Below are 57,671 nucleotides of genomic sequence, written 5' to 3' on the forward strand. Positions count from 1 at the left end.
TCAACGGAACTAGGGAGGCTTCCCGGTCATGATAACGTGTGGAGACAGGTAAGACGGTAACTTCCCACTGCTCTTTCTGAAAAGGGGAAGACACGGTTAAACTGTAATCTTCCTCCGCTGCACCAATCATATCCCGGTAGTAAGATAATGGAGAAAGTGTAGCTGAGAACAGGATCTGGCTGCGAAAGCTCTTGGACATCTGCCGTAGCAGATGCGAGGGATCCAAATTGAATAGCTTGAGATAGACATCCCCTCTACGAACCTCCGCATAGGTAATGTAGCGTTCATCATAGGTCTTAAAGGTGCGGAGCATGCCCTGAACTGCAAAATAGGTATCCAAGAGGACATTTTCCCCTTCTCCTTCCCCATTCAGTGAGACAATACTGGAGCTCGGGTGAATAAGCTCCTGTTCCGCCTCCAAAGAAAATATCTCAAGCAAAGCCGGCAGCTCCTCCGGGAACGAGTCCCACTGCCCTTGCCCCTCTTCATTGCAAATTTTGCGAAGGGAGATGAAAAAAGCATTCACCGATTTAGCGGCTGTACTCAAATTCCGGTTCATTTCTTTATATTGGCGCTGGATTTCCAGGAAAGGGGCTTTCAGCAAAGAGGCGGAGAACATCTCCCGTCCCCGGTCTACCAGATTATGTGCTTCATCTACTAGAAGTACCGTTTCTCTCTTTCTTTCCTCTGTTAGCCGTTTCAGACTGATGCGAGGATCATATATATAATTGTAATCGCAGATCACAGCATCACAGGCATAGGCTGCATCCAACGAGAACTCAAATGGGCACACTTTGTGTTTGTGAGCATACAGTGCAAGGGTGTCTCTGCTCATCAGCGTCTCATGCTCTAACAGATCCATTAATGCCTCGTTGATCCGGTCATAATAACCATCCGTATAAGGACAGGAATCCTTACCACATATCCCCTCTTCGCGAAAACAGGCCTTCTCTTTAGCGGTAAGTGTGATGACATGCAGCTGAAGACCCTGCGTTAGCAACAGCGAGATGGCTTCCTGCGCGGCAAAACGGGTAACCGTCTTTGCCGTTAAATAGAACAATCCTTTAGCTTGTCCTTCGCCCATCGCTTTAAGGACAGGGAACAACGTCGACATTGTTTTCCCGATACCTGTGGGGGCTTGAGCGAACAGACTGACCTTTTCCACGACGGACTTGTATACAGCTCCTGCAAAATGACGTTGTCCCTTTCGATAAGAGGAGAACGGAAAGCTCAACTCCCGAAGACTCTGCTCCTTCTTAGCATCATGACGAACCATCATCTCGGCGTATGGAGCATATCTAGCCACTGTGTCATTCACAAATGAAATCAGTTCTTCAAAAGACAACGTTCGGTACAAGCTTTTTTGCTCATCAGTGGCCCGGTGGACATAGGTAAGCTTAACCTGAATAGAAGAAAGCTCTTGCTCCAGAGCCACCATATATGCGTACATCAGCGCCTGTGCCCAATGAACCTCATGTCCTTCATCCAGTAAATCCAGCAGTCCGGAGGTTGATTTGATTTCTTCGACCGTAAAGCTCCCATCCTCCGAGACAAGCAATCCATCACAACGCCCATCTACAACATAAAGCAGGTTTCCATAAGGAATCTCCGTTTTCAAATAAACCTCCTTGCGGTCACCTTCCTTATATTGCTTTTGGATCTTCTGATGAATTCTTGTGCCTTCGACCATAGCGCCCGTTCCATGAAAGCCAGGTTCAATGCTTCCGCTGCGAAAAACATATTCAACGAGAGTTCTAACTGATAAAGCTACTGTAGAGCTCATCCAGCATCACCTCCTTTTATTATCCATATATCCTTTTTGTTCCCAAATGCCATTTTAGTCCTGAATTCGTTGTATAACCCTGCATGAGAGCAGGAGCGTCAGCTTCAACCCTTTGTGTTCAACTTTACGCGCTCCACTAAGCTTATACTTAGGTTCTCGATTTTTGACATTCTATAGCCAGCCCTGCATAATAAATTTTATTACTATGGAATTATTTTGTCTGGGCGCTGTTTCTTCCTAGCCGGGAAATGGCGTTTTATCATGTAGAAAGAAGGCGAAGCTGTGTCATCCTTTAACTTTAAACAGTGGATCGTTAAACCTTTTGTGTTTTTCACAATAATTTTTATTCTAAAAGCTTTCTTGGCATGGGGCGTAATCTTTGACGATATATTGCCCTGGAAATCATTATTAACTGAAATCCCCTTTGCTTGGGCGCTCTTCTGTATCATTGAACGTTTTGGTTCCAAGCGCAAGCTCGGATATTACATGACCGTAAATTTATTAGTGACAGCCATTTTCTTCGCAGCCATTATGTATTTTAAATATTACGGTGTTATTGTGACTTACCATGCAGCGGAGCAGGTGAATCAAGTCACCGCCGTCAGCAACAGCGTATTCTCACTAATGGATCCATACTACCTGCTGATTTTTACAGACATCATTATTCTTGGCGTCTACTTCTTCTTTAATAAAAAAGGCCGGGTCTATAAGAAAGAGAATATCAACCACCGCCGTGGCGGAAAACTTAAGTATAGTGTTCTGTTTGCAGTCTCACTTGCTTTATGTTTGTTCAACATCTTGCCTAATAAGGCCAGTATGAACGAAATTAAGAAAGCTCAAGAAATGGGAATTCTTAATTATGAAGCTTATACGATCTTCGCTAAAGAAGAGCCTGAGCTAGTCGATTCAAGTGACATTACACAGGATGCCATCAACAAATTGAAGGGGATTAATACTGCGGCTAGTTCTCCACTTCAAGGCATCGCTAAAGGCAAGAACCTTATTATTCTTCAAATGGAATCTTTCCAGAATTTCTTGCTGGGACTTAAATTAGACGGTCAAGAAATTACACCGAACCTGAACAAGGTAATGAAGGACAGTCTTTACTTCCCTAATTTCTATCAAATGGTTGGCCAAGGGAATACGTCGGATGCAGAGTTCGTAGTTAACACTTCCTTCTACATCCCTCCACGTGGAGCGGCAACGATGTCTTATGTGGATAAGGTACTTCCAAGTCTGCCACGCGTGCTTAAAGAAAATGGATATCAGACAGCAACCTTCCACACCAATGTCGTAGAATTCTGGAACCGCGGCGAGCTGTATGACTCCCTCGGCTTCGATCATTATTATGACCGCAAATTTTTTGGTGAAGATGATGTCTTCTTCTTTGGAGCTTCTGATGATACGCTCTACAGTAAGACAGCCGATAAACTAAAAGAAATGGACCAACAGGAGCAGCCTTTTTACGCTCAAGTCATTTCAATGTCAGCGCATCACCCTTTTACTATTCCGGAAGAAAAATACCGCATGAAGCTGCCAGAGCGTTATGAAGGTACTTTTGTTGGTGACTATATCCGTTCCCAGAACTATGCGGATGATGCTTTTGGACATTTTGTAGAAGAGCTAAAAGCAAATGGTGTCTGGGACAATAGTGTAATCATGATTTATGGAGATCATATGGGATTGCCGATTTATTCCCTCGATCATGATGATAAAGAATTGATGACTGAAATCTATGGTCATGAATACAGTTATGCGGATATGATGAACATCCCTCTGCTTATTCATGCAGGTGCTGGCGTAGCATCGCAGACCATTGACGAAGTAGGCGGGGAAGTAGATATCATGCCAACCGCAGCCAGTCTGCTTGGGATTTCATTAGAGAATAACGTATATTTTGGTCAAGATCTACTCAGTCAGACTTATAATTTGCTGCCAGAACGATATTATTTACCTTCTGGTTCATTCATTGCCAGCTCAGGATTGCTTATTCCTGGTAACAGCTTTGAAGACAACACTCAGTACTCTATTTATAACAATGGAACAACGCCGAGTGCCACTGAAGACGAATATAACCGTGCCTTGAGGCTTTTACAGCTTTCCCACAGCTATATCACTCAGTTGCCTGACAAACAACCTAAACAATAAATTACAGGGCGTAGGCAGCCAACGAACAAAAACAGCAGAGCAGCGATTCTCCAATAAGGAGAACCGCTGCTCTGCTGTTTTTATAAAGATATCCATTCCGAAGCTTAGCTGACTAACGCTCCTGGTCCTCGATCATACGGTAATACTCTGCAAAGTTGCGTAGTTCTTCGGGCTTTAGTATGGATAAATGCTCCGCCAGCAGTTCTTTGGACCGGAAATGTCCTTCTTCGAGCACCTGCTGACCTTTTTCGGTGATCGTCACTACAACCGCTCTCCGATCCTTCCCATCCGGCTCACGTTTGATATAACCCAGCACCTCCAAACGGTCCAGCATCACCGTCACCGCACTGGATTTGACCTCCATACATTCTGCCAGCTGTACCACCCGCGACTTCTTTTCTTTCGCTATCATATTTAACAGACCCATCTGTGGCACCGTAAGTCCGAGTTCTTTGTGCAAAGACATTTGAGACATAATCTTACGCTGTACTCTCCACATGGATAGTCCTAGACGATCTATTAACGGATCTATTTGATGTGGCATATTTGTTCAACCCCAATCCGTTTTTAATAACTCAAGCGTACCATTAGAACTGGTTATGATTCAATGGTTTTGTCTACTAAACCATTGAAAGCATGATGGAAAGCGCAAACTTCCACGATTCTCCAATTTCCGACACAGAAATACTATATTCCATGTAAGGTTATAAGCATATCAATACGATATAATCGTAGAGGTGAGAGCTATTATCACTGAGAACATAATTTGTCAAGGTTGGTGCGAAGAATGAAATTAGCAACTAAATTAACTTGGATGATGTTCGTCGTCTTACTTCTTGTAGGATCATCCATCGGGTTTTTCGGATACCGTACAGCTTATAAGCAAGTAGACGAAGCCGCAGGTATCGAATTGGTAGGATGCGCTAATATTACAACCGGCCTGATTGACCCAGCAGACATTTCCGCATTGTTGGCAGGCGATCAAAGTAAACTGGAGGCTGTAGAGGATCGAATCGGTTGGATTGTAGCACATAAGGCTATTTTTAAAGAGGCATTCATCTTATCCTTAGACGGAAAAGTACTTGCCGCAGATTCAAGCTTCCAAGCTAGAGGTTATAAAGCAGGCGATACTTTTTATTTCCCAGCTGAAGTTAAGCAACATATCACTGAGTCCAAGCATTCCTCCTACTCCAAGGTTTATACATACGAAGGTACCTCACTTAAGACAGGTTACGGCCCCATCTATCAGGATCATGATCCATCTAAACCTATAGTTGCGCTGATGGCTATTAATTTCGATGGCTCCATAATTCAAGAACGAACTCAAGATATCATTGTTCAGCCTTTTATTATCGGTGCTTCCATTCTGGTTATAGCTATTGTGGCAGCTTATCTGTTAATCCGCCGAATGATTAGTCCGTTAACGAAGCTGTCCAAAGGGGTCAACCTTGTTGCACAGGGCGACCTTACTCATAATCCTATTTTATTCAACAGCAAGGATGAGATTGGTACATTAGCCCGTGATTTCAATGACATGACCCAAAGCCTGCGCTTACTTATTACCGAGGTCAATGAGACCTCCATGCAGGTAGCCTCCTCTTCCGAAGAGCTCTCCGCCAGTGCGCAGGAAACCAACCGGGCCGGTGAATATAGCGTCAATGTTACGATTGAACTTGCCGATACCGCGAATTCACAGCTGCAGAATATGGAGGGTGAATATAAGTCTGTACAAGACCTGTCTCGTTTCATCACAGAGATTGCAGGCAATGCAGATAACGCAATGAATAATGCGGTCAGCAACGCTAATAAAGCACGTACAGGCCGTGAGGCAATGGATTCCACCACACAGCAGATGAGAGTCGTAAGTGACAGTATTACCGACCTAGCACTCATTATTGAAACCTTGGGTGGTTATTCCAAAGAAATTGAAAATATCGTGGGTACTATTGCCAGCATCGCAGAAGAAACCAATCTCCTGTCCCTGAATGCAGCGATTGAAGCCGCAAGAGCTGGAGAAGAGGGAAGAGGGTTCGCGGTCGTTGCTCATTCCGTACGTAAGCTGGCTGAGCGCTCAGCCCATTCCGCTGCGCAAATTGGCCAACTGGTCAACATCATCGTAAACCAGATGGATCAGGCTGGAGAAACTATGAAACGCTCTACAGAAGAGATGGAGCACGGCAGAGAAATGATTGCCACGGCAGGCCAGTCCTTCTCGGAAATTGAAATGTCTGTCTCGGGAATGGCCTCACAAAGCCAGCAGATCTCAGGAACGGTTCGCCAGCTTTCACTGATCTCCGACCGTCTCGTTACAACCCTTCAGAATATCGTAAATGTCGCTAATCAGACAGCCAGCAGTGCAGAGACATTATCCGCTTCCTCAGAAGAACAGCTTGCCGCAATGGAGGAAGTTGAGTCTGCAGCAGCTTTCCTGTCCTCCCTAGCTGAGAAGCTGCAAATTCTGATTGAACGATTTAAGGTTTCTTAATAGCAAAGGGGCTAGCATCCAAGCAGAGATATTCTGCTTAGACGCTAGCCCCTTATTCTATGTATTGAGATCATCTGCTACGATACTGCTGTATTCGCTATAAACCACTGGCCCAGCTCATGCACCGGCATTGGCCGCCCATAATAATAACCCTGCATCACTCTGCAGCCTAAGGATTGCAGCAGCTCAATCTGCTCTGGCGTCTCCACACCTTCCGCCACGACCTCCATATTAAGATTGGTGGCAATCGCAATGATATTACTGATAATGGCTTTCTTGGAATGCATCTTGCTCTTACGAATAAACACTTGATCAATCTTGAGTGTGTTAACTGGAATCTCATCTAAATTACCAAGGGATGAAAAGCCTGTCCCAAAGTCATCCAGTGATACCCTTACCCCAAGTGCCCGAAGTCTGGAGAGCTGCGCAACCGTCTCTTCCATGTTATTCATCGCAATGGACTCTGTAATCTCCAGTTCAAGGAAATGCGGCTCTAGACCTGAACGTGTGAGTGCTTCTTCTACAACATCGTATAAGCCCCCGCCCTCAAACATCCGTGCTGACATATTAATAGAGACTGCGACATTTGCTATCTCTTCCTTATGCCAAAGCATGTTCTGGCTGCATACATCATGCAGCATCCAATAGGTAATCGGGACAATCAGTCCCGTTTCCTCTGCAATGGGAATGAATTCAGCCGGGGAGATTATCCCATGTTCAGGGTGCCGCCAACGCAGCAGTGCTTCAAGACCCACGGTAACGTTCATATACGAATCCCATTTTGGCTGGTACACAACCATAAACTCGGAGCGTGCCAGCGCTTTACGAAGATCCTTCTCCAGCGACATCCGTCGCAGCTGATGGCGGTTCATCTCCTGATCGAACACACTGAATTTATTCTTACCCGAATCCTTAGAGGTATAAAGAGCTGTATCGGCTGCCTTCATTAACGCTGAGCGGTCAGTTCCATGCATAGGGGTCATACTGATCCCCACGCTTGCAGTAACATATAGCTCATTACCTTGAATACTGTAATATTTCTTAAGCTCATATAAAATGTGCTCTGCCTCCTCTTGCGCATCCTCCACAGTACAATCTGGAAGAGCGATCAGGAATTCATCTCCGCCCAAACGAAAGACCTTGCCTTTACTTCCTACAGAGCGTCTTAATCTTATAGCGACCTCTCGCAGTAACAAGTCCCCTATATCATGTCCAAGCGTATCATTAATCGACTTAAACCGATCCAGATCCACAAAAAATACGGCGCCAGATCTACTCCCGAAAAATTCATCTTTAAAATAACGTACCAGGCCATGCCTGTTCGGAAGATCAGTTAGTGGATCATAATAAGCCATCCGTTCCAGCACATGCCGGTCCAGAAATACAGCACCACCAGAAATCGCAAGCATAAATAGCGTTACCAAGGACACTCCCATTAAAAGAATAACATCAGTCTCCATAAAAAAAGTTGTATTGCCTAGTAGACCGTTATATTCAAAATGAGTCGCCCTTACACTCGTATAATGCAATCCAGTCACCGAAAATCCGATAAAGAGAGCAGAGTATAACTTCCAGCGGTTAAAACCCACATAGTCTTTAAACTTGTGAAATAGAAATAATCCGATAAAAGATGAGAGCATAACGAGGATTACAGCACATGTCTGAGTCCATATCTCATAATGAATCTCCGCTGCGATCTTCATGGAGGACATTCCGATATAATGCATAGCCGAAATTCCGCTGCCTAGAAGAACACCACTAACTATTAAACAACTTTTTCTTAAACGTGGCACAAACGTAATCCGGAATGCCGAATAGCAGCACAACACACCAACCAATAACGATAATACAGCCCTGCCTGGATAATAATTCACGCTAAAAGGAAAACGGCTCGCCATAATCCCTACATAATGTATCGACCATATGCCACTGCCGAGTACACATGCCCCCGATATTAACCATAAGCGACGAACTTTCCCAAACGAACGAGGGACTTGCGAGATCAGATTCAGCGCGGAATAAGCTGCAGTCGCCGCTAGCGCAAATGATAGTAAAACAATCCAAACGTTATAGTGGATTCCCATTTTATCCATTAGTTAACCTCTTCACCGGTTTTGAATACCGTAATCGCTGCAGCGTATTTCTCAAGTAAAAAATCAGTACACGAATATCAGATAAATGGAAGAGTGCGTAAAGATTATAGGTTATCCCTGAAAAGCAACTTTAGATGTATTCTACCTTGTATTCAGCCGATTGTCTAAGAAAATACTGGAATTTATACCCTTTTTTTATGTCGGCAAAAAATGTCCATATTTGACGCATTCACTCACCCCGAAAAGTTGGATATGTGACCTGTGGTTGATGGGTTTTTGGGGAAGGTCTTTCGCCATAACCATTGATTCAAAACTACCAGAACTAACAGATAGATGTAAATTCCTCCGGTAAATAAAGTGAAGACATAATGAATACCCGCCATCCCCATCAGCAAAAACATAAGCATGAAGGCGACTCCAGTGTAATCCTTTTGTTTGGCTGCCTCATAACGCTCTGAAAAAGGTAAGCTCCGGGGATAAACACGAAAGCAGATGACTGAGAAAATCAACATGGCGAATAATACCACTACTAAATCAGGTACAATGTGCACACCGAACAACAGAATGAACAATACCGCATCTACAGCAAATAAAGGCAAGACTAGCCGTAGCAGTGCCGCCTTAAGCATCCCACGGTAAATAGGCGTGCTATCGGGTAAAGGAATCAGCCTATAAATCCAAGCTCCTTTATAACTTGTAGAGTATCGTAGCATCTGTATTACAGTCTGCATTAACATCGTGCAGAAATAGATTAACAAGTACACTTTTGAACCTTTAAGGGAACCATCATAACTATTCTGCAATATACCAAATATAAAAATAAACGGGAATGCGATAGAAAAGCCAAGTGCAGGATAGACCTTCAGCTTAAAATCGCGCTCATTCTTCATCATGGACCAAGTAAACCGAAAGAAAATCCCCTCTGCTGGTTCCTTGCATACTCTGCGCGAGAGCCACTCTGCGATCTGGCCCTTGTCTTTTCCACCGGAGCCTTGCTCCGCCAGCTTTTGCAAATTCCGTTCAAACTGCGGCATCAGCTTAATATAGGCTGCGATCAGTACAAGTGGGGTTATCAAAGCCAGCATTGAAAGAATGAAGTAATAGGGTTCTCTAGCTCCACCAAGCAACAGTTCAAACGGAGCCGCGAACCAAACCGGAAAAATAAAGTACTGCCACCAAGCAGGATGATAAGCAGCGCCAAGCTCAGTGAGGTTGAACAACCGGGAGATGAATTGATAGCCCACCATTATTCCGATCGTCAGAAGGATTTGCGTATAATTTATAATATCCTTGAGCTTCTCCCCATCAAAAAACCGCATGATCATCAGGTAGAGCAGTGCAGTTATTACGAGGATAAAACAGTCTAACAAGACAATTGTCACCGCATACATTAGAAAAAAAGCGATCCCCTGCTTAAATAGGCTAAATACCAAAGATGGACCAGTGATCGACAATGTAACTGTCCCTAAGTAGAGGAGAACGTGGATGGTTTTGGCCATATTTAAGGTGGTACGGTTGACGGGTTTGGAAAAAAGAATATTTTTATCACGTAAATCAAGCATTACTGAAGAAAAGTCAGAGATCAGGGTTGTGGAGACAAAAAACATAATGATCCCAAAGGTTAAGCTCATTTGCAGCATATAGTGATCGTTGGATAGCGTTAGCGGAATTAATATTAAACCAAACAGTAAATAAATCCACTGTAATCGCAAGGGTGAACCTTCTTTAGCGTTCTCCTTTTTCTGCATACCTGCAAGCGCTGTAGGCGTTCTTCTTCCGTCCATGGTCAGTTTGATCTGTAAAATACTCCGCATGGTGTCGTAATCGACTCCAAATCTTATAAAGGCACCCCGCAGCTTATCCAACAGCCTCAGCACGAAGAAATCAGTCATAAGAGGATACCTCTTGCTCCTGCATGACCGCAACAAATTCACCAGCGATATCACGGTATTTATCAAATCCGGTTAATTGATTGAAAATATCTTCAAGCGTCCCTTCACGGCCTTTCTCCTTCAGCTCTGCAAAACTTCCGTCCGCCACAATATCCCCGCCATCAATCAAAATGATCCGGCTGCTGATTTTCTCAACCACATCCATGATATGTGAGGAGTAAAAAATGGTCTTCCCCCGTGCCGCCAGCGATGCAAAAATCTCCTTCACTATCATCACGCTATTAGCATCCAAACCACTCAGCGGTTCATCCAGGAATAAAATATCAGGGTCATGCAGCATGCTGGAGATAAGCAGCACCTTTTGCTTCATCCCTTTTGAGAACGAAGAAATCCGCATATCGTAAGACTTCTCCAAACCTAGCAGTGTAGTTAATTTTTTGGCCTTGTAGTCCGCCTCGGCACGACCTAGCCCATACAGCTCGCCAACAAAGGTTAGATACTCTCTTGCAGTGAGGCTATCATATAATTCGGCTACCTCCGGCACATAACCTATACGTTTCTTGTAAGAAACATCTCCATCGGCAATATCCTTACCGAAAATCTCCACTTTACCGTTATATCCTTCTACCAGACCGAGCATAATCTTCACCGTTGTACTCTTGCCTGCCCCGTTAGGGCCGATATAACCAATAATTTGTCCTCTATATACCTTAAGATCAATTCCCTTTAGCACCATTCGGTCTGTATAGTTCATCCATAAACCTGAAATCGTTATGACCGGATCGTCAGCTAAACCCATATCTCAGTCCCCTTTCTAGTAACTAATCAATAATGTGAAATATTACTACTTTATGTAATTACAATAATTGTATCATTTAGTAGAATCCTCTTCCATGATTTAGTCTGCTAATCTTATGTCTAGTTAAAAAGAGAGTGGCCATTAGGCCACCCACTAGAGATTTATAGCGAAAGGCAGCGCCACCGATGCCACGAAATGGCTGTTGGCACCCCCTTTATTTGAGCAAACCGGCCTAAGATCAGCGTACGTTTGGTCGGGTAGCATTTATAAGTAAGAGAGCGAGCACGCTATCGGACACAGCTGACCTTATACGCGGCTTTTTCCCACATTTGGAGTGCTAAAGGACCCCATAGTCGCTATCAGCATGAAAAACACCATAAACACACCTTTTTCTAAGCGATAGCGTCGCTGGAGTCCGAAACTATGCCCCAAAGGCTGGAAAGTGGAAAATAACGTCATCTGGGTCCGAAAGCCGCGCCGATAATGAATGAACTGCTGAATCAAGCGGGCATGAGGGCATGAGGGCATGAGGGCATGAGGGCAAGCGGACAGGGCAAGGGCAACCAGCCAGCTAACAAACAAAAAAACAGAGCAGCGATACTCCAATAAAAGAGGAATCGCTGCTCTGCTGTCTTAGCCAAACCGAGTCGCCGCATTCATAGTTGAACGCTACTTACGTGACGTCCGCTATGTCTTAGTGGCTGATTATTTGGATAGCAAATTGTAAATAACCTGTGCTGCTTCTGCTCTTGTAGTGACTTCTTTCGGATTGAGTTTACCGTTCGCTCCGGTCACTACGCCTCTCTCTACCAGCGCTTGAAGGGCTTCTTGTGCATAACCAGCGATCTGTCCAGCATCACTAAATCCGGCAAGCGTGGCCGCTGTCTTCTCAGATGGCAGTTCACCTAGCGCTACAAGCGAGCGGTACAAGAGTGTAAATAGCTCCTGCCTAGTGATCTGAATATCTGGCTGGAATTGATTATCTCCCGAACCCGTTGCTACCCCAAGACGTTTAGCTGTAGCAAGATAATTCGTATAATACGTATTGCCTGCATCTGCAAAATTATCAGCAGCAATGGCATCCGGTGTGATGTCATAAGCCTTGAGCAACAAGACGATGAACTGCCCTCTAGTGATTGCAGCATTCGGACTGTAATGTTCAGCATCCGTACCAGATGTGATACTGCGTGCTGCTAAGAAACCTACTGCATGGCTATACCATGATGCCTCTGGAACATCTGCAAAGCTCACCTGATTATATCCAATAATATATTGGGAGAAATGTGTGGTTACGAAATCTACAGTTCCCTTGGCGGCATTGTAATTTCCACGTACATTGTCCAAGCTTCCAGTGCTGTTAATGTGATACACAATAACTGCATCTGACCGTTCTCCCGCTTGCAGCACGTACGGTACGCTGACACGAACACTGCCCCCACCGAAGGTGGAAATCGTACTTTCACCCGCTATAACCGACAAGTCATAAACCGGTCTGTCTCCGAGAACAGCCTTGCCTTCTGCCGTTAATGACACCTTCGCGATTCTAACAATGATGTCTCCGGCATCTGAAGCTGCACTAATGCTCGCCAATGATTTGGCATCAAACGTAATCGTACCCACATTCTCATAATCAATGGTAATCTCCGCCTTCGTTCCGGCGGCTAACTCATTAATTATGCTTCTTGGAAGTATAAGATCAGCTGTTTGAGTATCCGAAGTAGCTGCAACTTTAATTTCAAGAATAGCCTTCTTCCCATCAGCCTCTGCCTTCTTAGCGAGACTCACAAATTCAGCAGCCGTTTCTTTTGTGATCGTTGCAGTAGTAACTCCTGTGGTTTTATCCGTTTTAGTTGCTGCTGTTGCTGATAGGTTCACGGTACTCCCTGCTGTTGCCGTAGCAACCAGTTGCGGGCTTGCCGATGGTGTTGGTGTAGTCGTGCTCGGTGTAGAATTGCCACCCGATCCACTTGTTCCACCTGTTCCAGGATCTGAAATAGGCACATAGGCCGGAACCACAATGTCAGTCGCTGGACTTGCCTTATAACCTTCTTTGGCTGCGTATCTCACTTGATACGTGCCCGGTATTAATCCTGTGATTTCTTTATCTGGTGCATACACATAATTAGTTACACTCGACAGCTTATATTCTAAGGCTGTCGTGGTTCCCGTAATTCTTCCATCGTTGTTCGCTGCTGAGGTAGGAGCAACTCCCTGTAACCCAGTTGGGGCTGCTTGTTCCGCAGTGAATGCTGGAACGATTACATCTGCTGCTCTACCCGCGTTAAATCCCTCTTTAGCTGCGTATCTTACCTGATAGATACCCGGCACAAGTCCAACGATCTCTACATCTGATGCGTAGACATAATCGGTAACGGTAGACAGCTTATATTCCAGTGCTTTCGTAGTTCCTATAATTTTACCGTCGTCATTAGCTGCACTGGTTGGTGCTACACCTACTAATCCTGTAGGTGCCGCTTGCTCACCATATGCCGGGACTTCAACTGTAGCGTCTTTACCAACGCTGTATCCCTCTTTTGCCGCATATCGCACATTATAGAAGCCCGGAGTAAGACCAGTGATAGCCGCACCTGTTACAGGCTTATAATCAGCTTCTCCAACGCCTTTATACTCCTGTCCTTCCGCTGAACCCGTAATTTGCCCATCATCATTAGCTTCAGAAGTAGGGGCTACGCCTACCAGTCCTATCGGAGCTGCTTGTTGATGGGTGTAAGCAGGAACTTCCACACTTACGTCTTCGCCAGCATTATAAGGAATGATTGTAGGTCCAGCTGCGGAGGTTGGCCCTTGATAGCCCGATGTTGCGGCATATCTTACCTTATAAACACCAGGTGCAAGCCCTGTGATGGCTGATCCCGAAACTGGGGTGTAAGCCTCGTCTCCAGCAAGCTTAAATTCCAATGCTGAACTGGTGCCTACAATTTGCCCATCCTTATTGTCGGCCGCAGTTGGTGCTACACCCGTAAGTCCTGCCGGCACAGCTTCGAGTCTGGAGAATATTTTATCCAGCGCTGTTGTAGTGTTATTGTATCTGGCTCCGATTGGGTAATTAGCCTGCACGTAATCCGGTTGGATATTCGTCCAGCTGTACATAAGTTCAACATGCCCTAGAATCGGTGTGTTTTTGCCTCCTGCATCCTTGTTGTCCTTGTTATAAGTGAACAGATATGGAACCTGAAGTCTGTCTCCGCTCACAGTGTTTCCAAGTCCGTCTACATAACTAATTACAGTTGGTTTAGCAGCTGTATTGTTTTCGGTCTTGATATTGGTCAGATAAGTACGAACCAGATCAACATAAAGCTGCGCATACGGATGATTGGTGGTTCTAATCTGAAGCTCATTATTATTATGCGGATTCGCACTGCCCTTAGTGCCGCTGTTGTTATTAGGCTCAGCAACGGTCACACCAGCATCCAGCTTAGTGTCGAAGAAGTAGATCTTATGGATATTATGTTTTTTGGCATATTCGTTGATATATTTAATCACCGCTTGCGTGTTAGGGCACCACGAGCCGCCTAACAAAATCGCATAGTTTCCCTCACTCGCTAAAATTTGCTTCAGCTGATGATAGGTCACATGTTCATAAACAAGCGTGCCATCCGCTTCGTTGAAGATCGTAGGTTTGCCCTCATTTTCCCCTTCATAGTTCTTATTAAATGCAGCCTTGATATAAGCCGACTCGTCGATAGTGTCATATCGGGAAGCGGCACCCAGCACCTCACTTACTGATGTTTTATACGCATTAACCTTCGCCGCATCAAGTGTTCCGTTCGTCAGGAACTCATTCCACGAATAGCTCTTATCCAGATAGGATACGACAGGAGCACTATTTCCCTGTGCATCCTTGTGATCCTTGTTGTATACCAATAAGAATGGAGACTCGAGCTTGTTAGCAGTCACAACTTCCCCGTTTGTATTGGTATAGCTGACATTGCGTTCTGGATCATCTTTGGAAGATAGATTTAAATTCTTCAAATACTTGTTGACCAGATCAACATATTTATAGGCAAATTTATTATTGCTGTCTGCAATCTGAAGGGTGTCCCCGTCCAGCTTAGTATCAAAGTTATAAATCGTAGAGATGCCATATTCCTTAGCTGCCTCGTTGATAAAGCCGATATCAGCCTGTGTATTCTCGCTCCAAGCACCGCCAACCAGAACAGCGTATGTGCCTTCACTCTCAAAAAGATGAACGATATCTTCATACGTCGCTGTTTTAAATACATGGTTAGCATCATTTAGACGGTCATAGACATGACTGAAATAGTCAAACTGGTTAACGCCGCCTTGTGAAGAGGTTATCGCCTCTGCGGTATCCGGATTAGCATAAGCTCTTCCTGCCTGAGTAGGCAGGATTAGCAGGGAGGCTGCCAGCAGCAGCGTTACAATTTTTTTGAAGGTTAATGGTCGTATCATTATGTGCACCTCGCCTTAAATAGGTTTATGGGAAGAATGGGCTGAAAGGAATCCTGAATGAGCCTGCTGCTCATCAAGGACAAACCTCTTCCTCAGCGGCTGGTGCCGGTGCGGGTGCCTGAACCGTTTCCGCTGGAGCAGGAGCTGGTGCGCTGACCGTGGATGCAGGTGCAGAAGACGATGTTTTCGGTTGAGAAGACTCAACTACCGGAGCCGGGGTCGCCTTAACTACCTCTGTGGTAGAGAAGGTTATAGCCTTTTTGGAAGGTGTCTCCGTTGCTTTTGCTACGGGAGCTGCGGTTTCCTTAGGCTGTTCAGATACAACAGGAGCGGTGGTCGGCTGAACGGCTTTAGCGGTTACGTTTGCTTTTGGAGCAGTCGTAGGCGCAGCAGTTGGCGCAGGCGTTGCTGCGCTGGTTTGCGGTTTAACAGATGCAGATACCGTTGTTGCAGCTGTTGCCGTCTTAGCGGTGTCCGCAGCCGGGGATGCAGCTGCTTTAGGCTGAACTGCACCCGCTTCTGGAGCTGCTGAAGCCACAACCTTCGCCGCAGAATCAACAGCTGCGGCTGGGGCCGTAGTCGCTTTTGCCGTGACTGTCTCAGCTGCTGGAGCCGAAGCTTCCGGCTGGACAGCTTCTGTTACAGGAGCTGCAGTAGCTTCTGCCTGAACAACAACTGCTGCCGCAGAAGTAGCTGCTGGTAAAGCTGCTGCGGTTACTGCTGTATTACTACTCTCTTGAATGGGTGCTGCCTCTGCTGTTTTTTTGTTAGCGGATACCGCGGCATACGTCAATGCGGAGAAGACGATAGCGGCGGCAACCAAAGAGATCGAAAGCTTTTTCATATGTGTACCATCCTTTTCAAATAAAATAAGAAACCCCTTCACTACATTCTTGTACCTTAAATCCGTAACTCTCCCTTCTCTAAAGTAAAAAAAAAGAGACTCAACGGGACGCAATTTACGCGTCTTTCGTTGAATCTCCGGCTGTCCAGTCGATTCCAATTGGCTTGTGATTAAGTTCCATATTATTCATGCCATAGTACCTTGTCAATCAATTTTTATTTTTCACATGGTTTTTATCGGAATTGATTATTTTTTAACATATAATTACATTGACTTTACTATAAATTCTATATAGATTGATCTCAATAGGATTAATCACATTAAAAAACTAGGTTTAAGGGGGTATTGGTAGTGAACATAGATAACAACTTATTATCCGCCATCGAAACGAACTGGTATGGATTTGTCGCCTCCATATTTGTGTTTGCAATTTTGTTTCTACTGGCACGTAAACGAATTGGATTTGGTACCCGGGTACTCATCGGACTTGGCATCGGACTTATTGCCGGTATATTCTTTCAGTACTTCGATTTAGAGACCAAAGCTATTAGCACATTCGGCAGCATTTATGTCAGCTTGATCCGCATGCTCGTCATTCCTTTAGTATTCGTACTCGTATTAAACAGCATTTCTTCCTTAACCAATCTGGAGTATCTACGCAAAATCGGGATCAAAACCTTCGCCTGGTTCCTCGGAACAACGGGCATCGCTTCTATTATCGGCCTATCCGTTGCGCTGCTGTTCAATCCCGGCCATGGTATACAACAAGATGTACCCGCAGATTTTGCAGCCCGGGAAATCCCGACCTTCTCCCAGGTTATCCTCGATCTTGTTCCATCTAACCCTGTTAATGAAGCAGCTACGGGTAAGGTTGTGCCTCTACTCATTTTCGCGATCTTCCTAGCAGTGGCTATAATCAAGATTGGCTCCAAGAAACCGGAAGCCGTCAAGCCTGTACGTGATCTTATTGAATCCCTGACACTGATACTGCATCAGGTTGTGAAATTCATTATTCGCCTGACGCCTTATGGCGTATTCGCACTGATTGCCGGAATCACCGCACGTTATGGCTGGGAGACGTTGCAGGAGCTAGGCAGTGTAATTATAACCTCGTACGTAGCAATGATTATACATTTTGTACTTATCTTTGGCGGATTGGTTCTATTAGTAGCGAAGGTGAATCCAATTCGTTTCTTCCGCAAAGTGTATCCAACCATTACCGTTGCCTTCACAACCAGAAGCAGCTACGCAACCCTACCGGTCAATCTAGAAGTGATTACGAAGCGGCTTCATGTCTCCCCGCGGATCGCGAGCTTTATCGCACCGTTAGGGGCATCTGTGAACTTTAATGCGTGCGGTGGGATTTGGCCAGCTATTGTGGCTGTATTTACCGCCCAAGTATTCGGTATTGATCTGAACTGGACCGACTATATTACACTGGTATTAGTAAGTATTATTTCTTCCATTGGTGTAGCTGGCGTACCTGGACCAGCCGTAATCTCCACCACAGTAGTCTTAACTGCTCTCGGCCTGCCGCTTGAAGGAATCGCTATCGTTGCAGGTGTTGAAGCGCTCATCGATATGGGCCGTACCGCTGTAAACGCAACTGGAACAGCTGTAACAGCTCTGTTAGTAGCTAATTCCGAAGGTGAATTTGACCGCGAAGCGTTTAATAGCAATGATGACGATGATATTCTCTTGAGCACCGTTTAAAAGCTGAAACTGTAAAAACCTCCGGAATCTGCGTAAAGCAGAGCGCCCGGAGGTTTTTTTTGCATAGATTCCTATTGGATTCATCTTCTTATAGCATACTAATTCTTTCCCGCTTTTTAGCAGAAGCTAGACAAGTCTCGATCAATTGCATGCCCAGCACTGCATCCTCAGGTGCAAATAATTTTTTTCCTGTAAATACTGCGGCGGCAAAATCATCGACCTCCCGTGTATAGGGATTCGCCCCGGTGGCATCAACCCGTCTTACCCCTTCACCCGTATGCACAAAAAATTCAGCATCCTCATCTCTAGCATTAAAAGGCATAGGCACTTCAATCATTCCATCGGTCCCCAGAATCTCTAACAGCTGGCGGTTATAAGCCCACATCCCGCAATCAAAAATCAGGCTTAGCCCCTTTGGAAACTCTACCAGCCCTGAAGCCATCATATCTACATTGTCATGCTCCGGAGAAAACATAGCATGAACTGTTACGGCTTCTGGCTCAGCTCCGAACAGCAGTCGTGCTGCACTTAGCGGATAACAGCCGATATCATAAAGCGAGCCGCCGCCCCAAGCGGATTTAAAGCGAATATTAGAGGTGTCTGTAGCGTCATTATAAGTAAAAGTGCCTCGAATGGAGCGTAATTCGCCAATTTCACCGCTAGCGATAATCTCTTGCAATTCCGCAATCCGAGGATGATGCCGATACATATAAGCTTCTGCCAAATGGACTCCAGCATCATTACAAGCTTTTACCATCTCAGACGCTTCTTCACTGTTCAGCGCGATCGGTTTCTCACATAAGATATGTTTTCCAGCTTCCGCCGCACGGATTACCCATTCCCGATGGAGGTGATTTGGCAGTGGAATATACACCGCATCAATATCCTTATCCGCCAGTAATTCCTCATAGCTGCCGTAAGCTTTATCTATTCCGAACTCTGCGGCTACAGCGCTGCTTTTTTCTAAACCGCGACTGGCTACCGCTGTAATCATTCCCGTCTCCGAATCCATTATAGCCGGCATCACTGAACCTGTCGCAATCTGCGCGCAGCCCATGATTCCCCAGCGAAGTTTTTGCACCATCGTTGCTAACCTTCTTCCTTATAGATTACTTACTATACTTAAAGCCACCTTATCATAGAATGAAACGTTTCTCTAACAGAAAGAAGCCTGCAAATTGCAAAAAAACAGTGCCAAAAGGAGCTCCAACCCCGATAGACACTGCTTTTTTATAAAATATGAATGTTTATATTAGTGCATTTAACAGCACAGCCGCACCCAGCACAACTATACGCGCAAGGTTCATCAATACGAAGTTTTTGACGGCAAGAATAAAGGTACTCGCCTTCTCCTGTTTCTCTGTGAACAAGGCAATATTTCGGCGAAGCGGGATCAGCGTAAGTAGAATCAACAGAACCAGAATAGGGTTAATCCCTAAGATCAGCAGCACTACAAGATCCAGATAAGAGACATAGTAGAGATATTTAAAAAGCACAAGCGCTTTGCGGCGGCCAATGTACACCGGAAGCGTGTACCTGCGATTCTCCACATCCTCATCAATATCACAAATATTATTAGCGAGCATAATCCCTGCGATCCCCAAAATAGCGGGCACGGAAAACCAGAAAAGGTACAGCACTTCCACGATGTTGATATTCAAGCTGACCCAGCCGTTCTGAAGCAGCAGTGAAACCACATGCTCATCCGTATGGATATAGGCAGAGATAAAAATAATAACAAAGCCCATAAACAAACCCGAAAACAGCTCACCTAACGGCATACGCGAGATGGGAATCGGCCCGAACGAATAAAGTATACCGATCAAGAACGACAGTCCACCCAGCAAAAAGACCAGCAAACCCGTCTGAGTGACAAGCGCAATCCCGCCCCCTGCTGCCAGCGCCAGCAAAATAACAATCGTCGCCACGACGGTGCGCTCTTTTAGCTTAAAATGAACAATTGGATTATGCGTTTCGTAGCCGTAGCCGTGGGTTTTGGAGGCTTTTTTGAAATCGTAATAGTTGTTAATCGCCGTCGTCGCCATATCGAAGCTAAGCAAAGACACGAACATCAATCCAAAACGCAGTACGTAAAAATCCTCAAACCGGTACAGGGCATACAACGTTCCCATTAGAAACGGAATAATACTGGCTACCTTCGTCGGCAGCTCCACAAATCTTAGAAAGCTTTTAATATTCACACCATACACCCTTATCTGTCAAATGAGCCTGCAAGGCATTACTGTTCAGTTGTTGTAACCGTCACCGGGGACCATTCTGCAATAACTGTTTGTCCATGTACAGACACACTGCCTTCAGGACTCAGATCCTTTTCTGTCATAATTCCGAGCGCTACAGTGAAGTTATTGAATTTAAGCGGTATATTTTTCTCGCGGCGTACTTCCTTGCCGTTCAAATAGAATACAGCCTCATCATTGCCGCGGTGATAGGTAATACGGTACGTATTGAATTCCCGTGGTTTGAAATCCGTATCTTCTTTAAAGATACAGAAATATTTCGTTCCAGTGCTTTCTGGCACTTGTACACCCGGGAACGGCAAAATACCATATACACTAGCATATTTGTCATTTCCCGCGAAGAAATCGAGCGCAGCGCCTGTCGTGAAATCCAGCAGGTTCAGCGATACATATCCATCATACAGATCTCCAGGTGCAGTTCCTTGTGTACGGCAACGAATTTGCAGCTCAATGCTAATCTCTCCAGCTTCCGGAATCTCCACTGGCTTGGCTGAATAATACATGTGCTTGGCATTGTCCAGAATTTGCACTTGATGGTTCTCACGAGATAACTTCGCACGTACATACAAGGTATCATTACGAACGATAACTACAGCCTCCGGCTCACGGTAAGCCCAAAATGATCCGTCAGGCAGTGTAAATCCACCCGTCTTCCAGACCTTTCCTTCTTCTAAAATGGAGTGGAAATCCCCAAGAACCATGCGATTGCCTTTAACTTGTTGTTCTTCTGCCATCAATTCCTTGTCCTTCTTTTCCATGAAAGCTCACTCCTTCTGTAGTCCATCTATTAGTATCAGATCAAGCCTTGAATTAATAAAGTTATTGCCATTACTACTCCGCAGCGTACGGAGGCTTTTTGTGAAGCACCCATCAGCGGGATATAAGCCGGCGAAGCATTATGTTGCTTCAGACTACTGTAAATGCGCAGCGGCCAGAAAGCTGTAACCAGCGCCAACAGTGCGTAAACAGGAAGTACACCCAACAGCACACAGACTATCACCGAAGCGTAGCCAGTAAAAAGAAGTACACGTGAGAATACAAGCGCCTTTTGTTCTCCCCATACTACAACAAGCGTAAGCTTACCCGCCTGCTCATCCGCTTTCCAATGTAGGAAATGGTGATTAAACAACAATAATGTAGTTAAAAATCCGACAGGCAGCGAGAGAATTACAGGCTTCATGCTGAACTGACCGGTTTGTACGAAATAGGAGCCTAATACAGGCATAATCCCAAAAGCAATAAAAATGGCCATCTCACTATAACCTTTGCCGCGATAGCCATAACGCAGTGGCGGAGCCACATAGAAATAAGCGATTAAAGCACCAACAAGTACAAACCAAAGGATATTCCAACCGCTATATATACTAAGAATCCCACCACAGATAAGGGCAATCGCCAGCATACTCCAGGTCATCCTTGCATAAAAAGACTCCGAGAGGATTCCACCTGTCAGTAGCCCGGAGTTTGTGCTGATTTCACCAGCGGAATTCTTTGCTTCTGTATCGGTTCCGTTACGGAAGTCCCACAGATCATTCACCATATTGGAGAACAAATGCGCCGAAATCGCCCCTATTAAGGTAAGAATAAATAAAACCGGATGGAATGTCCCTTCCCATACATATGCCCCAACGGTCCCCAAAACAATCGGGATGAGCATAACAGAAAAACTCCAAAACCGGGTCGCCTTGGTAAATAATGTCCATTTGTTCACTTCAAGCTTACCGCCTTTTTCATATGATTTGATAATAATTATCACTGACTATTATACATCAATTTTCAATAGATTGTGAAGATTATCACTGCATATAATGTCTATTCTTGACATAATACTTCCGTTTGTTTGGTTAAGTATCTTGATAATGGAAGATAAAAATGTAAACAATTCCTTATTTCACGCAGGACCCCTATTTTACGACAAAAAATGAGTGTTGTTTTATAGGCAAGCACATACCGATATGATATGATAGGCAAGCCTATGAACAGCGCCCCTTACGGGCTGTTTTTAAGAGCGTAAAACTATATATAATAATGGAGGCTTTTACTGTCATGTCAGCGCAATCCCCTAACACCCAATCTGTCAAAATCGTCACTGCCGACCCTAGCGCCATCGGGCTATTCGGACTGGCTATTGTCACATTGGTCGCTTCTTCACAGAAGCTTGAATTTACAACAGGACTTAGCTACGTTATTCCTTGGGCTATCTTCCTGGGAGCATTCGCGCAGCTATTCGCCGCCATTCAGGATGCTAAGCACAACAATACCTTTGGTATGACCGCCTTTGGCGCCTACGCTTTCTTTTGGTTCGGCATGGCTAGCAGCTGGCTAATCAAGCTTGGCGTATTTGGTCCAACGCTTGCGGAGGCTGTAGATCCTAAGCAGCTCGGATTTGTATTTCTGGGTTACTTGATCTTCACACTCTTTATGACGATTGGTGCCGTTGAGGCAAATAGAGTTCTGCTTATCATTTTTGTATTGATAGATTTTCTCTTTATCGGACTAACCTTTGATTCCTTTGGGATCGCTCCAGAATTCTTCCATAAGCTAGCTGCTTGTGCTGAGCTTGGTATTGGTATCGTGTCCCTTTACGGATGTGGAGCATCCGTGCTAAACGCTCATTTCGGCCGCAGCTTCTTACCGATTGGAGCTCCGCTGGGCATCTTCAAAAAATAGAAATTGTTCTGATCTGAAACTAATACTTTTGCAAGCCGAAAGGATGCTGAGACTATGCATGTCCTGTCCTCTTCTGAATTAGCGGTAACTGCTATTTTCGCCCTTATTCTCGCAGTTATTGCCTATCTGATCATTCGGAATATCCCGAAGATGGTTGGCGATATTGCGGCTTTTCGCAAAAGAACACTGGTTTGGACCCAAGTTTCACTAGTACTAACGGTGCTTCAGTTGAATTTTAAAGCAGGCGATTGGCGCTTTTCTATCGTCCTTGGACTCATTGTGTTATTTACCGGAGCTATTTGGCTGTCCGCCCGTTATTACGACATCAGTCGCAATGCAGGCCCAGAATCTAAAGATCCTGAAGTACATTAGTAAATCTCAAGCTCCCGAAAGGGGGCTTTTTTTTATAATTTCAGAAAGCTTCTTCGCATAGTTCTCCCCACCACAACCATACTAATGACATTCTAATAAAAGTAACGGGAGGATTATCAGGGTGAGCAAAAAAATCAATCTGCTAATGTTCAGTGGGGAATACGACAAAGCGATGGCTGGACTGATCCTAGCAAATGCCGCAAGAGATATCGATGTCGAGGTTACTATGTTTTTTTCATTCTGGGGTCTATTTTTGGTGCGTGATCCGGAGAAGATGACTCTTGAGGACAAGAGTATCTACGAGAAGCTGATGGATGTTATTACACCGAAGGGCCCTGGGCAGCTGCCGCTCTCTCATCTGAACTTTAGCGGGCTGGGACGAATGATGCTCGAGGAAATGATGGAGGAACAAGGCGCACCGAAGCTGATTCATTTTCTAAAAGGGGCTCGTAAAAAAAACATCAAATTCTATGCCTGCAAGCTCTCTGTGGAGATCATGGGCTTTAAGCCCGAGGAACTGCTGCCAGAGGTCGAAATCATCGATGCTGCGGCATATTTAAAAGATGCTTTAGAAAGTGATGTACAGTTATTTATTTAAAGTCTGACTAGGCTTTAACCCAATCCCCCATGCAGGCATATACTGTTGCCATAGAAACTACTGGCACGCCGAAAATACACCCATTAACTTAACACTGACGGCGTACGGGCTGGAGGGAATATCCGTGCTAAACATCATCCACGCCTCTTCTGCAGAGACGCCCGCTTCATTACAAGACCATTTTGATACTTTTCGTGGTCACACCATCGGCATTCGGCATCAAATCAACACCCCTTATGGCAGACAGCCGCTTCTGTATGCCGATTGGACCGCAAGCGGGCGCTTATATGAACCGATCGAACGCAAGTTGCAGGAAGCCTTCGGTCCCTACGTCAGCAATCCACATACAGATTCCAACACCACCGGACTAATCATGACGCAGGCTTATAATGAAGCTCGCCAAATCATTAAGAACCATGTAAATGCTGGCCCTCAGGATGTACTGCTCTTCTGCGGCAATGGAACAACAGGAGCCGTGAACAAGCTGCAGCGTATCATGGGATTAAGGCTCCCGGAATGGCTACAGGAACATAATAACCGTGCACTGGAAGACCGCCCCGTTATCTTCACCAGCCATATGGAGCATCATTCCAATATTCTTCCTTGGCAGGAGGGACTTGGTGACGTCGTTACCATTCCCGCCGGAAAGGACGGAAATATTGACCCTCAACAGCTTGAAGACCAGCTGCGACTGTACCCCAATCGCCGTTTCAAGATTGGTTCATTTACAGCTTGTTCTAATGTGACTGGAATTCAGACGCCTTACGCAAAGCTAGCGGCTACTATGCATCGTCATGGGGGCGTATGCTTTGTGGATTTTGCCGCCAGTGCTCCCTACGAGCCTATCAATATGCACCCCCCTTCTCCACTGGAGAAGCTTGATGCGATCTTTTTTTCTCCGCATAAATTTCTGGGTGGGCCGGGCACAAATGGCGTTCTAATCTTTGATGAAGCGCTGAGCAATGGACGTATTCCTGACGAACCGGGTGGAGGTACAGTAGCCTGGGTCAACCCTTGGGGAGGACGCCGCTACACTAATGCGATTGAGATGCGGGAAGACGGGGGAACACCGGGGTTTTTACAGGCTTTTCGCACGGCACTTTGCGTGAAGCTGAAGGAGCAGATGAATGGAAACGGTCAATATATGGTGATTAGAGAACACGAGCTGTGTCAGGAATTAATGGCAGGGCTCCGCAACATCCCGGAATGCGCGCTGCTGGCCGGAGATCATACAGAACGTCATGGAATCGTCTCTTTTACACTTCGTGATATCCATTACAACCTCGCTGTTCAGCTGTTGAATGACCGTTTCGGCATACAAGCTCGAGGCGGCTGCTCTTGTGCAGGTCCATACGGACATTACCTGCTTGGATTAGGGTGGACGCAATCCGCTCAGATTGCCGGAGCGATCATGAGCGGCGACCAATCCTTCAGACCAGGGTGGATTCGCATCTCCCTACATCCCATTATGACTAATCAGGAAGTAGAGAGAATTGTATCCGCTGTAAGGAGTATTGCGACCCATGTCCAGCAATGGAAGCAGGACTACCTTTACGATACTTCCACGAACAGCTGGAATCATATCTACGCGCAGCATTCACCCGAGATGAAGCTCCAAGAACTCTTCACCATGTAACAATCTAACTTATCACACGTTGCCCTTCACCATGTCCAAATCGGCAGCACTGGCATTGGAGATGACTTGTTCTACATTTTTGCAGCCCGGAATTACACTGGTTACTGCGGAATGCTGGAGACACCAAGCCAAAGCCCACTGCGCCATATCCAGACCTGACGGCACTTCATTAGCAGCAATTCCTGCTACTGCGCGCAGCTGCTTTTGTCTTACATCCTCTTTATGGTTAGCTCGCACATCACCCTGAGCAAAAACCGCATCTGGCTTATACTTGCCGCTCAAATAACCACTGGCTAACGGAACGCGAGCTAACACACCTAATTGATGCTCGATGCACAGCGGAAGAATCTCTTCTTCAGGTTGACGATCCAGCCGATTATATACTACTTGTATGGCCTCTGCTTGCACATCCGCTGCCGCAGAGGTCTGGTGCACCCCCGAGCCCGATGCACTGATCGACACGCCCAAATGACGGATTTTGCCGGCTTGCTTCTGTCTGTCGAGCATACTCCACAGCTTATCATTATCGAATTGCTCATCCGTTCCGGAATGGAATTGATAGAGGTCAATATACTCTGTTTGGAGTGCGCGGAGGGAGTCGTCCAGCTGCTTAAGCACATCCTCAGCACGCCATAGCTGTTCCCGCTGCAAATGCCCCTGAAAATGATGCCCAAATTTCGTAGCTACAACCCAGTCCTCGCGTTTGCGGCGCGCCAGATAATCCCCGATGAACTTCTCCGACAAGTGATCTCCGTAACATTCTGCCGTATCAATCAGATTAATACCCAGCTCTCCAGCCTTATCCAGCATGGCATCGACTTCAACCTGAGTGAAATCCTTGCCCCACTCTCCGCCAAACTGCCAAGTCCCTAGGCCAATCACCGAGACATTCATTCCTGTACTGCCAAGCTTACGATATTTCATCATCATTTCCTCCTTTATTCTATTTAAATTTAGGGATTCCAGTTAATTCTGACTCTATGCTAAGCTATCTTGTTCCCATCCTGTGCTGTTCTAGCAAAACGCGCTTCGATGGCTTTGACTCCCCATAACGACAGCCCGATAAACAACAGAACATAGATAATCTCCCACGGCTGGCGAATGAAACGTTCCAGATCGTTGCCAATGTATGAAACTGCAAATACCATAATCGCTTTGCCTACCGTGAGCGCAAGAAGATACGAACGGAACCTCATCCCGGCAAGCCCCGCTGCCATATTAATCACAACAAAAGGCCCTACCGGAAATATACTAAGCAGAAAAACATAGCTAAATCCGCTTTGCCGTACCCAGGTCATGCTTTTGGCTACTTTGGGCCGCGCTGCCCATTTTCGTAAATAACGATGGGAGGCTACTTTGCGGATAATCCAAAAGGTAGTCACACAGCCTGCAACCAGACCGATCCAAGAATACAAAAAACCTAACCATAAACCATATACGGCCCCATTTAACCCTACGATCGCAATAGTTGGCAGTGGTGGTATAAATGATTTCATAAACGTTAACGCAATACCCGGAAAGGGCCCAAACGAACGATATTGTTCAAGCAGATGCCGCAGATTATCCTCTGTCAGCCAAGACATAATATCAAGAAAATACATAACCAGCTGATCTCCTCATCCGATTGGAATTCTTAACACTTGGTCTCAATTATACACGAAGTTACGTTCATTCCTACAGTGCCGCCAATATAGAGTGAGCAACCGGGACTAATTAAATGACAGGGAGAAAATTCTTCGTTACTATGGATAAAAATACATATTAGTCGGGGGCATAAGGTTATGATCATTCATTCAGAAATGTTGGATCTACAAACTACCACCGAGCAGGATTTAGCGTTCGTTCTAGCCATTGAACAAAGTGAGCTTAATCGTGCCTATATCGGACAGTGGAGTAAAGAGGAGCACATTACGGCTATCCATGATCCAGATATCCTGCATCTTACAATTTGGGAGAGGTCCGGGAAAAGAGTCGGCTATATCATCGTAACAGGACTTCAAGATATTCATCTTACCGTTTGTATTAAACGAATCGTCATCCATTCCAAGGGCTTTGGGTATGGCAAACTGTCGCTTCGTCTCGTGAGCGACTGGATCTTCCAGCACACCGAGACGCATCGGCTATGGTTGGATGTTAGAGATCACAACCACAGGGCTCGCCATGTCTATGAAAGCTGTGGCTTTACACTGGAAGGGACTCTACGTGATTGTATGAAGGTTGAGGGACATTTTGAATCTCTGCATATCATGTCCATATTACGGTATGAGTATATAGAGCGTGAGCAGCAGCGACAGAAATAGATTAGGGAAATCCTCCCTGATCTTTGGTCTTTCAGGTGCCTATAACTGCAAATCAGGGAAAACTTCCCTAATATTCAGCGAATTTGAGCAAAATCGGCGTATTTCAGTAATTTTTAGGGAGGTTTTCCCCAAAAGTGTATGCCGCGATGATAATCGGCTATTTTCAGAGAATTTATTTCCTCGCCCCCTTTCAGGAGCACAATAAAAAGCCGAGCAGTAGGCCCCCTATCCTGCGCAGGCTCACTACTCAGCTTTCAATTCCATTTCCCTCAAACCTCTCCACTGTAACAACCCGCCTGCTCACCTTCCGCCCTCAGCCCCGCAACCACAAGGGTTGTCACGTACTTACGGGCATCCGCTGTGAGTAGTAACAGCTCTACCGAGCTTTTAGCCGGCTCCCCTCTGACAAACTTTATTCGGGCACCGTCCAAACCCTCTTGGATGCCGGCAATCGTATATCCTTTAAAAAGCAGCCCATCAATCTCCTGCTGTTCTTTGGCATATTCCGCAAAAACAGACACTAGACAACACCTCCGCTGATTTCTGCCTTAGAAGGAAGAGGAGCCTCCGCTGCAAAACGTTTGCGTTTCAAATATTTTCCCGAACCTGCTTTGCCGACAAATTGTTTGTCACGAATAACAAATTCGCCTCGACTGAGAACAGAAACAGGCTCTCCCTTCACTTCAAAGCCCTCAAACGCATTATAATCTACGTTCATATGGTGCGTATCCGCAGAAAGGGTTCTTTCTACAGAAGGATCAAAAATGACCAGGTCAGCGTCACTACCTACTGCGACCGTGCCTTTTTGCGGATACAATCCAAACAGCTTGGCGCTAGAGGTAGCAATAATGTCTACGAATTTGTTCAATGAGATCCGGCCTTTCTGCACACCTTCCGAATATAGAATTGTAAACCGGTCCTCAATGGTCGGCCCACCGTTCGGGATTTTGGAGAAATCGCCCAGCCCCAGATCCTTTTGTCCTTTGAAATCAAACGAGCACTGGTCAGAGCCAATCGTCTGCAAGCTGCCGCTCCATAACGCATCCCACAAAACATCCTGATTCCACTGCTCACGCAGGGGCGGAGACCACACGTATTTAGCACCTTCGAAATTAGGCTTTTCCAGCGCTGTCTGATCCAGTACTAAATACTGTGGACAAGTCTCGCCGTAAACGCGCAGTCCCTTTTTACGCGCTTCAGCAATCTTCCAAGCGGCTTCCGCACAGGTCACGTGTACAACATACAGCTGAGAATCTGTTAGTTCGGTTAGATAAGCTGCGCGTCCCGTAGCTTCACCCTCCAGCTCCGGCGGGCGGGTCAGCGCATGAAAGATCGGATCAGTGTTGCCTGCGGCCAAGGCCTGCTCAACAAGATATTCAATGACATCTCCATTTTCCGCATGCACCATAACGAGTGCACCTTCTTTTTTCGCAGCTTGAAGGGTCTTAAAAAGTGTGCCGTCATCCGCCTGAAAAGTATTCTTATAAGCCATAAATACTTTGAGCGAGGTAATGCCTTCATTCTCAATTATCTCCGGAAGCTCACCCAGTACTTTATCGTTTAATTCTGAGACCATAAGGTGGAAGCTGTAATCAATCACCGCTTTATCCTGCGACTTATGATGCCATGTATCTACGGCTTGCTGTAGCGGTTGTCCTTTGGTGGTTAAGCAAAAATCAATGACTGTGGTCGTTCCGCCATATGCAGCCGCAATAGTTCCCGTCTCAAAATCATCAGCTGTAACCGTGCCGCCAAAAGGCATATCCAGATGGGTATGAGGATCAATGCCTCCAGGAAAAACATAACACCCCGAGGCATCTATAATTTCCGCACCAGGGACATCCAAATGAAGGCCAATCTCCGTAATAACCCCGTTTTCAATCGCCACATCGCCTGTATAAGTATCTGCTGCGGTAACGATGATGCCATTTTTAATAATCTTTTTCATCCTTAAACCACCTCCACTTCCGAATAGGTGCCATTCAAACTGCCGATCACTTTCTGCCGCTGATTCCAGGTCAGTGGAGCTGCCCCGGTATCCACTGGAACCATATCGATCGCGCCGTCTGCTGGACAGACAATAGAACAAAGATTACAACCTACACAATCTTCCTCGCGGACCTGTAGAATAGCTTTCCCATCTGCATTAGTTAACATATCAATACACTGATGTGAAGCATCTTCGCAGGCAATATGGCATTTATTACAGTTGATGCAGTTGTTCTCATTAATACGGGCAACAACCTTATAGTTGAGATCCAGATCACCCCAGTTGGAGTAACGGGATACCGATTTACCGATTAACTCTGTTACGGAAGCCAAACCTTTGTCATCCAAATAGTTGTTCAGTCCATCGATCATTTCCTCCACAATCCGGAAGCCATGATGCATGACCGCTGTACATACTTGAATGCCCGTAGCACCCATCAGCATGAATTCAACAACATCCTGCCAGGTCGAAATCCCTCCAATACCGGAGATAGGAATGCCTACTCCCCGGTCACGGGCACACTCGGCCACCATACTAAGCGCAATTGGTTTCACAGCCGGCCCGCAGTAACCGCCATGTGCACCCTGACCCCCAACATTCGGAATTGTGTTCCAGCTATGAATATCTACACCAGCAAGACTGTTGATCGTGTTGATCATACTAATCGCGTCTGCTCCACCCTTAACCGCATGGCGGGCAACGACGGTGATATCCGTAATATTAGGCGTCAGCTTCACAATCACCGGGGTCGTTGCAACTTCTTTTACCCAGGTGGTCTGTGCCTGCACCAGATCAGGCTGCTGCCCCGAAGCAGCACCCATTCCACGCTCAGCCATCCCGTGCGGACAACCAAAATTAAGTTCCAGGCCGTCTACACCCACATCCTCTACCCGCTTAACAATCTCATGCCATTTATGCTGCGTTGGTTCTACCATCAGGGAGGCTATAATCGCATGATTAGGGAATCTTTTTTTCGTTTCATAGATTTCCTTCAGATTAACTTCAAGCGGACGGTCGGTGATCAGTTCAATATTGTTAAAGCCCGCAACCCGTTGCCCATTGAAATTTACTGCCGCAAAACGCGATGAGGTATTAATGATCGGATCGCCGAGCGTCTTCCACACCGCACCGCCCCAACCTGCTTCAAAGGCCCGCTGCACTTGATAACCTGTATTCGTAGGCGGCGCGGAGGCCAGCCAGAACGGATTCGGTGATTTGATTCCTGCGAGATTAATACTTAAATCTGCCATGATGTTCCCTCCCTGTCATGTAAAATCCAATTTGATTTCTACGCTCAGCCCGCTGATCTAACAACGACCTCCTGCTGGCCTGAGAATTGTTTAACAATCGCATGGGCTGCATCTTTTCCCTGCTGTGCCGCTGACACAACCATGGCCTCACCCTTACCTGAACCAAAAATAATGTCCCCAGCGGCATAAATCTGCGGATCGGAGGTTTGGCAGGTGACCTCATCCACCTTAACAACCCCACGGTCATGCATAAGACCTAAGGAATCTATTAGATCCAGACGACGCTTTTGACCAATAGCTATTACAACCGCATCAACAGGAATCAAGAACTCAGAACCCTCGATCGGCATAGGTATTGGACGCCCATCTTTGCCCAGCTCCTCCGTCAGCTTCATCTGCACACATTCCAGTGCGGTTACATTCCCAAGCTCATCACCCACGATACGTTTCGGTAAGGTAAGCCAGCTGAACTCCACACCTTCCTGCTTCGCGAATTCATATTCAAAGTCATATGCCGTCATCTCTTCGCGGGTCCGGCGGTAGACCATTTTCACATTGGTGGCTCCCAGCCGCACTGAGCAAGTCGCTGCATCAATAGCCGTATTCCCTGCCCCAATGACAGCGACCCGCTGACCCATCAGCTCTAGCAGAGGAATGCCCGTCTTAGTAGATTCTACAAGCGCAATAGCGTCATAAACTCCAGCCATTTTTTCACCTTCAATCCCTATTGGAGGCACATATCCCATACCCGCTGCCAAAACGATAGCATCATAATTCGACTTCAGCTCATCTACAGAAACATCCACTCCGACTTTTACACCTGTACGTATTTCCACACCCAGCTTCTCTACCTGCTCTACTTCCCAAAGAGATACAGACTGCGGGAGCCGAAACGATACAATCCCATGTGTATCCAGCCCTCCCGCTAACGCCTTTGCTTCGTAGATCACAACAGCAAAACCTTCACGGGCGAGCTCCCTAGCCGCAGACAATCCCGCAGGACCACCACCAATTACGGCTACCTTTTTCCCATTAGGGGTGCCAGCCTTAAATAATTGAACTCCGATGTTCATCGCCCAATCTGTCGCATAACGCTGCAGCAGTCCGATTTGGATCGGCGCCGAGGCATCATTTAACACACAGGCTCCTTCACACAGCTCATCTGTAGGACAAACACGAGCACAACTGGCACCCACAGGATTGGAATCCATAATCGTCTGTGCCGAGCCTTTCAAATTGTCAGTAGCGATCCGTTTGATAAAGGAGGGAATATTAATGCTGGTCGGACACGCTTTTATACAGGGGGCATCGTAGCAATATAGACAGCGATTGGACTCATCCAGGGCACCCTTATGGGTCAGAGGCGGCTCAGCCTCGGCGAAATTGCGCATGAACATATCAGGTGTAAATGCTGTTAACGGAAATGAATGCTCCATCACTAGTCCCTCCTTATGGGTAATTTTTCATATTTGTGTTATATAATATAACATTATTTCAAGTTTTGTCTGAATATTTTGCTTACATCTTTAATTTATTGTAGTAATATAAGCATTAGCAGAAATTATCTCTCAACGTTCTTCCTGATTAGGTTATATATACTGACATCCGTTAATCAAACTATAGTCATTTCGAATTTTCGTTGCATTAGACACTTTGTCTAATTTCAAAACTGTATTTTTTACGTGTGAGAATAGGCTGAGAATAACAGGGCGTTAGCCGAAGGCCAGAGCGCAGAAGATCGAGGGGGAGTAACTATGGACTGGGAGCTTGTATTAACCATTCGTGACGCTTTAAAAAGACCACTATTCGCAGAAGCCGAGGTGATCGGTGGGAAAAGCGGCCTAAGCCGTGCCATTCGCTGGGTGCATGTACTGGAAAGTGCCAACTTCGAGACTCTGATTCATGGCGAAGAAATGATTTTGACTACGGGGATTGGTGCAAGTGTCGATCTCCCTTCCTCCTTGGAGTTTATGCAGAACCTGATCGACAAAAATGCAGCTTGCCTATGTATTGAGTTAGGTACGTATTTCAGCACCATCCCGCAAGAGATGATCGACTTAGCCGACAGGCATGACTTTCCGCTAATCATCTTCACCCGCACGGTTCGTTTCGTAGATATCACGTTGGATCTTCACTCGATTATCATTAACCGGCATCACCGGATGCTCCAAGAACTTGAAAAAATCTCACGTGAATTCCACCGCCTGACCTTAACTTCACAAGGAACGCTGAAAGTGCTGCAATTATTGTGCAAAAGTACCCGCACACAAATTGTCTATATGCAGCTGCAAGGCAAACCCTTATTTTTTCCGGCACTTCCGCCGGAAGAGCAGGCTCCATTGCTGAATTTTTTCACCGCCTTCGGCGACGAGCTGGAAGGAATTCAACCTGACGTTGCCCCCTATATCCGGGAATATGGACAGAAGACCATCGCGCTCAAGCCTGTAGGTGCGCTGGATCAGACCTGGGCTTACATTCTGATGGTATGCAATCACAAACCACAGGAGTTCGACTGTCTGCTGCTGGATTCCGCCTCTTTGTCCATTGCACAAGAGCTGCTGCGGACGCGGTATATGGAGGAGCGTAAGCTTTTTTCAGAAAATCTATGGGTCGACGAGCTGATCAATGGCCGCATCGAAGATGATAACCGCTTAAAGGGCCTGATCGGCTCTAATTTCAACGTAGTCAACGAGCTCCCTTACCGTGTATGCCTTATAGAGATCAAGAACCCCAGAGATGTAAAATGGAACAGCTCAGAGAACGAATGGGAGTCCATCACCTTCCACCTCTCGCTCATCCTGCGTTCCATCTTTGAGAAATATTCTTTACGTCCACTGATCACCCTTAAGAACAATCGCCTCACCGTCATCGCCCTTGACATCCAATCGAAAATGCCTGGAAAAATGCGACTTCAACAAGCACTTGAAGCCCTGCAGAACATCCGCTCCGATGAGAAGCTCAAGGATTTGCAGCTCGTCATTGGAGTCAGCAAATCGCATAAGCGCCTAAAACGAGCCTATTCCGGTTATCAGGAAGCCCTACAGGCATTGTCGTTATACTCCTGTTACCAGAAGTCACTACTCTTCTATGAAGAGCTCGGTGTATTCCAGCTGCTGTTGAGCTTAAACGACGGAAAAACGTTGCAGAACTTCATTCGCAGTTATCTCGGCCCGCTAATCGACCATGACCAAACCAAAGGCAGCGAGCTGCTGCTTACCCTTCGTGTTTATCTGGATCATGATGGTTCCAAACAAATTGCCGCTCGAAACTTATTCATTGTCAGACAGTCCCTTTATTATCGCCTGGACAAAATAACAGAGCTACTGGGTGAAGACTTCATGCAGCCAGAGAATCGGATCTCCATTCAAGTCGCCCTGCGCGCTTACCAATTTCTATATCCAGACAAAATCACTTTACCTAGCCCCCGTTCAGCACAGATTTAAAGGTATCGATAATAAATTCTATATCTTCATCCGTGGAGGATAACGGCGGGGCGAAGGTAAGCACGTTGTTGAACCCAGCTACGGTATCGCCATTTTTACCGATGATAAGCCCCTTGGACTTACATTCGGCAATAATCCCCTTCACAATATTCAGATCAACCGGTTTCTTACTGACCTTGTCTTCAACCAGCTCAATCCCTGTCACCAAACCAAAGCTGCGGACATCACCTACAAGCTTGTGATCAAGCAGCTCAGTAAATTCTGTATTTATTCTTTTACCTAAAAGATCCGCACGTTCCACCAGCTTCTCCTGCTCGATAATTTCCAGATTACGCAGCGCCAGCGCACAGGAAGCAGGGTTACCACCAAAAGTATTCACATGGCGAAAATGCCCATAGTCATCGCTATTGTCCTTAAATACCTCATAGATATCCTTACGAACAGCAGTGGCAGATAGAGGAAGATAAGCGCTAGTCAGTCCCTTAGCCATCGTTACGATGTCAGGCTTCACATTAAAGTTGTGATGACCAAACTTACGTCCAGAACGTCCGAATCCACAAATCACCTCATCCATAATGAGCAACACACCGTGCTTACGGCAGATTTCCTGCACCCGATCCAAATAAACCTGATGCGGTACAATGACGCCACCACCCGTAATTACAGGCTCCATAATCACCGCAGCTACCGTCTCCACGCCTTCCCAGATGATCATATCCTCTATGGACTGTGCACACTGGAGATTGAATTCTTCCACAGTCATCCCAGCCGGGCGGCGATAGCTGTCCGGGGGAGCTACATGCAGAAAACCACCTGCCAACGGTTCATATTTATATTTGCGCTGGGCCTGGCCCGTTGCAGATAATGCCCCAAGTGAACTGCCATGGTACCCACGATAACGGGCAATGAATTTATGGCGATAATGCTGGCCGATTTGCTGCTGGTACTGGCGGGCCATTTTGAAAGCAGCCTCATTGGCTTCCGATCCACTATTGGAAAAAAAGATCACATAATCGTCTCCGAGCCACTCATTCAGCTTCTCCGCCAGCGCAATCGCCGGGAGATGACTTTGTGTCAGAGGAAAATATGGCAGGGCCAGCAATTGATTGTAAGCAGCTTCCGCCAGCTCCTTGCGCCCGTATCCCACATTTACACACCACAAGCCAGACATCCCATCCAAAAATTGATTGCCCTGTATATCCGTAATCCACGACCCACTTGCCGAGGCGGCAATCATAGGCGGATTCTTTTCACTATAAGGTGTAATGTTGTGCCATAAATATTTCTGATCCTTCTTCACCGCAAGCTCACTATCATTTCCCAGACTCTGCATAACATTTTCTCCTCTCAGCAGCTCATTTTCTCTAATAACGGGCAGTGATCATCTTTTTACGCGTATAGAACTCCACCCCATCACGCCCATTGGCATGCAGGTCTCCATAGAACGATTTCTTATAACCCGAGAAGGGGAAAAATGCCATGGGGGCAGGCACACCCAGATTCACACCCAACATCCCTGCATCAATTTCTTCCCGAAATTCACGGATCGCCTTTGCGCTATCTGTATAAATACACGCCCCATTCGCGAATGGGGATTGATTCGTTACCGCAATCGCTTCACTCAGACTTTTCACACGAATCACAGACAATACCGGCGCAAAAATTTCATCCTTCCAGATAGTCATTCCCGGCTGTACATGATCAAATATCGTCGGCCCGATAAAATAACCCGCACCACCTGTAGCAGCATCCTTCCGCCCATCTCTCACAAGCTTGGCTGCCTCAGCTTCACCAGTCTCAATGTAATAAAGAGTCCGCTCCTTGTTCGACTGACGAATTACCGGACCCAAAAACACCCCATCATCCGCGCCATTACCAATTTTAAGCTCATCCGCAGCCGCAGCCAGACGGTTCACTAGCTCGTCAGCGATATCCTCATGAACCACTACGACCGAGCAAGCCATACACCGCTCACCTGCCGAGCCAAAGGAAGCCGCAATGATATTTTTGACCGCATTGTCCAGCTCCGCATCAGGCAGCACAATCGAGTGATTCTTGGCTCCAGCTAGCGCCTGCACCCGTTTTCCCTGCGCTGTCCCTGTCTTATATACATATTCCGCAACCGGCTGCGAACCGACGAACGAAATCGCCTTCACTTCATCATGCTCCAGCATCCCATTCACAACCTCGTGCGCCCCATGTATCACATTCAGTACACCTGAAGGAAAGCCCGCTTCGGCAAATAACTCTGCCAATCGATTAACCAGCAGCGGCGTCCGTTCAGAAGGCTTCAGCACAAAGGTATTTCCACAAGCGATGGCAAGCGGAAACATCCAACAAGGAACCATCATCGGAAAATTAAACGGGGCAATCCCCCCGATAACCCCCAATGGATAACGGTACATCCCGGATTCAATTCCGGTAGCAATGTCCGGAAGCTGGCTGCCCATCATCAACGTGGGGATGCCTGCGGCAAATTCCACACACTCAATTCCACGCTGCACCTCACCTTGCGCCTCTTCCAGACTTTTGCCATTCTCCAGCGTAATCAGCTCGGCCAGCTCATGCCAATGCTTTACCAGCAGCTGTTGATATTGAAAAAAATAGCGGGCACGACGTGGCACAGCGACCCTTTTCCACGCTTGAAATGCCACCGCAGCCGCTTCTACCGCCGCACCCAGCTCTTCCTTACTAGAAATGGGCACATAAGCAATCACTTCACCCGTCGCCGGATTATAAACCTCTTCATCTCGCCCGGACGACGATTCTACCCAAGCTCCATTCACATAATTCTTAACTCTTTCAGCCTGCGTTACTAGGAGAGACATAGCTCGCACCCCTTTCTCTGTTTCAGTTGCACTGATGGACTGCTGATTATAATAGATGACCGCCAGATCAGGCGGCCATCCACTATAACATTAAGCTCAGTTAGTTATTTTGCCGCCATTTCTACGATTTCGTTCGTATAAGCCTCATCTACCTTAACCGGTTCTTTAATGACACCAAATTTAAGCGAAATATCAGCGGTTTGCTGGAACGCCGCCGCATCGGTATATCCCATCTTGGCACTGTCAAAGCCTTCAGGCAGAATCAGCTTGGCAACCTCAGTCATCATTGTCAGCTGATGTTCCTTCGTCGTACTGCCGTCTTCCGCTTGTTTCATCACACTGTCCACGGCAGCTGCAGGATCAGCAATTGCATCTTTCCAGCCCTTCAGGGAGGCACGCACAAACTTTGCCGCAGTCTCTTTGTTCTCCGCAAGCCATTCCTTATTCGCGAACAAGTTATCCTCAAGCATTGCAACGCCTTCTGTATTCATGTCAATGACATTCAGATCCTCAGCCTTAATGCCTGACTCCAACACCACTTGGTACTCGTTATAAGTCATCGCTGAGGCCGCATCGATCTGATCGCCCAAGAACTGATCCATCGTGAACCCTTGCTTCGTAAAGCTTAGATCCTTATTCGGATCGAACTTATATTTATCGAATAACGCTAATAGTTCAAATTCGTTGCCACCCATCCAGTTGCCGACTTTTTTACCCTTAAGATCAGCGGCTGAATTAATGCCAGCAGTTTTTTTGGAGACCAGGACCAATCCGCTCTTTTGATAGATTTGCGCGATCTGCACCAGCGGCATTCCCTCTTCAAGACTCGGCAGCAAGCTGGCTACCCAACCCACACCGATATCTGCGGAGCCACCTGCCACTTGCTGTTCCGGAACGATATCAGGCCCACCCGGCAGAATTTCTACATCCAAGCCTTCTTCCTTGTAATATCCTTTATCCTGCGCCACAAAATACCCAGCGAATTGCGCCTGCGGCACCCATTTCAGCTGTAGCTTCACTGTAACTGGATCAGCAGCCGGTTCAGTAGCAGCACTTGCTTCAGGAGCTGCTGAAGCTTCAGGGGCAGTTGTAGCTTCAGCTGCCGAGTTATTATTGTTGCCACCGCAACCCGCCATTAAAGAAACACTCAACATCATCACGATTGCCAACAAACCACCACGAAATTTGCGTTTTTTCCCGTTCATCAATCGAACTCCCCCTATCGTAATTTAAGTTTGTAACAAGCACAGTATGGACAATCATCGTGGTGCGTTTATGCATACAGCCGTGGGCGGTTTCTCTTTTCCATTCCCACTATGGCCGGATGTAATGAGGGGAAGATTAAGTACGCTGCGAAGGATGCCACTTAATGAATACTTTCTCCAGCCGCTCAACCACTAAATAGAAGAGCACGCCTGCAATTGCAGCCAACACAATACAGGACCAACCCAGTGGCATTTTGGCAACTTTAATGGAATTGGAGAGCAGATATCCAAGCCCTTTTGAGGAGAAAAAGAATTCCCCAACAATGGCGCCAATCATACTGGCAGTAGCATTAATCTTGAGTGCTGTAAATACATAGGGCAGACTGCTCTGAATCCGCAGATAACGGAACACTGCCGGTTTACCTGCCGCATAGGAATGCATCAGATCCAGCGCCAATGGATCAATCGCCGCCATACCTTTATAGGCGTTGATCGCCATCGCTGCCATTGTAGTTGCTGTTACTATGGCAATTCGTGAGCCTATCCCATCTCCAAACCACAAATTCATGATGGGCGCGAGGGCGACGATAGGCACAGCATTTAGGGCGGCAACCAGCGTCAAGCTTCCACTCCCCCAGCGCGGCCAAGCTGTCGCGACTAAAGCGATCAGGAAGCCGATAGCAGAACCAGCCAACATTCCCAGCACAGCTTCAGCAAGAGTGTATCCGGCATAGGACAGCAACAAGCTGAAATTATCTCGCATGGTTTCGGCGATGGCTGTAGGCAGCGGGAGTTGATATTTTTTCAGATCAAAGATCTTATGAAAAAATTGAAATTCCCATAGTGCAAGAAATAACAGACCTGCCAGTACAGGCAGCAGTACCCCTGCGCTAAATATCCTCTTCAGCATTCGTGAGCCGCCGCGACTCGCCGTAGCTTCCGCAGGTTTCGGAACGGCTACAGCATTCTTTGGTGTAGCCGTTAGCGCCGGCTGAGCCATTTCTTTACCAGTAGAGCCTATAAATGTGGTCTCCCGAACGGAGTTAGTTTCCATTAGCGGCTGCCTCCTTTCGGACGATATTCAGGCTGCCAAGGCGTTACCAGGCGTTCTATCAGACTGATTAACCAGTAGCTTACGATTCCCAGCAAGGCACCCACAATCACCGTAGACCAGAACATATAGGTGTGAGAGCTTCCATAATAGAGATTGCGCAGCATAATTACACCAATGCCATGCTGGGCACCCATAAGCTCCACCAGAATAGCTCCAGTCACAGCAAGTGGGGCAGCTATCTTAAGCCCACCGAACAAACCCGGCAAAGCCGCCGGGAATCTGAGTTTCCAATAGACCGCCCAAGGTTTCGCCGCGTAAGAATGCATCAATTCGAGCGCTGATGGATCTACACTCCGCAAGCCGCGCAGCATGTTCAGAGCCACCGGGAAAAAGGTGATATATCCCGAAATAATAATCCGCGAGGTCTGCTCATCGCGCACAATCCCGTAGATGATGGGTGCCAACCCCAGAATCGGAATCATCTGCGAGGCAATAGCATAAGGAAAAGTTAATTGCTCTATTGTCTTCGACAAGCTCATCAGCACCGCCAATGAGGCACCAGCTACCGCTCCAATCAGGAAGCCAACACCAGCATTACCGAAGGTCGCAGCCCCCTCCTTCAAGAGCGTGTCTCCATACTGCCATAAGGTAGCTAACACCTCATGAACATATGGCAGCTTGGACTGTGCCAACGGCGTCTCCACCACATGGAGCAGCATCCAGGAAGTCCCTTCCCAGACTAGCAGCAGGCCAAAAATCCAGACGAACAACGGCAGCAGACGGCCTCGCACAAAGATACTGCCCCCTTTCATCACTACACCCCTTCGAAGCTGTCGCGAATACGTGCGATCAGTTCGAAAAACTCTGGGCTATTTCTCATTTCCGCCGTTCGCGGACGTGGCAGAGGAATTTCGACCACAGCGGACAAGCGACCTGGATGCGGGGAAAGGACAAACACCCGGTCAGAGAGGAATATAGATTCAGGAATACTATGAGTTACAAAGACAATTGTGTTCTGCACTTTACTCCAGACAGACAATAACTCTTCATTCAATCGCTCACGCGTAAATTCATCCAGCGCAGAGAACGGCTCATCCATGAGCAGAATTTCCGGCTCCATCGATAGCGCTCTGGCAATCGCTACACGCTGCTGCATCCCGCCGCTGAGCTGCCACGGATATTTATCCGCAAAGCTCTGCAGCCCCACCAGATCAAGAAGCTCCATCGCCTTTTCCTCACGGATTGACTTCTTTACCCCCATCAGCTCCAGTGGCAATGTGATGTTATGCTTCACTTTTCGCCAGTCGTATAACACTGGACTTTGAAAAACAATGCCATATTTTTGCGCCAGCCTGGCTTCTCTGGCACTTTTCCCAGCTACCACAATGTTCCCGCCTGTTGGTGCTATGAGATCGGCCATCAGTCTAAGCAGCGTCGTTTTGCCACATCCGGAAGGTCCGAGCAGGGAGACGAACTCCCCTTTTGCAATATCAAGACTCACCTGATGCAGGGCAAGCACTTCCGCAGCTTCTGTCCGATAACGCATTTCAACATTCTCCAGCTGAATCTCAGGAATATTTGTCGCTAGTGATGACATCCTCAGCCCCCCTTTTCAAAATAAGCCATGTTTATAATGTTATATAAACTGACGCTATTTAGATAAAATAAAGAAAACTTCTATTGCATGTAGTATTAACTAACATGTTACACGCTGCTCACTGGACTCTCACTAGACAATTAGTAAAATAGCTCCTGTTAAATTGCGTCATTTTGTCTAGGAGACATTTTTTTCACCACAAACCCGAAGTATTTTTTTATATCCGCAGATATGTGGTAATATTTATCCATATCTTTCCTCGGTAGGTGACAATAGACCCATGGGATCTATAATCTCGAATTATATTGTAATTGTTGCTATATCAGGTGTGCTGAGTGTCTTACTAGCCCTTTTCGCCTATTATAAAAAAACTGATTTCTTAGGAATCAGGGCTTTTGTTATAAGCTCCTTTACCTCTGCTATTTACACCTTCGGTTTCGCATTAGAATTATCGGGGAAAACTCTGGAGGAAATCAGCTTCTGGATTAAGTTAGAATATCTGGGGATGCCCTTTATTGCGCCGGCTAGTCTAATCATGGTGATCCATTTCGTTGGGCTGGAGACGCTGTTTAAAAAAGGCATACGGGCGGCGTTATTTATCATTCCATTCATTACAACGCTGCTGGTCTGGACCAATGATTACCATCATCTCTTCTATAAATCCATTTATTTACGGGAAAATACGCCCACCCCACTCGTTGATGTTGTGATGGGACCTTGGTATATCGTTCACGGCAGCTTTACTTTCGGCTGTCTGCTGGCAGCCATTTGCCTCATGATATGGCAGTGGAACCGGATGAAAAGGGTATACCGCAGGCAGATCATCACAATAATAATCGGGTTAAGCCTTCCAACCCTCGGCGCTTTTTTGTATCTGATAGGCTTGACTCCTTACGGAATGGATCCCGTCCCGATCATTATGAGCCTAACCTCCTCCCTATATATTTGGGCTATTTTATCCCGGGGCATGTTAACGGCTGCACCTATTGCTCGTGAGAATCTGTTCGAGAGCATGCGGGAGGGAGTGCTTGTCACCGACCGCTCGGACATGCTCGTCGATTACAATCGTGCAGCCGCGGATATGATAGAGGGGCTCAACTCCTCATCGATTGGCAAACCGCTAGCACAATTGTTTCTTAACGCAGGCAAAGATGCCTTGTCCTATGTGATGGATGCCGAGCCACTGTTGCGCGAAGAACGGGAAGTGGCTTGGAACAAAGCAGAGGAGATCTGCTATTATCAAATCCGCTCCTCTCCGGTACAGAAACAAGAAGGGCACATAGCAGGACAGATGATCATGCTGATTGACGTGACTGAACGAATACTGCTTCAGGAGAAGCTGCGTCAATTGGCTACGATGGACAGCCTAACGGGTATCTATAACCGCTCCTATTTTTTGGAGCTGAGTCAAGCATTGCTTGCCCGGGCTGCCAGCCTGCGAAGCTCATTATCTATGATTTTGCTGGATGTGGACTTCTTCAAGAGCATTAATGACCGCTATGGGCATCAATATGGAGATCAAGCTCTACAGCATATTGTCCAGGTGTGCAGCAGACATCTGCGGGAGGGAGATCTCTTTGGCCGTTATGGTGGTGAGGAATTTGTGATCTGTCTGCCAGAGACGTCACTGAAGCAAGCAGCATTGCTCTGCGAAACTATCCGCGCGGATATTGAACAAAGCACCTTATATACCGTCATCGGGCCCATTAATGTGACCGCAAGCTTTGGAGTTGTGGAGGCCCTAAATCCAGAGGCCACTCTAGAAGAACTGCTATCTGAAGCCGACCATGCTCTGTATAGCTCCAAACGGAATGGACGCAACGCTGTGCATCTCTCCCAAAGGTCAGAAATCATTCTTTTCAAGCCTGTTTAATGACAATCATGTCCCTTCCTGCGCATTCAACAACTGGCCTTATTTTTCATAGTCTGTTTTTAAGTTTAATAAGAGTTATCTGAAAAACTAATCAGAGTGTTGAGAGTAAAATTTGCTTGATGGGATATGGAGGCGTAAGAAATAATGAGGAACCATACAATGATGCAGTTTTTTGAATGGCATGTTGCTGCGGACGGGAAACACTGGGATCGCTTAAAAGAAACTGCACCCGCGCTAAAAGCCGTAGGCATTGATTCTGTTTGGGTACCTCCTGTGACAAAGGCCGTCTCCGCTGACGATACAGGCTATGGCGTGTATGATCTATACGATCTGGGCGAATATGACCAAAAAGGTACGGTACGCACCAAATATGGCACCAAACAAGCACTGATCAACGCAATTTCGGAATGTCAAAAGAATGGCATCGCCGTTTACGTTGATTTGGTGATGAATCATAAGGCTGGCGCGGATGAAAAGGAAGTATTCCAAGTCATCGAGGTCGACCCCAATGATCGGATGAAAGAAATTTCGAAACCTTTCGAGATTGAGGGCTGGACAAAATTCACCTTCCCTGGCCGCGGGAATGAACACTCTGCCTTTAAGTGGAATCACAATCATTTTAACGGCACTGACTTTGACGCCAAAGAAGAGCGAACCGGCGTATTCCGTATAGTAGGCGAGAATAAAGCGTGGAATCAGAATGTTGACGACGAGTTCGGAAACTATGATTATCTAATGTTCGCTAATATTGATTACAGCCATCCGGAAGTCAAAAAAGAAATGATCCAATGGGGAAAATGGCTGGTGGATACCCTCCACTGCAGCGGCTTCCGCTTGGACGCCATCAAACATATCAACCATGAGTTTGTTAAAGAATTCGCGGTAGAGATGTTTAATAAATGCGAGAAGGATTTCTATATCGTCGGTGAATTCTGGAATTCCGACTTAGAGTCCTGTCGACAATTTCTGAATACCGTCGATTATAAAATTGACCTCTTCGATGTATCCCTTCACTACAAGCTGCATTCAGCTTCTTTGGAGGGCAGAAACTATGATCTGACCAAAATTCTTGATGACACACTGGTGCAGACCCATCCCACCAATGCTGTAACCTTCGTTGACAATCATGATTCTCAGCCTCACGAAGCCCTGGAATCCTGGGTAGATGATTGGTTCAAGCAAAGTGCTTACGCGCTTATCCTGCTGCGACGGGATGGATATCCTGTGGTCTTTTACGGGGATTATTATGGGATCGAAGGACCAACACCTGTAGCAGGTAAAAAAGATGCGATTGACCCTCTGCTGTATACCCGCTATCACAAAGCTTATGGTGAACAGAAGGATTATTTCGATCATCCTAACACGATTGGCTGGACACGGCTCGGCGTGGAGGATATTGAACACTCCGGTTGTGCGGTTGTGATCAGTAATGGTGAGAATGGCCAGAAGAGAATGTTCGTAGGAGAACATCGCGCCGGTGAAGCATGGGTGGATTTCACCCATAACCATAAAGCCACCATAACCATTGAAAAAGATGGTTGGGCGACCTTCCCGGTCAATGGCGGCAGCGTCTCCGTCTGGGCTTTGCCAGATGCAGAAGCTGACAAGAAGTAAACCTGATTAAAAAGGTGCCCAACGCCGTTTGGCGTTGGGCACCTTTTTTTAGTTATTCGTTTTATGCTCCGGATGGCGGGATACAAGCCTCACCAGATCCAGCGTTAAGACGGGTAATGTTAGGGACGCTGGATAAGCTAAGTAACGCGGCTCCCACTCTGGATTGAACTTTTCCTTGTAACGACGCAATCTGGCAAAACCGTAACCATGCCCATGCCCACCTCTATTAAACACTTGATGAGCCAGCTTCTCCTCCTTCAGAGCTCCGGGGTCCTGACCCCCACTGGATGATAGAGGAGTGTTGCCTAGATTAAATCGCCGATACCCCTTGGACTTCGCCCATTCCAGCATACAAACCAATAAATAATCTACCGTCCCGTTTGGCACATTCTTCCGCTGGCGCAACAAATCTACGGACAGGGTCAATCCTTGATCATACCCTGGGGCAATAGAAGCAAATGCCAGTATTGTACCTTTGGTGTTCCGCAGCACCACAATGGGAGCCCGTTGCAGATACTCGACCTTAAACCACCCTAACGAATAACCCTTTTCCGCTCGGCCATTCAACCACTCGTCCGAAATCGTTCGCAGTTCTCTCAGCAAACTATCAGCATGCGGCGCTTCTGTAATTTCAACAATCATGCCTTCCCGTTCAAAACGATCGCTTACCCTTTGCAGATCACCATTCTTCAGATCACTGAGTGCAAAGTTATCAAGGCTTATCACTGCCTCTTCACCCAGCTTAAAAAAGCGATAGCCCTGCTCCTGATAGACCGATAAAAAAGCAGGTGAAGCTTGATAGAAAACTACAACCAGACCATACTGATCTGCAGCTTGTCTAAATTCACTGATGGCTTCACTTATTAAGCTTCTCTCTCCCAGCGGATCACCCAGCACAACGAGTTTATCCCTAACTCTGGCGAAAGCGAGCAGCACTTTATCGTTCTGAGCCCAGAAGAAGCCCTTATCACCCAAAAACAAAGTATGAGTTAAGGTATTGCCTTGAACTCCATCTAGAAAATGTTTCAGCTTAGCTACATCCAAGGTCCCGAACAGCTCGTTCTCCTTATGATGGGGCCTGAGGTTTACCCACATTATGAGCAGTACCCAAGACAAGACCAATCCTCCCACTGCCGTAAATGCAACATGACTATATCGCTGCAACCATTCAGGCTGTACACCCGGAGGCAGATGCTTCAGAAATCCACGATGTACATAACAGCCCATCAGATAGTAGCTTAGTGCAATTACTGAAGTGAGGACAAACCACCGGATCGCGCTCTGTCTGCTGATTGGCGCACTAATCCGATAAAACCGCGATCTGGATATCCAAAGAATAAGCGCTACTATAAGTAGCAAAAGCGCCTCTTCATAATCAAAACCCTTAGTGACTGCAAACAATGATCCAATAAACAGAAGTATGCTAGTCCATACATATGCACTATGGACCCGCAATGTAATGCCCCGCGACAATAAAATCAGCATAAAACCAATAAGTACAGACAGATGATGAGAAAGCTGCATTACGGGAAACGGCAATATTTCCTCCGTAATCTTCAACCTATACAGCAATCCGGGTACTGCTGCAGATAGTAAGAGAATAAGCCCGCTAGCTAGTACCAGCTTACCAAGAGCCCACATCCCAAGATCGCTCAGAAAGGTATACTGACCCGGCCAGCCCCAGATCTTCTGCCATTTGTTAAGAGAGGGTTCGAACCCTGGAACTGAACGATCTTGATCCTTTTTTCCTTGCAGACCAATTTCCAGTGCAGCCAGCACCAATCCAATCAACCAAGGAATGACATAATAAAACAATCGAAAGATGACAAGCACCGCCATCGCCTTATCGGTCTGGTAGCCAAGCTGTGTCAGCCCGAGCAAGGCGATAAGGTCAAATGCACCGATACCGCCGGGTGCCATACTCAAGATTCCGGCAATAGCAGCAATCGTAAATATACCAAAGATAGCTATAAAATGGACCTCATCCAAGAGATGGCTGCTGATGGTCCAAAACGTCACGCCAGCAAAGCTCCATTCCAGAAAGGAAGCACCGACGGAGTTAACGACTGTAAGCCAGGATGTTCTGCCTTTTCCCCGGTTAATCCATTTCGCATAAAGCGATGAGCGCTGCACAAACACAAAAACCGGCAAATAAAGCGCCATACCCCATACTGCAAATACCAGCCAGCGATGTTCTTCCAGCAAAGCCGTTGCCGGGAGTAAACCAAAGATATTCGCCCATGAAAGTAGTGATAACCCGGTAATCATAAGCGGCGATAGAAATACAATGGCGGGTGTTAGTACGGAGGTCGGCACTCCGCTTTTTTTATACAGCAGCGTCCTTAAACCAACTCCAGCCAGACCTGCAAACCCAATCAAGTTATTAAATGTATTAGCAATCCATGCATACCGAAAGGTACTCCACAGCCCTACTTTTAAACGAAAATGGGCCCGAATCAAATAATCATAAGCACTCATCACAGCTACGGAAAGAAGTGCAAAACCAATCATTTGCAAAATAGCAGACGTAGGTACTCGCCTTAGTTCACGCATTATAAGTCCTAAATGAACCTGCTTCAGCTCATGTTGCCCCTCCCAGTATACGAACGCTATGATAGCCACTGGAAAAAGAGCTCTGACCGCCCGGATCCGATAGATAGATAAGATCAGTCTTACAATTTTGAATCTTTCTAATGTCTGTTGCTTTGAATGCATGAGCCCACCTGCCTTTACCGCTGACACACGTTGTGCTAGACAATTTTTACAACTAGTCCATTATAGCAATTCTTGGAATAGAAGACCCGTGATAATCAACACCTACTCTATTAGACTGCCAGCAAATCCCTAACCCCTGCAACAGTTAAAGATTTTTTGGGAAATGAGGATAAGCATAGTTAATATATTACGAAGCTGGACAGATCAATATGACGGAACTTTATTTTAGGGGTATCTTTCTAGTATTGGCCAACAATGTGATAAAAGAACATTTAAATTGTAGTCTAAACTTAAAAATACATAACAAAAAGGACATCCCTCACGGCAAAGGATGCCCTTTTTGTTATGTAACACGACTTAGTATGGTCTATACACGAATATCAAATCTGCCTTGGCTATTCGTTGTTGCGGTAGCGATTTCTTGCGGGCTTGCCGCAGCAAGCGCGTTGTTTGCAGGTTTGGCAGGTGCTTCTGCACTACTGCTTGCTGCGGAAGCACTGCTCTGCGACTTCTGGGAAATCTGTGCCTCGATCTGCTTGATCTGCTGCTCAATTTGTTTCGTTTTCGTTTCTTTAGTCTTCGCGTCATCCGAGCTGGCATCAATCTTGTCCAATTCGGCTTCCAGCTTCGCTTTTTGTTTCTCGAGCGCGCTGGTATCTGTAGTACTAGACGTTGAGGTAGTATACGATGTAGAACCTGAGACTGCGGATATACTCATAATCATCCCTCCCTTCCTTACCTCCAATATAATCCTTTTGCAGATAAGGAACGTTAAAACCCGCTGAAAGTTTGCTGAAAGTATTGCTCTCTTTCAAGGTTATAAGGATAAACTGTTAGGAATTGGAATTCACCCGTCTGACCAACAGAAAATAAGACAGAATAGAGAGAACACCCGTACAGGCAATCACAATTGCCATCGGAAGGGCTGAGTCTACGCCCCCAAGACCCACAAGCGGTGCTACACAGCTACCAAGCAGCAACGGTAACAGTCCGATTAAAGCCGAAGCACTGCCTGCGGCCTCTCCTTGGTCCTGCATCGCAAGTGAGAAGCTGGTCGCTCCGACAATCCCCACACTGGAGACAACGGCGAACAGACAGATTAGAATAGGGATCAGCCCTCCCCCTACCAGGATCGTAAGCAGCAGCAAGACGCCCCCCGTTGTACAGAGCAGCAACCCGCTAAGCAGTAGCTTCGTCTCACTCACCTTACCAGCTAGTCTGCCGGCGATTTGACCTGTAATAATAATCCCAATCCCGTTCACAGCAAAGATCAAACTGTATACCTGCGGAGTAACTGCAAAAATATTTTGCAAAACAAAAGATGACCCTGAGATATAAGCGAACATAGACGCTGTAACAAAACCTTGGGACAAGGCATAACCCATAAACTTGCGGTTGCCAAGTAACACCTTAAAGGTAAGCAGAGTACCCTTCAACCCACTCTTGGAGCGCCGCTCCTTCGGCAATGTCTCAGGCAAGCGCAGGAGAATCGTCAAGCAGAAGATAATTCCGGCAGCAAATAATACGAGGAATATCCCCTGCCATGTAGTCACTCTTAAGAGCTGGCCTCCAATGACTGGAGCCAAAATCGGACCCAGACCATTAACAATCATCAATAAAGAGAAAAATTTCGTTAGTTCAGAGCCACTGTACAGATCACGCACAGCCGCCCTAGAGACAACTACACCCACTGAACCAGCAAGACCTTGAATAAACCGCAAAACAATTAAAAGTCCAATCGAAGGACTAAAAGCACATAGCACTGAGGAAACGGCATAGATGAACATCCCTATAAGCAGTGGACGGCGACGTCCATATACATCACTCAGTGGTCCAGCTACTAACTGACCTGAGGCCAGTCCCAATAAAAAGAAGGTGAGACTTAGCTGCACCAAAGCAGCCGTCGTACCGAAATCGTCGACAAGTGTAGGCAGCGCCGGCAAATACATATCAATCGATAACGGCCCAATGGTTGTAATGGAGCCCAGAATAACAGCAAGTTGCAATCTCTGCTTCCTTGAGGGTCCATCTGCAGCAAGTTTATTAGCATTTTGCATTCCAATCATGATCCTTACGTCAACCTTTCTAAAGCAACCCGGGGGCCTTTTTTTGTATTCTTCATACTAACGTAAAGGAACTCAAATGATCAATCCTTTTATAAGGCCTCATTCGGGGCTAATAACTTAAAAATAACCGCCAAAAGGCGGTTATCCTAATTGTTTTACGCATTTTGAGATGTACTAAACCCCTGTAGCCAATCTTTGGCGGCTTCGGCTTCCGCCATACTCAAGCGGTGACCTTGGTTGCCCCAATGGGTTGTAACCTCAGCGCCTGCTTTCTGCAGAATCCCCTCTAGCTCCTGAGTTTCCGTAGATGTTATTAGCGGATCATTCGTACCTGCCCCAATAAAGATAGACACCCCTTCAAGAGAAGGAAGCTCCACATTGCGTAATGGCACCATCGGATGCAACAGCACTGCCGCGCGGAAAATGTCCTTATAATGAAACAGAAGGCTACCAGCAATGTTTGCACCGTTAGAGTAACCAACCGCTACCAGATTGTTGGCATCAAACCCGTATTTCTCTGCCGCTTCATCCAGAAATTGCTTAATCTCATGGGTACGGAAAACTAAGTCCGCTTCATCGAACACTCCTTCTGCCAGCCGACGGAAGAATCGTGGCATGCCATTCTCCAGCACATTGCCCCGTATACCTAGCACCGATGAATCTGGGGATAACATCTCAGCCAGCGGCAGCAAATCCTGCTCATTACCACCTGTGCCATGAAACAACACTAATGTAGGTTTAGTTATATCTTTACCTTTACGGAATACATGAATCATCCCTGCTTCACCTCAATTTCTCTTACTTGAATAGGCGTTAAGTTTTCTTCGATGGCCGCGCGATGCGGCTCAAACCAGGACGGCAGCATCAACTTTTCACCCAACGCATCTGGGGCTTCATCACGGGCAAAACCTGGAGGATCTGTAGCGATTTCGAACAGGATTCCTCCTCTTTCACGGAAATAGATCGCATTAAAATACTGACGGTCTTGAACGGGTGTAGGTCTATGCCCATGACTCTGTACATGGCGCGACCATTCCAGTTGCTCTGCATTATCCTTTGCCCGCCACGCGATGTGATGAACTGTCCCTGCACCTCCCGCTCCGAGCGGAACGGGTGATGTCTTCAAATCAATAATATTACCTAGCTCCCCATTGGTTCTATAGCGAGTATATCCATCTCCGTCAGCAATATGTTCCATACCCAGCGTATGAACAAGTGTCTCGGCTGTTTGCAACGGATTGCTGCTATATAGCACAGCCCCGCCAAAACCTTTGATCGCGTATTTAGTAGGAATCCCACCAAAGGACCACTTACTGAGCGGGCCTTCCTCACGTTCCACCAGTTCAATCCGCAGACCGTCGTAATCAGCAAAAGATAAATAGGGTTCAGAGATCCGACTTCCTTTTGTAACCGAAATTCCGTATTCAGCAAGGCGTTGTTCCCAGAACTGCAGAGCACCGACCGGCACTGCGTAGATCGTTACGCCAACTTGACCACTGCCGATTCTGCCTCTACGCCCTACAGGTGAAGGGAAAAATGTAATAATCGTTCCCGGCGCACCCTGCTCATTCCCAAAGTATAAATGATAGACCTCTGGAGCATCAAAATTAATCGTTTTTTTCACGAGCCGTAGGCCCAGAATCCCGGCGTAGAAATCAACATTGCGCTGAGCGTCTCCGACAAAAGCTGTAATATGATGTATTCCTGCAGTTTGAAGTGTCATTATTATAAACTCCCTTCTTAGTTAAAAAACAATGCATCTAGAGAAATCGAACCTGGTCCCGTAAGCGCCACACCTACCGCAAATACCAAAACCGTGAGCGGAAACTCAATCCCGTTCGAAGTGGACCAGAAACCATTTGGAGCATGAACCTTAACGATTGCCCCCAGCATCGTGGCAGCGATCAACACCGCTGCAACAGGCGTTAACAGTCCGGCCGCGAACATAAATCCGCCCACCAGCTCCATAATCCCTGCTAAAATCGCCATAGTCACACCCGGTTTGATTCCGATGGACTCCATCCAGCCTCCCGTACCCTTCGGACCGTAACCTCCGAACCATCCAAATAGCTTTTGTGCGCCATGTCCTATAAAAGCAAGCCCAATCACCAATCTCATTAATAACAGTCCTACACTTATCATTTTTACCTTCCCCTATTCCTTTGATTTAATTATCTTAATGTTAAGATATTGGGTAAAAAAGAGCGCCCGGCGAACCGGAATAACCTATGGGCTGCTCTCCTCTTCCCTCTTCTATCTACAACTCGGAGGCGTTAAACGTATCGCCGCCCTTAATCGTACCCGAGTTAAAACCTTTGTAGAACCAGCGCTTTCTCTGCTCTGAGGTACCGTGAGTGAAACTATCCGGCACTGCATAGCCCTGAGCCTGCTTCTGAATCGTATCATCTCCGACGGCGCTTGCAGCTGCCAGAGCTTCCTCTAAGTCGCCTTCCTCCAGCAGATTCATTCCCTGAGCATGATTGGCCCAGACACCGGCCAAATAATCAGCCTGCAGCTCAAAACGAACCTGATATTTGTTGTACTCCTTCTCACTCAACGTCTGGCGAAGGGAATCGAGCTGTTTCGAGGTGCCTAGTAATGTCTGTACATGATGTCCAACCTCATGGGCAATGACATAAGCCATGGCGAAGTCGCCCGGCGCGTGGAAGCGTTGCTGCAACTCATCATAAAAGCTCAGATCAATATATAGTTTGGCGTCGCCCGGACAGTAGAAGGGACCAACTGCCGAGGTGGCTGTTCCGCAAGCAGAGTCTACACTCCCACTGTATAGAACTAAGGTGGGGTCCGTATAGGTCATTCCCTGCTGCTGAAAAATCTCACCCCAAACCTCCTCTGTGTCGGCAAGAACTACCGATACAAACTCCGCAAGCTCTTGCTCCTCTGCGGTCTGTTCATAAGGGGCCGTTGAACTGGAGCCTGTGGAAGTCAAACTTCCCAGGATATCCCCGGCATTGCCTCCACTGAGTAACGTGATGACCAGGACAAGGATAATTCCTCCGATTCCGCCACCAATCATCTTGCCACCACCGCTCATGCCTCTGCGGTCCTCCACGTTCGAACTCCCTCTTCTTCCCTGCCATTTCATGGCCAAGCCCCCAGTCGAAATATCAGGTAATCTTAAGTAAATGGCTACCTGGCTTCGTTAAGTTAAATATCTTATTAGTGATATACCCAAAAAAGCAGGGTTTCACTTATACTTACTGGAGTTGGGAGAATGAGGATGGAGCCGAACTACTTCCAACCTTATAGAGGCGCCTAGTTATTCGTCATGTTCGCAGCGCCTACACACCTTTGCCAAGCTTTTTCATTAATTCGATAGCCTGGACTTTCTCTTCCTTATCTAATCCACCCATCAAATCATGAATTGAGGCTACATGACGAGGGAAAATCTCATCAAACAGTTCACGACCTGCATCCGTAATCTCCGCATAAGTAACGCGGCGATCCTCGCTACAGGGTACACGTTTCAGCAGTCCCTTTTTCTCCAACTTGTCGATATTATAGGTAATGCTTCCGCTCGTAACGAGAATTTTCTCCCCGATCTGTTGCAGCGGAATCCGCGTTCTATGGTAAAGTACTTCAAGCACCATGAATTCAGCCGAAGCCAAGCCATAACTCTTCATATCCTTCACCGCATGATCCATTAGGCTCTTATAAGCCTTAGATAAGACTACAAACAATTTCAGTGAGGCGGCTTGTTCTTCGTCAGGTGCACTCTCTGTATTACGCAGATTTACTTGTTTATCACTCATCAATTCCACCTCCACTTCAATCAAACTTGTATTCAATCCATTTATTTGTCTTTACATTAAATATCTTTAAGTTAAGATAACTATACGACTTCCCATCCTCCTTGTCAACCTCATCGCTAAAAAAGTTACTTCCGTCTAGAGACCGGTAAGTTTTCCTATGACACTTTACAGGGAGTGATAAAAATCACCCCAAGTTTGACCTGACCTATAAAAGGGCGTATTCTTGTCTTTACGAATGACTCTTTAGTAAGCGATTTCAATACCCTAAAGGAGGCGACCTGATGAGTTCGTTCAATCCAACCCCTACCGAAGAAGCTATGGAGGGGCAGGCTGGAGCACGACGCGTGCTGATCGTGACAGCCGTAGACGCGGAGCGTGACGCGGTCCTGCGCGGCCTGCAAGGCAGCGACAGGTTCCATGTTATCGCTGCCGGCGCAGGGCCGGCAGCGGCGGCGGCGGGAACCGCCGCGGCACTCGCAGCCGGTTCTTACGGCTGCGTATTGAGCGTCGGGATCGGCGGCGGATTCCCGGGGCTGGCGCCTTTAGGCTCGCTGGTTGTAGCCAGCGAGATGATTGCCGCCGACCTCGGGGCCGAGACGCCGGAGGGCTTCCGCAGCGCTGCCGAGCTCGGCTTCGGCAGCGTGTCCGTGCCGGCTGACCGCGGCACGGTGCAAGCGGTTTCGGCCGCGCTGGCTGCGGCCGGGTTACCCGTAAGCACGGGCATCGTGCTTACGGTCTCGACGGCGACCGGCACCGCGGAGACGGCCGCCGCCCATCTCGCGCGGCATCCCCATGCCGTCGCGGAAGCGATGGAAGGCCACGGAGTTGCCGTGGCCGCTCAGGCGCTGGGGCTCCCGGTACTGGAGCTCCGCGCCATCTCGAACCCGGTCGGTCCCCGCGACCGGGCCGCTTGGAAGATCGGTGATGCAATGGAAGCATTAACGGCGGCAGCCGCTATATTACTGGAGGTGCTGTAATGACAACTGAGCTTAATATCGCTTTTTCCCCTTGCCCTAACGATACCTTTGTATTTCATGCCTGGGCGCACGGGCTTGTCCCGAATGCACCTAAGCTAAATGTAACCTATGCCGACATTGATATTACCAATACGCTGGCTGCTGACGGAGAAGGACCAGAAGTCCTCAAAATCTCCTACGCTGCTCTGCCTTGGGTTCTGGAGCGGTACAAACTGCTGCCATGCGGCGGCGCTTTAGGACGCGGCTGCGGCCCGCTGCTGCTTACAGCAAGTGGACCCCATGCGGTCAAACGCCCAGAAAAGCTAGCCGGACGCCGGATTGCTGTACCTAGCGAACGCTCTACGGCTTATTTGCTTTTCCGATTATGGGCAGCACAAAATGTAACTGGAGGCATCGGCGAAATAGTCGTAATGCCTTTCGATGAGATTATGCCTGCCGTACGGGATGGCCATATCGATGCAGGGCTGGTAATTCACGAAGCCCGCTTCACTTACGCCTCTTATGGTCTTAATATGCTGACTGATCTAGGCAGCTGGTGGGAAAGCGATACCGGACTGCCCATTCCTCTCGGCGCTATCATTGCCCGCCGTGATTTAGATGCCGATGCTATCACCGGCTGGATTCGCAGCTCTCTTCAGTATGCGTGGGATCATCCAACGGATTCCAGAGACTATGTGCTTAGCCATGCTCAAGAGTTGGCTCCTGAAGTGGCTAAATCCCACATCGATCTCTACGTGAATGACTTCTCGATGAATCTGGGTGATGACGGCTATGCCGCAATCTCTGCCCTGCTTAATCGTGCTGCGGCAGAAGGACTTGTGCCTGCAATCGATCCAGCACTGCTTCGTTAGCATTTACCAGATAGTTTAACAATCCCCGGCCACACCTATAAGGTGTTCTCCGGGGATTTTATTTATTCTACGTAGCCTTCCAGCCAGACATTATTTGGCTTATCGAACCAGTGATTATACAATAGACCTATAAACATGATCTATGAGGGAGGATCACATGATACCTGAAAAAAACAGCAAACAAAACATCGACCGCTTTTTGGGCTTTCAAAATGAATATGACCGCTACCGTCCCGAAGCCCCTGAGATGATTATCAAATTGCTAACAGATTACCTAGGTACCACCCCTTCACTCGTCGCAGATATAGGCTGCGGTACGGGTTTGTCTACTTTTCTCTGGAACGATTTCGCAGAACGCGTAATCGGTATCGAACCCAACCCAGATATGTTGGGAAAAGCAATCGATAAACTTAGCAGATTAGAAGCATCCCAATCAATTACTTTTGTGCAAGGCTACTCTAACCAGCTTCCGCTTGCATCAGATAGTGTAGACATAGTTACCTGCTCGCAATCATTCCACTGGATGGATCCTGAAAGTACACTGCAAGAAATCTCCCGGGTCTTAAAAAAAGGCGGAGTCTTTGCCGCCTACGATTGCGATTGGCCTTTATCTCTTCAGCAAAATGTAGAAGAACGATACAACCAGCTGATCTCCAAAACAGAAGAATTGCTGGCTTCGCTTTTACCTAATGAGGAGAGAGCACATAAATGGGACAAAGAAGGTCATTTGTCACGGATCAAAGCTAGTGGAGCCTTCTCTTTTGCCAGAGAAATCGTATTCCACAACCTAGAGTCCTGCGATGCCCAGCGATATATTGGTTTAACCCTAAGTCAAGGGGGAGTGCAAACCGTAATGAAACTAGACGCTACCTTGCTTGAGCAAGACATCGCCGATTACACCGCCGCAGTTGAACAGCATTTTAAAGGCAGAACATTAGAGGTTCTGATCAGCTACCGAATGAGAATCGGCATCAAATAATCTTCGATCACAACCAAAAAAACGCCCCGCCCCCTCATATGAGGAGTTCGGAGCGTTTTCTTCTTTTTATTTAACTTCCTCCATGAATACCCTTAGGTTCTCTACGATTTCTTTGGATTTTGAATGATGTAAGTAATGTCCGCCTTCAAATGTCATTACTTTTCCATGCACAGAATCCTTGACTTGCCCTTCATGTAGAGGAATCCAGTCTTTCACGGTAGTATTATTCGCTTGTATAAAGAAGATAATGGGAAGATTCTTGTCGAATGTTAAGCCTCTGGAGGCAACAAAGTTAGGATAAATATGTTCCATTTCATTTAAGGTAGTGGAATTGTTCATATTTTTAAGCGAAATCAATTTCATTTGTTTTTTGGTTTCATCATCAAATGGCAGTCCATCATAAGGGTCACCGCTTAATTGCAAGCCCAATCTTATAATCCCTGAATCTTTAAGCAGCTTTAATTTTTTAATTGGGAATTTAACATCCATACCGCCTTGCTCCGGAACACTACTATCAATACCCACAAAAGCACTCACTTCGTTTGGATATTTCTTCGCATATTCCAATCCGTAAATACCTCCAATCGAGTGGCCCATTAGAATGTATTGGTCAATGTTAAGATTCTGAACGGCTTCATGAATTTCACTAACGATATTCTCTGTAGTTCGTTCTTTTTTCGTTTCATCACTGAGTCCATACCCAAACGGTTCAACCGCCACCACTTTGTAGAATGGTGATAACTCATCAATCAACGGCTTGAAATCAAGCGCTGGCGCTCCTGTTCCAAAGCCTGGTATGAGCACGATCGTCTGTTTACCTTCTCCTTGAATCAAAACATTCATATTTTTCCCGTCAACAGGGACTAACTGACCATAGTGCTGTATTTTTTTCTGATCTGTTTTGTTGCTGATCACATTAACTGTATAGACAACGGCTAGAAAAAGTACGACCACGATCACTATTGCTCCTAATATTTTGAGCAACAGGTTACGCAGTTTATGTTTTTTCTGTCCATTCCCCGTTTTTTTGTCCTCTTGTTGTGTCACCCTCATCTTCTCCTGTCTTTAATCTGTTTATTAAGTTCCCTTAACGTTTCGCTAATGAGATCATAACTAACAAAGATGTACCCCTCATGACGACAATATGAACTGAAAATGAACAGGTAAAAAAAATGCTACGGCAGCACAAGACAAGAAAACTTGCCTGTACTGCTGTAGCATGAAAAAATCGGGATGCATTCAAGCCCTCGCAAGGCACCGCCTGGAAGCTAATTACTCTGTCGGCGCTATAATTGGGAGGGTGACAACGATGGTCGTTCCTTGGCCGGGTTCGCTTTCCACGCGGATATCCCCTTTATGAAGCGTTACGATCTGTTTAACAATGGCAAGTCCCATCCCGCTGCCACCATATTTACGGCTGTGGGACCGATC

The 57,671-nt window shown here is 46.7% G+C and carries 47 protein-coding genes (2 of these 47 only partly in view); 14 read left to right on the plus strand and 33 right to left on the minus strand.

Annotated elements, in window-relative coordinates:
• Positions 1-1,783: the 5' portion of a helicase C-terminal domain-containing protein gene (locus MHH50_RS29245; protein WP_076182003.1), read on the minus strand. Its footprint begins 530 nt before the window's first position; the window shows 1,783 of its 2,313 coding nt (coding positions 1-1,783); it begins with the start codon at positions 1,781-1,783; its stop codon lies off the left edge, out of view.
• Positions 1,784-2,065: 282 nt separating this feature from the next.
• Between MHH50_RS29245 and MHH50_RS29250 the strand changes: the two genes are divergently transcribed.
• Entirely contained in the window at positions 2,066-3,931 is a 1,866-nt protein-coding gene (locus tag MHH50_RS29250) for an LTA synthase family protein (protein WP_076124004.1), read from the plus strand.
• 112 nt (positions 3,932-4,043) lie between these two features.
• On the opposite strand, the gene MHH50_RS29255 is transcribed toward MHH50_RS29250, so the two are convergent.
• Complete coding sequence (locus MHH50_RS29255; RefSeq protein ID WP_081383619.1) at positions 4,044-4,475, minus strand: MarR family transcriptional regulator; 432 nt, start codon at positions 4,473-4,475, stop codon at positions 4,044-4,046.
• 243 nt (positions 4,476-4,718) lie between these two features.
• Between MHH50_RS29255 and MHH50_RS29260 the strand changes: the two genes are divergently transcribed.
• The gene (locus tag MHH50_RS29260) at positions 4,719-6,416 is read left to right on the plus strand and encodes a methyl-accepting chemotaxis protein (protein WP_340033776.1); all 1,698 of its coding nucleotides are present in this window, start codon (positions 4,719-4,721) and stop codon (positions 6,414-6,416) included.
• 77 nt (positions 6,417-6,493) lie between these two features.
• On the opposite strand, the gene MHH50_RS29265 is transcribed toward MHH50_RS29260, so the two are convergent.
• The 5 genes from MHH50_RS29265 to MHH50_RS29285 form a co-directional block, all read right to left on the minus strand.
• Complete coding sequence (locus tag MHH50_RS29265) at positions 6,494-8,509, minus strand: EAL domain-containing protein (RefSeq protein ID WP_038573706.1); 2,016 nt, start codon at positions 8,507-8,509, stop codon at positions 6,494-6,496.
• A gap of 233 nt (positions 8,510-8,742) precedes the next feature.
• Entirely contained in the window at positions 8,743-10,401 is a 1,659-nt protein-coding gene (locus tag MHH50_RS29270) for a hypothetical protein (protein WP_076307548.1), read from the minus strand.
• Positions 10,394-11,200 carry an ABC transporter ATP-binding protein gene (locus tag MHH50_RS29275; RefSeq protein ID WP_340033777.1) on the minus strand — a complete coding sequence of 269 codons (807 nt, stop codon included), beginning with the start codon at positions 11,198-11,200 and terminating at the stop codon, positions 10,394-10,396. The genes MHH50_RS29270 and MHH50_RS29275 overlap by 8 nt, the downstream gene beginning before the upstream one ends.
• Positions 11,201-11,905: 705 nt before the next feature.
• Complete coding sequence (locus tag MHH50_RS29280; protein ID WP_340033778.1) at positions 11,906-15,634, minus strand: S-layer homology domain-containing protein; 3,729 nt, start codon at positions 15,632-15,634, stop codon at positions 11,906-11,908.
• A 73-nt stretch (positions 15,635-15,707) separates the two neighbouring features.
• Complete coding sequence (locus MHH50_RS29285; protein ID WP_076124011.1) at positions 15,708-16,478, minus strand: hypothetical protein; 771 nt, start codon at positions 16,476-16,478, stop codon at positions 15,708-15,710.
• A gap of 357 nt (positions 16,479-16,835) precedes the next feature.
• Here MHH50_RS29285 and MHH50_RS29290 point away from each other — a divergent pair, with 357 nt between their 5' ends.
• Positions 16,836-18,191 (plus strand): dicarboxylate/amino acid:cation symporter, encoded by a 1,356-nt coding sequence (locus tag MHH50_RS29290; RefSeq protein ID WP_076282222.1) that lies wholly within the window; start codon positions 16,836-16,838, stop codon positions 18,189-18,191.
• Positions 18,192-18,279: 88 nt separating this feature from the next.
• Here MHH50_RS29290 and MHH50_RS29295 read toward each other — a convergent pair whose 3' ends face one another.
• The 4 genes from MHH50_RS29295 to MHH50_RS29310 form a co-directional block, all read right to left on the minus strand.
• Positions 18,280-19,275, minus strand: a complete 996-nt coding sequence (locus MHH50_RS29295) for a Gfo/Idh/MocA family oxidoreductase (RefSeq protein ID WP_076181991.1) — start codon at positions 19,273-19,275, stop codon at positions 18,280-18,282.
• Between the two features lie 163 nt (positions 19,276-19,438).
• On the minus strand, positions 19,439-20,392 hold the full coding sequence (menA, locus tag MHH50_RS29300) for a 1,4-dihydroxy-2-naphthoate polyprenyltransferase (protein WP_076124015.1): 954 nt from the start codon (positions 20,390-20,392) through the stop codon (positions 19,439-19,441).
• Positions 20,393-20,430: 38 nt separating this feature from the next.
• Positions 20,431-21,207, minus strand: coding sequence for a DUF6081 family protein (locus MHH50_RS29305; protein WP_248548951.1), 777 nt, complete (start codon positions 21,205-21,207; stop codon positions 20,431-20,433).
• 35 nt (positions 21,208-21,242) lie between these two features.
• Positions 21,243-22,160 carry a prenyltransferase gene (locus tag MHH50_RS29310; RefSeq protein ID WP_036682043.1) on the minus strand — a complete coding sequence of 306 codons (918 nt, stop codon included), beginning with the start codon at positions 22,158-22,160 and terminating at the stop codon, positions 21,243-21,245.
• Positions 22,161-22,495: 335 nt separating this feature from the next.
• Between MHH50_RS29310 and MHH50_RS29315 the strand changes: the two genes are divergently transcribed.
• The 4 genes from MHH50_RS29315 (at position 22,496) to MHH50_RS29330 (ending at position 25,725) form a co-directional block, all read left to right on the plus strand.
• Positions 22,496-23,119 carry a GPR1/FUN34/YaaH family transporter gene (locus tag MHH50_RS29315; protein ID WP_036682044.1) on the plus strand — a complete coding sequence of 208 codons (624 nt, stop codon included), beginning with the start codon at positions 22,496-22,498 and terminating at the stop codon, positions 23,117-23,119.
• Between the two features lie 54 nt (positions 23,120-23,173).
• Positions 23,174-23,491 (plus strand): hypothetical protein, encoded by a 318-nt coding sequence (locus MHH50_RS29320; RefSeq protein WP_076124017.1) that lies wholly within the window; start codon positions 23,174-23,176, stop codon positions 23,489-23,491.
• A 121-nt stretch (positions 23,492-23,612) separates the two neighbouring features.
• A complete protein-coding gene (locus MHH50_RS29325) occupies positions 23,613-24,089 on the plus strand; it encodes a DsrE/DsrF/DrsH-like family protein (protein ID WP_036682046.1) in 477 nt (158 codons plus the stop codon).
• Between the two features lie 124 nt (positions 24,090-24,213).
• A complete protein-coding gene (locus MHH50_RS29330; RefSeq protein WP_340033779.1) occupies positions 24,214-25,725 on the plus strand; it encodes an aminotransferase class V-fold PLP-dependent enzyme in 1,512 nt (503 codons plus the stop codon).
• Positions 25,726-25,737: 12 nt separating this feature from the next.
• Here the strand turns inward: MHH50_RS29330 and MHH50_RS29335 are convergent, their stop codons facing one another.
• Positions 25,738-26,649, minus strand: coding sequence for an aldo/keto reductase (locus MHH50_RS29335; protein ID WP_340034651.1), 912 nt, complete (start codon positions 26,647-26,649; stop codon positions 25,738-25,740).
• A gap of 59 nt (positions 26,650-26,708) precedes the next feature.
• Complete coding sequence (locus MHH50_RS29340) at positions 26,709-27,326, minus strand: TVP38/TMEM64 family protein (RefSeq protein ID WP_036682051.1); 618 nt, start codon at positions 27,324-27,326, stop codon at positions 26,709-26,711.
• Between the two features lie 180 nt (positions 27,327-27,506).
• Between MHH50_RS29340 and MHH50_RS29345 the strand changes: the two genes are divergently transcribed.
• Positions 27,507-28,025 (plus strand): GNAT family protein, encoded by a 519-nt coding sequence (locus tag MHH50_RS29345; RefSeq protein ID WP_340033780.1) that lies wholly within the window; start codon positions 27,507-27,509, stop codon positions 28,023-28,025.
• Between the two features lie 269 nt (positions 28,026-28,294).
• Here MHH50_RS29345 and MHH50_RS29350 read toward each other — a convergent pair whose 3' ends face one another.
• Genes MHH50_RS29350 through MHH50_RS29365 form a run of 4 tightly spaced genes read right to left on the minus strand, consistent with a single transcriptional unit; the run spans position 28,295 to position 32,701 of the window.
• Positions 28,295-28,546, minus strand: coding sequence for a hypothetical protein (locus MHH50_RS29350; protein WP_340033781.1), 252 nt, complete (start codon positions 28,544-28,546; stop codon positions 28,295-28,297).
• A complete protein-coding gene (gene hydA, locus MHH50_RS29355; RefSeq protein ID WP_076219130.1) occupies positions 28,546-29,973 on the minus strand; it encodes a dihydropyrimidinase in 1,428 nt (475 codons plus the stop codon). Before hydA ends, MHH50_RS29350 begins: the two co-directional genes overlap by 1 nt.
• 2 nt (positions 29,974-29,975) lie before the next feature.
• Positions 29,976-31,265 (minus strand): NAD-dependent dihydropyrimidine dehydrogenase subunit PreA, encoded by a 1,290-nt coding sequence (gene preA / locus MHH50_RS29360; protein ID WP_076099706.1) that lies wholly within the window; start codon positions 31,263-31,265, stop codon positions 29,976-29,978.
• 44 nt (positions 31,266-31,309) lie between these two features.
• Positions 31,310-32,701 (minus strand): NAD(P)-dependent oxidoreductase, encoded by a 1,392-nt coding sequence (locus MHH50_RS29365; protein WP_340033782.1) that lies wholly within the window; start codon positions 32,699-32,701, stop codon positions 31,310-31,312.
• A 318-nt stretch (positions 32,702-33,019) separates the two neighbouring features.
• On the opposite strand from MHH50_RS29365, the gene MHH50_RS29370 reads away from it, so the two are divergent.
• Positions 33,020-34,708 (plus strand): PucR family transcriptional regulator, encoded by a 1,689-nt coding sequence (locus tag MHH50_RS29370; protein WP_076181983.1) that lies wholly within the window; start codon positions 33,020-33,022, stop codon positions 34,706-34,708.
• Here the strand turns inward: MHH50_RS29370 and MHH50_RS29375 are convergent.
• From MHH50_RS29375 to MHH50_RS29400, 6 genes are all read right to left on the minus strand, one after another.
• Positions 34,683-36,041, minus strand: a complete 1,359-nt coding sequence (locus tag MHH50_RS29375; protein ID WP_248548948.1) for an aspartate aminotransferase family protein — start codon at positions 36,039-36,041, stop codon at positions 34,683-34,685. The two genes, MHH50_RS29370 and MHH50_RS29375, sit on opposite strands and share 26 nt — an antisense overlap.
• Before the next feature lie 31 nt (positions 36,042-36,072).
• On the minus strand, positions 36,073-37,536 hold the full coding sequence (locus tag MHH50_RS29380) for a CoA-acylating methylmalonate-semialdehyde dehydrogenase (RefSeq protein ID WP_340033783.1): 1,464 nt from the start codon (positions 37,534-37,536) through the stop codon (positions 36,073-36,075).
• A gap of 104 nt (positions 37,537-37,640) precedes the next feature.
• Positions 37,641-38,741, minus strand: coding sequence for an ABC transporter substrate-binding protein (locus MHH50_RS29385; protein WP_076181976.1), 1,101 nt, complete (start codon positions 38,739-38,741; stop codon positions 37,641-37,643).
• 136 nt (positions 38,742-38,877) lie between these two features.
• Entirely contained in the window at positions 38,878-39,795 is a 918-nt protein-coding gene (locus MHH50_RS29390; protein WP_081383620.1) for an ABC transporter permease, read from the minus strand.
• The gene (locus MHH50_RS29395; RefSeq protein WP_076191718.1) at positions 39,795-40,607 is read right to left on the minus strand and encodes an ABC transporter permease; all 813 of its coding nucleotides are present in this window, start codon (positions 40,605-40,607) and stop codon (positions 39,795-39,797) included. Before MHH50_RS29395 ends, MHH50_RS29390 begins: the two co-directional genes overlap by 1 nt.
• A 2-nt stretch (positions 40,608-40,609) precedes the next feature.
• Positions 40,610-41,392, minus strand: coding sequence for an ABC transporter ATP-binding protein (locus MHH50_RS29400; protein ID WP_036682061.1), 783 nt, complete (start codon positions 41,390-41,392; stop codon positions 40,610-40,612).
• 280 nt (positions 41,393-41,672) lie between these two features.
• Between MHH50_RS29400 and MHH50_RS29405 the strand changes: the two genes are divergently transcribed.
• Positions 41,673-43,265, plus strand: coding sequence for a histidine kinase N-terminal 7TM domain-containing protein (locus tag MHH50_RS29405; protein ID WP_076124039.1), 1,593 nt, complete (start codon positions 41,673-41,675; stop codon positions 43,263-43,265).
• Between the two features lie 141 nt (positions 43,266-43,406).
• Entirely contained in the window at positions 43,407-44,879 is a 1,473-nt protein-coding gene (locus tag MHH50_RS29410) for an alpha-amylase (protein ID WP_076191713.1), read from the plus strand.
• Positions 44,880-44,927: 48 nt separating this feature from the next.
• On the opposite strand, the gene mprF is transcribed toward MHH50_RS29410, so the two are convergent.
• The 8 genes from mprF to MHH50_RS29450 form a co-directional block, all read right to left on the minus strand.
• Entirely contained in the window at positions 44,928-47,594 is a 2,667-nt protein-coding gene (gene mprF / locus MHH50_RS29415) for a bifunctional lysylphosphatidylglycerol flippase/synthetase MprF (RefSeq protein ID WP_340033784.1), read from the minus strand.
• A 367-nt stretch (positions 47,595-47,961) separates the two neighbouring features.
• Entirely contained in the window at positions 47,962-48,312 is a 351-nt protein-coding gene (locus MHH50_RS29420) for a FlxA-like family protein (protein ID WP_076099710.1), read from the minus strand.
• A 115-nt stretch (positions 48,313-48,427) separates the two neighbouring features.
• A complete protein-coding gene (locus MHH50_RS29425) occupies positions 48,428-49,651 on the minus strand; it encodes a multidrug effflux MFS transporter (RefSeq protein ID WP_339174636.1) in 1,224 nt (407 codons plus the stop codon).
• A gap of 164 nt (positions 49,652-49,815) precedes the next feature.
• A complete protein-coding gene (locus MHH50_RS29430) occupies positions 49,816-50,436 on the minus strand; it encodes an alpha/beta hydrolase (protein ID WP_076124044.1) in 621 nt (206 codons plus the stop codon).
• The gene (locus MHH50_RS29435; RefSeq protein WP_076179229.1) at positions 50,433-51,383 is read right to left on the minus strand and encodes a ring-cleaving dioxygenase; all 951 of its coding nucleotides are present in this window, start codon (positions 51,381-51,383) and stop codon (positions 50,433-50,435) included. Before MHH50_RS29435 ends, MHH50_RS29430 begins: the two co-directional genes overlap by 4 nt.
• A gap of 17 nt (positions 51,384-51,400) precedes the next feature.
• The gene (locus MHH50_RS29440; protein ID WP_036682076.1) at positions 51,401-51,802 is read right to left on the minus strand and encodes a DoxX family protein; all 402 of its coding nucleotides are present in this window, start codon (positions 51,800-51,802) and stop codon (positions 51,401-51,403) included.
• A gap of 115 nt (positions 51,803-51,917) precedes the next feature.
• Complete coding sequence (locus tag MHH50_RS29445) at positions 51,918-52,766, minus strand: neutral zinc metallopeptidase (RefSeq protein WP_076191707.1); 849 nt, start codon at positions 52,764-52,766, stop codon at positions 51,918-51,920.
• A 196-nt stretch (positions 52,767-52,962) separates the two neighbouring features.
• Complete coding sequence (locus tag MHH50_RS29450; RefSeq protein ID WP_036682080.1) at positions 52,963-53,433, minus strand: MarR family transcriptional regulator; 471 nt, start codon at positions 53,431-53,433, stop codon at positions 52,963-52,965.
• A gap of 281 nt (positions 53,434-53,714) precedes the next feature.
• Here MHH50_RS29450 and MHH50_RS29455 point away from each other — a divergent pair, with 281 nt between their 5' ends.
• From MHH50_RS29455 to MHH50_RS29465, 3 genes are all read left to right on the plus strand, one after another.
• Positions 53,715-54,410: a futalosine hydrolase gene (locus MHH50_RS29455; RefSeq protein WP_081383183.1), complete on the plus strand. Its 696-nt coding sequence runs from the start codon at positions 53,715-53,717 to the stop codon at positions 54,408-54,410.
• The gene (locus tag MHH50_RS29460; RefSeq protein WP_076297019.1) at positions 54,410-55,261 is read left to right on the plus strand and encodes a 1,4-dihydroxy-6-naphthoate synthase; all 852 of its coding nucleotides are present in this window, start codon (positions 54,410-54,412) and stop codon (positions 55,259-55,261) included. The genes MHH50_RS29455 and MHH50_RS29460 overlap by 1 nt, the downstream gene beginning before the upstream one ends.
• Positions 55,262-55,418: 157 nt before the next feature.
• Complete coding sequence (locus MHH50_RS29465; RefSeq protein ID WP_340033785.1) at positions 55,419-56,240, plus strand: class I SAM-dependent methyltransferase; 822 nt, start codon at positions 55,419-55,421, stop codon at positions 56,238-56,240.
• Positions 56,241-56,306: 66 nt separating this feature from the next.
• Here the strand turns inward: MHH50_RS29465 and MHH50_RS29470 are convergent, their stop codons facing one another.
• Entirely contained in the window at positions 56,307-57,287 is a 981-nt protein-coding gene (locus MHH50_RS29470; RefSeq protein ID WP_076191702.1) for an alpha/beta hydrolase, read from the minus strand.
• 225 nt (positions 57,288-57,512) lie between these two features.
• On the minus strand, positions 57,513-57,671 hold the end of the coding sequence (locus MHH50_RS29475; protein ID WP_076278281.1) for a HAMP domain-containing sensor histidine kinase. It continues 1,209 nt past the right edge of the window; 159 of the gene's 1,368 nt are visible here — the last part of the coding sequence; the start codon falls outside the window, past its right edge; it ends in the stop codon at positions 57,513-57,515.

The sequence above is a fragment of the Paenibacillus sp. FSL H3-0302 genome, from assembly GCF_037982245.1.
GTDB lineage: Bacteria > Bacillota > Bacilli > Paenibacillales > Paenibacillaceae > Paenibacillus_AQ > Paenibacillus_AQ odorifer.

What these genes read in the sequence shown, in the direction of transcription:
- MHH50_RS29365 (WP_340033782.1), bottom strand. Translation starts at nt 32,701, where the DNA reads ATGGAGCATTCATTTCCGTTAACAGCATTTACACCTGATATGTTCATG.
- MHH50_RS29430 (WP_076124044.1), bottom strand. Translation starts at nt 50,436, where the DNA reads ATGATTCATGTATTCCGTAAAGGTAAAGATATAACTAAACCTACATTA.
- MHH50_RS29275 (WP_340033777.1), bottom strand. Translation starts at nt 11,200, where the DNA reads ATGGGTTTAGCTGACGATCCGGTCATAACGATTTCAGGTTTATGGATG.
- MHH50_RS29425 (WP_339174636.1), bottom strand. Translation starts at nt 49,651, where the DNA reads ATGCAAAATGCTAATAAACTTGCTGCAGATGGACCCTCAAGGAAGCAG.
- MHH50_RS29255 (WP_081383619.1), bottom strand. Translation starts at nt 4,475, where the DNA reads ATGCCACATCAAATAGATCCGTTAATAGATCGTCTAGGACTATCCATG.
- MHH50_RS29450 (WP_036682080.1), bottom strand. Translation starts at nt 53,433, where the DNA reads ATGAGTGATAAACAAGTAAATCTGCGTAATACAGAGAGTGCACCTGAC.
- preA (WP_076099706.1), bottom strand. Translation starts at nt 31,265, where the DNA reads ATGGCAGATTTAAGTATTAATCTCGCAGGAATCAAATCACCGAATCCG.
- MHH50_RS29455 (WP_081383183.1), top strand. Translation starts at nt 53,715, where the DNA reads ATGAGTTCGTTCAATCCAACCCCTACCGAAGAAGCTATGGAGGGGCAG.
- mprF (WP_340033784.1), bottom strand. Translation starts at nt 47,594, where the DNA reads ATGCATTCAAAGCAACAGACATTAGAAAGATTCAAAATTGTAAGACTG.
- MHH50_RS29260 (WP_340033776.1), top strand. Translation starts at nt 4,719, where the DNA reads ATGAAATTAGCAACTAAATTAACTTGGATGATGTTCGTCGTCTTACTT.
- MHH50_RS29335 (WP_340034651.1), bottom strand. Translation starts at nt 26,649, where the DNA reads ATGAAATATCGTAAGCTTGGCAGTACAGGAATGAATGTCTCGGTGATT.
- MHH50_RS29400 (WP_036682061.1), bottom strand. Translation starts at nt 41,392, where the DNA reads ATGTCATCACTAGCGACAAATATTCCTGAGATTCAGCTGGAGAATGTT.
- MHH50_RS29265 (WP_038573706.1), bottom strand. Translation starts at nt 8,509, where the DNA reads ATGGATAAAATGGGAATCCACTATAACGTTTGGATTGTTTTACTATCA.
- MHH50_RS29440 (WP_036682076.1), bottom strand. Translation starts at nt 51,802, where the DNA reads ATGATAAGTGTAGGACTGTTATTAATGAGATTGGTGATTGGGCTTGCT.
- MHH50_RS29370 (WP_076181983.1), top strand. Translation starts at nt 33,020, where the DNA reads ATGGACTGGGAGCTTGTATTAACCATTCGTGACGCTTTAAAAAGACCA.
- MHH50_RS29385 (WP_076181976.1), bottom strand. Translation starts at nt 38,741, where the DNA reads ATGAACGGGAAAAAACGCAAATTTCGTGGTGGTTTGTTGGCAATCGTG.
- MHH50_RS29340 (WP_036682051.1), bottom strand. Translation starts at nt 27,326, where the DNA reads ATGTATTTTCTTGATATTATGTCTTGGCTGACAGAGGATAATCTGCGG.
- MHH50_RS29395 (WP_076191718.1), bottom strand. Translation starts at nt 40,607, where the DNA reads ATGAAAGGGGGCAGTATCTTTGTGCGAGGCCGTCTGCTGCCGTTGTTC.
- MHH50_RS29445 (WP_076191707.1), bottom strand. Translation starts at nt 52,766, where the DNA reads ATGAAATGGCAGGGAAGAAGAGGGAGTTCGAACGTGGAGGACCGCAGA.
- MHH50_RS29375 (WP_248548948.1), bottom strand. Translation starts at nt 36,041, where the DNA reads ATGCAGAGTCTGGGAAATGATAGTGAGCTTGCGGTGAAGAAGGATCAG.
- MHH50_RS29390 (WP_081383620.1), bottom strand. Translation starts at nt 39,795, where the DNA reads ATGGAAACTAACTCCGTTCGGGAGACCACATTTATAGGCTCTACTGGT.
- MHH50_RS29420 (WP_076099710.1), bottom strand. Translation starts at nt 48,312, where the DNA reads ATGAGTATATCCGCAGTCTCAGGTTCTACATCGTATACTACCTCAACG.
- MHH50_RS29435 (WP_076179229.1), bottom strand. Translation starts at nt 51,383, where the DNA reads ATGACACTTCAAACTGCAGGAATACATCATATTACAGCTTTTGTCGGA.
- MHH50_RS29320 (WP_076124017.1), top strand. Translation starts at nt 23,174, where the DNA reads ATGCATGTCCTGTCCTCTTCTGAATTAGCGGTAACTGCTATTTTCGCC.
- MHH50_RS29405 (WP_076124039.1), top strand. Translation starts at nt 41,673, where the DNA reads ATGGGATCTATAATCTCGAATTATATTGTAATTGTTGCTATATCAGGT.
- MHH50_RS29460 (WP_076297019.1), top strand. Translation starts at nt 54,410, where the DNA reads ATGACAACTGAGCTTAATATCGCTTTTTCCCCTTGCCCTAACGATACC.
- MHH50_RS29270 (WP_076307548.1), bottom strand. Translation starts at nt 10,401, where the DNA reads ATGACTGATTTCTTCGTGCTGAGGCTGTTGGATAAGCTGCGGGGTGCC.
- MHH50_RS29305 (WP_248548951.1), bottom strand. Translation starts at nt 21,207, where the DNA reads ATGGAAAAGAAGGACAAGGAATTGATGGCAGAAGAACAACAAGTTAAA.
- hydA (WP_076219130.1), bottom strand. Translation starts at nt 29,973, where the DNA reads ATGAAAAAGATTATTAAAAATGGCATCATCGTTACCGCAGCAGATACT.
- MHH50_RS29380 (WP_340033783.1), bottom strand. Translation starts at nt 37,536, where the DNA reads ATGTCTCTCCTAGTAACGCAGGCTGAAAGAGTTAAGAATTATGTGAAT.
- MHH50_RS29345 (WP_340033780.1), top strand. Translation starts at nt 27,507, where the DNA reads ATGATCATTCATTCAGAAATGTTGGATCTACAAACTACCACCGAGCAG.
- MHH50_RS29280 (WP_340033778.1), bottom strand. Translation starts at nt 15,634, where the DNA reads ATGATACGACCATTAACCTTCAAAAAAATTGTAACGCTGCTGCTGGCA.
- MHH50_RS29295 (WP_076181991.1), bottom strand. Translation starts at nt 19,275, where the DNA reads ATGGTGCAAAAACTTCGCTGGGGAATCATGGGCTGCGCGCAGATTGCG.
- MHH50_RS29315 (WP_036682044.1), top strand. Translation starts at nt 22,496, where the DNA reads ATGTCAGCGCAATCCCCTAACACCCAATCTGTCAAAATCGTCACTGCC.
- MHH50_RS29465 (WP_340033785.1), top strand. Translation starts at nt 55,419, where the DNA reads ATGATACCTGAAAAAAACAGCAAACAAAACATCGACCGCTTTTTGGGC.
- MHH50_RS29285 (WP_076124011.1), bottom strand. Translation starts at nt 16,478, where the DNA reads ATGAAAAAGCTTTCGATCTCTTTGGTTGCCGCCGCTATCGTCTTCTCC.